The following is a 57,671-nucleotide window of genomic DNA, read 5'->3' on the forward strand; positions in this document are numbered from 1 at the left end:
GAATCCTCTAGTCGGCACCATTAATGCGGAAGTAGTTCAGTGGTAGAACACCACCTTGCCATGGTGGGGGTCGCGGGTTCGAATCCCGTCTTCCGCTTGTGATCAGTGTATCACGCCGGGGTGGCGGAACTGGCAGACGCACAGGACTTAAAATCCTGCGGTGAGTGATCACCGTACCGGTTCGATTCCGGTCCTCGGCATTAACTGAATATTTTATATTATGCACCCATAGCGCAACTGGATAGAGTGTCTGACTACGAATCAGAAGGTTGCAGGTTCGACTCCTGCTGGGTGCATTTTTTATCGGGAAATAGCTCAGCTTGGTAGAGCACCTGGTTTGGGACCAGGGGGTCGCAGGTTCGAATCCTGTTTTCCCGATCGTGTAAAGGTCATACTTTTAGGGTATGGCTTTTTTTGTATATTCAGATTAAGTAGAGCAAAACAAAAAATTACTATTTTAAATCATTATAATGATATAATAAGTTTGTAGTTAAAATGATCAGAGAAAGGTAAATGTATAGCTGGTCATGGTAGTAGTTAATAAGGTTTATAGTTAAAAAAGGGAAACGATATTCTTTCTGTGCGTAGTTTTGCGGCCTATACATTTATCTAGCGGTAACAATGAAAAAACGACCTGATCAGCCCATTAGACGACCGATCAAGCAACGTTTAAATGAGAGCGGTTACTTAAATGTTTTGGGCGTTATTATAGCAATTATTTTACTTGCATTACTCTTCTTTTTTGAAGGTAATTTTTTACATGATGATCTTGAGCTTAGACAAACTAATGAAACTACGGAGACAAGCCTTAAAGCGCGACCGAGCGAAGAACTTGAACCACAATTTGATGTGCAAGAAAATCTAGATCAAGAGGCGATCAACAACTGATAAGAAAGGATGAGTAGGATGTTTAACTTTAATGAATTGGCACAAGTGGAAGATATTTTACAACGTAGTCCTAGTTTAACGCCTTATGAAGTCCAAATGGCAATGTGTGAGTTACGTGACCAAGGTAGTTGTTATGTTAGAGATCAAGGACAGATCGAGTATGCCTTAGCTTATTTACCATTTGTTAAAGTTGAAAATGGGCCAAACGGTAACCTAAGACTTGATCATTGGTAGAATGATTTAAATTTTTTAAGACTTTTAACTTTACTTAAAATCATAAATGTGATATTTTTCTCATAACGTAATTTTAAGGGGGAAATTTCATGCGACCAAGAATTGCCATACCAGCAGATACTTTGACTGAAGCAACTAATGTGATCAATGAGCGCAATGCTCCGTTTGCACCACGACCAGCGATCGAAGCGATCGTTAAATCAGGGGGAGCCCCGGTCATTTTGCCAAGTGTTGATCCTAAGTTTGTGGATGATTATATCGATCTGTTTGATGGGATCGTTTTTGCGGGGGGCTTTGATGTTGATCCGACCTTTTTTGGGGAAGAGCCTCATTTGAAGTTGGGGATGACTTACCGCAAACGTGATATTTTTGAAATTGCATTACTAAAACGGTCAGTTGAAAAAGGTAAAGCTATTTTAGGGATCTGTCGTGGTATGCAACTGATAAATGTTGGCCTAGGTGGTACGCTTTATCAAGATCTTTCGGAAAATAAAGATATCTATGTTAAACATTCGCAAGATGCACCAGGGAATTTTCCATCTCATCATGCAAATGTGCTCACGGATAGTCGCCTTTATGAACTCGTTGGGAAACGCCCGTATATCAATTCCCGGCATCATCAGGCTTTAAAGGATATCGCACCGTCTTTACGCGTTGTAGCTAAAGCCGATGATGGAGTAGCCGAAGCGATCGAATCACTTGAAAATGACCAGATCTTGGGCTTACAGTGGCATCCTGAAAATACCTACAAGCATTATCAGGACTCCCAAAATATTTTTGCTGATCTGATCAAACGTGCAGCTAAAGTTGCTGAAAAAAATAATAAGAATAACTAAAAAATAGCTCGCTGGGTCGATCCAGCGAGCTATTTTTGTGGAGTAATACAATTTTATTCAGTAAAATCAAGTACCATCCGACCGTTGATCTTGCCAGCTTCCATTTCTTCAAAAATTTCTGGTGCATCTTCGACCGGACGTTTTTGAACGACTGGTACAACTAGGCCTTGGGCTGCAAAGTCAAAGGCTTCAGCTAGATCTTTTCTTGTTCCAACTAATGAACCTACGACTTTGATACCGTCTAAAACGGTTTTAACGATACTTAGTTCCATATATTCAGATGGTAAGCCGACCGCAACGACTGTCCCGCCAGCGCGTAAACTTTCAACGGCTTGATTGAAAGCAACTTTAGAAACGGCGGTTACGACAGCTCCATGGCAACCACCAGTTAATTCTTGGATCTTTTCGGCACCATTAGGAGTATCTTTAGCATTGATAACGATGTCAGCGCCAGATTCTTTGGCTAAAGCTAACTTGTCATCGTTGATATCAACGGCAACGACTTTAGCGTTAAAGACCTTTTTAGCGTATTGAACAGCTAAGTTACCTAAACCACCAGCGCCGTAGATCGCGATCCATTTACCAGGGGCTGCATCGGCTTCTTTGAGTGCTTTATAAGTTGTTACCCCAGCACAAGTAACAGAACTGGCTTGTGCTGGATCGAGTCCATCGGGTACTTTGACGGCATAATCTGCCACAACGACAGCGTATTCACTCATGCCCCCATCAACTGAGTAACCCGCGTTTTGTACATTACGGCAAAGTGTTTCACGACCTGTGGTACAGTATTCACAGTAACCACAGCCTTTGAAGAACCAGGCAATGCTTACGCGATCACCGACCTTGAGCGAAGTTACATCATCCGCAACTTCAGTGACGATCCCGATCCCCTCATGACCTAAGATCCGCCCCGGAACTTTGCCAAAATCCCCATTGGCTACGTGTAAGTCAGTATGACAAACACCACAATACTCCATTTTTACTAAAGCTTCACCTTGTTTGAGTGTTGGAATAGCGCGTTCTGAAATTTCGATCCCAACACCAGAGTCCTTAACTGAAACAGCTTTCATATTTTTGTGTCACTATATTAAATGCGGAATAACATAACGTTTTATGTTATTAGGAAGAAATATAGTTTCTCCTTTCTCGCTTTTTGTTAGCGGTTACAAAATGTATTTGAATAATTGATCCCCCCGCATTTGTCCTTCCAAGGAAATCATATATTATTCTTACAAATAAAGCAAAGATTAACTCCGGCGCAGATCAGGATCCCAGTTACCAGGGAAGAGCGCTTCTTTTAATTCAGCCGCTGTATATTGTCGATCTTCAAAGCCCTCGAACTTAATGATCGATTCTTGGGCTGCTCGTTGATAGCGACGTGCCCGCTGTAAAGCATATTCTTCTAAGGAATCGTCTTTGACATAATTTAAGAGCCGCGCACTTGGTGTCGTCAAAGGATTCTCGACCCGATCTTCTAGATCATCTAAGATCTCTTGATATTCAGGGCCAAGTTGGATCCGGTTAGCATAGTGTTCTAAACTCTTGATCAATGCCCGAGCTTTATTTTGATACTTACAAATACTACGTGGATCTTCGCTGGCGACTTCTTCATTCATGCGATCGGCATTTTCAAGCACCCGATTGACTTCATTTGGTTTTAGCGCAGGTGTCATGATCAAATAGCTAGCCAGTAAGCGAATAAAGCGCAAAGTATCAGTTCTAATACCCACTGAACTGCTGGGATCAAGATCTAGCATCCGCAATTCGATATATTCGGCGCCAGTCTTAGGAAGCTCGCTTAAAACGGGATTACCTTTGAAGCGGACTGAGCCGTGGAATTCGTAATCTTTGATCAAGATCTTGTCTTTGACACCTTGTTGGATCCGATCGACATAGGCTTGCACACTAGTATAGTCTCCAGCAAATTTGGTCCCAAAGCCAAGTGAACTTTGACGAATGCTACGAACTGGATGCTCGAGCTTAAAGTCATTTTCAAAGTAATTTTTTTCAGCAATTGGACTCGCGCCAAAGAGATAAGTGATCAGCCAGCGATAACGCATGAAACCTTGGGCTAAGATCTCATAGAGGTAGTTCTTAACTTCCAGCTCATTTTTAAAACGCTCAGGAAAATTCTCTAAAACTAAGTCGATCAGGTGCTGATCAATACTTAAATTGATGTGCGCCCCACAAGGTGTTCCTTCAGCAAAACGGTGGCGGCGAGCCCACTCTTTGAGATAAGCTTCCTTTTCTGGGCCCCACTGCGCTAGGCGAATATGGCTGGTGTCTTTTGGTAATTTAGGTGGCATTGAAAGTGGCCACAGCAGTTCACCTGGAGCTAGGGATGTCCGCAAAATATTGTTGATCCCATACAGGTAATGCATCGCATCGAGCGCATAAGCAGCTGGTGGTGTCACGATCTCAGACATTGTTTCTAAGAAATCCGTAGTGATCCAAGGATTAGTCGCTTCATCGCCGATCGCTGCTGGATAGGGCTCTTGACTGAGATCGCCCGCATCATCGATCCGGTGCATCTCGATCTCAAGTCCCATTGTGAAATCCGATGTCTTTGCAACTGCTTCATTATCAAAAATCAACTGACCGATCTTACTAAACATAAGCCATTCCCCCAAACGTTATCATTCATATTAGATATTAATTTTAGAAATATTATACTACATTTAGAAAATAATGAAATATAAATCTGGATTATTTTGCAATTTCTTATGCTCGTTCTGAATGGGTGTATTTTACTAAATCCACCGTAAATAGAAAATTTATGGGAGAGAATTGACAAAAAGGAAGCTATTTGTTAATCTATTCAACGAAAAGATTGAATAGGAGTTTGAGCCAATGAAAACGAGCGAAGCACAGGAATATAAGACAAAACTCTATACTGAACTAGCTAAGATCGGTAAGTGTCTCTCGAGCGAGCGACGTTTAGAACTCTTAGAATTACTGACGCAATGTGAAAAGACCGTCGAAAAACTGGCTACAGAGACGCAGATGACGATCGCCAATACATCGCGCCATCTGCAAGTTTTATTTAAAGCCGGGCTAGTCAAGCGCCGAAAACAAGGGAATTTTGTGGTCTACTCGCTTGCTTCGCCTCAGGTAGCAGAGTTAGCAAGTAGTTTAAAACAAGTTGGTGTGGTGCGTTTGGAAAAGACGCAAGCTGATCTGGCTAAAAAGACAGGCAGTTTGACGATCACGTTAAAACAGGCTAAACAACAAGACCATGCCCTATTTTTAGATGTCCGTCCTACCGATGAGTATCAAGCTGGTCACATCGAGGGCGCATTGAATATTCCATTTGAACAGTTAGAGGAACATTTGAGCTTCTTACCACAAGACCGTGAGATCATCGTTTATTGTCGCGGAAAGCTTTGTACGTATGCTGATCTAGCAACAGGGCTTTTGCATGCTAAGGGCTATGAAGCATATAGCTTGAATCACAGCTATTATGATTGGGTCACTGAAAAAAAGTAAGTTAAAATGGTTGCGCTAAACAAAAAAGCATGATATAGTTTAGTTATTCAATTAAGTAGTTGAATAGATTTGTGATCGTGAGGTAATAAAAATGGTTAAAGTATTTACAGATGAAAATTTTGAAACAGAAACAAGCAAAGGTGTTGTCTTGATCGACTTTTGGGCAACTTGGTGTGGTCCATGTCGGATGCAAGCTCCGATCATCGAACAATTAGCTGATGAAATGGGCGACAAGGTAACGATCGGCAAGTTAGATGTTGATGCTAACCCTAAGACAGCTCAAGCATTTGGTATCATGTCGATCCCAACTTTATTGATCAAAAAAGATGGTCAAGTTGTGGACACATTAGTTGGTGTCCATATGAAAGACCAATTGAAACAAGCTTTAGAAAAGCATTTAGCTTAATTAATGGAGGATACGCAGATGGCAGATAAGTATGATGTGATCGTGATCGGTGCAGGACCAGGCGGCATGACCGCAGCGCTTTATGCATCACGCGCAAATTTAAAAGTAGCGATGCTTGATCGTGGTGTTTATGGTGGTAACATGAACAACACGGCTGAGATCGAAAATTACCCGGGTTTTAAAACGATCATGGGTCCTGATCTTTCTGAAGAAATGTATCAAAGTGCAACTAATTTTGGTGCTGAATTTGTCTATGGTAATGTTGAAAAGATCGAAGTGCTCGATGAAAAGACGAAGCTCGTTAAGACAGATAGTGGCGAATTAGAAGCCCCAGTGGTGATCATTGCTACTGGTTCAGAAAGTCGCAAGTTAGGTGTACCAGGCGAAGAACAATATGGTGGTCGCGGTGTATCATACTGCGCTGTCTGCGATGGGGCCTTTTATAAGAACCGTGATGTTGTCGTGATCGGTGGTGGTGATTCGGCGGTCGAAGAAGGGATGTATTTAGCCAACCTTACTTCCAGCGTGAATGTTGTCCACCGACGTGATAGCTTACGGGCTCAAAAGATCTTACAAGAACGTGCTTTCAAAAATGACAAGATCAAGTTTACTTGGGATACTGTAGTTGAAGAGATCCAAGGTGACGAGCAAAAAGTGACTGGGGTCAAAGCTAAAAATGTCAAGACAGGTGAAACGACGACCATTCCAGCTGATGGTGTCTTTATCTACGTTGGCTCGATCCCAATGACAGCTCCATTCCAAGACCTTGGGATCACGGATGACAAAGGTTGGATCGTGACAAATGATAAGATGGAAACAAGCATTCCTGGAATCTATGCGATCGGGGATGTTCGGCAAAAGACATTGCGTCAGATCACGACTGCAGTTGGCGATGGTGGTATCGCTGTTCAAGAAGCTTTCAACTATATCGAAAGTCATAAATAACAATAAAAGGGCTACTGGATGCTACCAGTAGCCCTTTTATTTTTGAATCAATTATACTCAACTGAAAAATTACTATCGTGTGGATCGTCAAAAGCATCATCTTCTAGTCCGATCTCAACGAAATGATGTGTTCCTGTATGCGTGTACGAATAGTGTGCACACCAAAGTAATAATAGGAGTGCAAGTAACGCGATCAAATAGCCCAGATATAGGGCACAATGTTTCATAATTAAAAGATCCCCTTTATCTTACCTAATGCTATTGTAAAATAGCACAACGTAGAAAATTATCGCATATTGCCTTGAGAAGGTCTATAAAGATTATAAAATCAAAAAATATTGTTCTAGTTTTTAATCTTGGAAAGGTATTCATTTGGGACGATATAACAAAGTTAAGTACGCTAGGTCAAGCATTCTAGGAATTTAATGAAAGATTAAACATGTGATAAACTGCGGTAAGAATGTTATGATAGATAAAGTGTTTTATCTGAAGGGATGTGACGATTTGGTAGCTAGAGCAAAGGATGTACTGGAGCGACCATTTTCCATGGACTATTTGAACCTGATCTTTCAAGGAGCGATCGTGGGCTTGATCACAGGTGGGATCGTCAGCTGTTTTCGGTGGCTCATCGACCATACATTGCAATTATTATTTTGGTGGTATCCATATCTCGAGAAGCATTTGAGCTATGTGCTCGTCTATGCACTATTCTTAGTGGCGATCAGCTGGTTATTAGGCAAGATCCTCAAGTATAATCTGACTAACTTGGTCGGATCAGGGGTCCCACAGGTCGAAGCAATCTTACTGGGGCAAAATAGTTATGCACCGTGGCAGATCTTGTGGCGTAAATTCGTGGGTGGCTTGTTAGCAATATGTCCCGGGTTATTTCTTGGACGTGAGGGCCCATGTATCCAAATGGGAGCTTGTGTAGGGCAAGGTTTGGCAAATGATGTTTTTAAAACTTCTAAAAAAGATCAGCAGACATTGTTATTGGCTGGGGTCGCAGCGGGCTTGGCAGCTGCTTTTAGTGCACCATTAGCTGGGGTATTGTTTATGGTCGAGGAGATCACGACGACTTTTAAACCTCGGATCTGGTTGACGGCTTTAGCAGCAGCTTTGAGCGCCGATCTGATGACTTTAGTTTTATTGGGTCAGCAGCCTAGTTTAGCAATGTACATCAAACCATTTGTCGGGGCGCCCAATTATGTCTTTTTGCTCATCTTGGGCATTATTATCGGTATCTTAGCATATGCTTATCAATATGTTTTGTTAGAGCAACGCTATATTTATAGCAAACTAAACTTTTTACCACAACGTTATCACAGCTTGATCCCCTTATTATTGACGATCCCCTTGGGTTTGTGGAATGCTAAGCTCTTAGGTGGGAGTCATGATTTTATCAGTTATGTGACGGATATGAGTTTGACGACGACCGATCTACGTGCAATTTTGAAGTTGCTCGTGCTCTTTTTTATCGTGCGGTTTGTTTTTTCCATGATATCCTATGGTGCTTCGGTCCCAGGTGGTATCTTTATGCCGATCTTAGCTTTAGGTGCTGTGATCGGATGCTTTGCCGGTTTATTGGGGGTAAGTGCTGGGTGGCTCGAGCACAGTCAAGTCTTAGGGCTGATCTTGATCTCAATGGCGGCTTATTTTGGAGCGATCGAAAAAGCCCCATTTACGGCGATCGTCTTATTGACTGAGATGGCGGGCTCATTAGCGTCAGTTTTCCCATTAGTCTTTGTGACGTTTATCGCCTATACAGTCGATACACTTTTAGGTGGGCGTCCGATCTATACTGCTTTGCGGGAAGAAATGCACTTTAAATAAAAAAATGACTTGATGGAGTACATCAAGTCATTTTTTATTATCGATCGCGTTTGATACAAAAGCTGGTGATCACGGCAATGACTGCACTGATCACTAGACCTAAGAAGGCAGCTGAATATGAACCTGTCAGTTGCACGATCCAACCTATCAGTAACGGTCCGACAAAGCCCCCAAGTTGACCACCAAAATTGATGATCCCGATCGCCGAACCGTAGCTATCATCATGGAGAACTTGTGAAGCAAAATCAAAGATTCCGGTGAAAGCTAGTGATTTAGCAAAATAAGTTAGGATCTGAAATGAAACGATCCAAAATAGACTTTGGGATCTGAATAAGCCAAACATGAATAATAAGGTCAAAACACAGGCCGTGATCAACATCAAGACTTCTTTTTTCTTGAAGAGGTGGACCATGAGATAACCACTGATCGCAGCGGCTATCCCACCGGCGATCGTTGGTAGCGGAACGAGCCAAGCTAATTTTTTGAGTTCCAAATGCTGTGAAGTCAAGAAATAGATCGGCATCCAAGTTTCTAGGCCCTTTGTGATCACATTCAACGCTAGCCCTAAGATCACAAATAACCAGACACGTGTATCGAGTTCACGCCAATTTATTTTGTGAGTAGTGGCTTTCTTAGTAGCGGCAGTTGCTCTGCGATCACTCAAGGCATATAAGCCGACCAAGATGATCCCAAAAGCTCCGAGATAATAAAAGGCACTCCGCCAACCGCTAGCAGCGATGACTTGAACGATGATAAAAGGTGCGATCGCAGCCCCCGCATAATTCGAAGACATCAATAAGGCCGTCAGTTGGGCGCGTTTTTTCTTGGGATGATTTTGGGCCACTTGCTTTAAAGCGGCAGCGGGGTACGGACCTTCCGCGACCCCAAATAAAAAGCGAATGATGACTAAAGCGCTAAAAGACCAAGCTAGCCCGGTAAATCCGGTCAAAAGGGACCATAAGATCAAAGTGGAGATAACGACCGCACGTGCGCCAAAACGGTCGGTCAAGTATCCACCCGGGATCTGCATCAATGTATAACCCAGGAAAAAGGCACTCCCAGCAGCCCCTAAAGCTGCCGGGGACATGTTGAAGTCTTTGCCGATCCCAGCTAAAGCTAAGTTAAAGACTGTTCGGTCGGCAAAAAGCAACATATAACCTAAGTAGACCACGCAAAAAGTCCAAACTTTGTTGCGTGTAGTTGTATTATCCATTCAAAAAACTTCCTCTCAGTAAATACCGTTTGACTTTCCCACTAGCTGTTTTAGGAAAATCTTTGACCCAAATAAATTCTTTGGGGATCTTATAATGAGCTAAATATTTTTCGCCGTAAGTACGCAGGGTAGCTTGAGCTAATTTTTGCCCACGGACAAAAGCTATTGGGACCTCACCCCAGGTAGGATCAGGCCGCCCGACGACAATAATCTCGGAGATCTTGGGTAGTTTACGGTAGCATTGTTCGATCTCTTGGGGGAAGATATTTTCGCCACCTGAGACCAACATTTCATCTAAACGTCCATCGATATATAGAAAACCATCCTGATCAAAGTGAGCGACATCACCTGTATGATACCAACCAGCATCAAGCTTTTTAGCGAATAATTCAGGCCGATTCAGATAACCGCTGACCAAGGCCGGACTTTTTAACAGGAGTTCACTAGTTGTAGGATCGAGTTTGACTTGCGTGGTAAAAAGTGGCTTACCGACCGAACCTAATTTATCAAGCGCATATTCACTTGATAAGGCTACGACTTGTGAACAAGTTTCAGTCATCCCATAACATTGAACGACATTGACTTGAGCCTTTTTACTTGCCACTAGAAGCTCTTTAGGTGCACTGCTACCACCTAAAAGGACAAGCCTAAACTTGGGATTATACGGTGTAACGTGCTGTTTTAACAGTTCTTGTAGCATGTATGGGACTGCCGAAATGATCGTAACTGGTTCACTGACTAAGATCGTTTCAACTAGACTGGGGTCAAAGCGTTTGACTAAACGGACCGGCATCCCATAGATCAGCCCGCGCATGAGGATCGAAAAACCACTGATATGAAAGAGTGGTACGGCACAGAGCCACTGATCAGTAGCACTCAAGCCAAGATTCAAAGCGGAAGCGACCGCTGAGTAGAAATGATTGCCAAAACTTTGCATGACACCTTTAGCTTGGCCAGTGGTCCCCGAAGTGTACATGATACTTGCGATCGCATCGAGTTCAACAGTCGCCATGAGCTCCTTGGCCGGTGCTTTACTTGCTTCAAGCTGGGAGTAGGGTAAAAAGAGCTCGGTAAATTCGGAGCGCCACAGCTCATCAGTGACTAAACACAGATCAAGCTCACTATCATCGATCTGTGCCATCAGTTCGGCAGTCGATAAGCGAAAATTGAGCCAGACGATCGTTTTTCCCGAAAATAATAATGCGAGCGCTAAAACATAGGTCGATAGCGAGTTATCCCCCAAAAGGCCGACACGGGTGTTTTGGGTCGTCTGGGCGATCTTCCCCGCCCTTTTAGCAGCGAGTTTGGCTAATTGGGTAAAGGTCAGGCATTGATCTTCGGTGATGACAGCTGGGGCATTTGGCTTTAAACTCGCTTGTTTTAAAAGCCAATTTTGCGTTTGCATCAAGGGAATTTTGGAAACTGATCGAAATCAGGTTTACGCTTTTGATTAAAGGCATCACGACCTTCTTTGCCTTCATCAGTAGTGTAAAAGAGCATCGTAGCATCGCCAGCAAATTGTTGTAAGCCAGCTAGTCCATCCGTATCAGCGTTCATGGCTGCTTTGATAAAGCGAAGGGCAGTTGGAGATTTTTCAAGTAATTCGTGAGCCCAAGCCATAGTTTCAGCTTCGACATCGGCTAGGGGCACGACTTTATTGATCCAATTCATTTGGTAAGCTTCTTGGGCACTATAGAAGTGGTTCAAGAACCAAACTTCTTTAGCGCGTTTATGTCCGATAACGCGGGCAAGATAGCCAGAACCGTAACCGGCATCGAAACTACCGACTTTAGGGCCAGTTTGACCAAATTGAGCATTGTCAGCAGCGATCGTTAAGTCACAGACGAGTTGTAAAACGTTCCCCCCGCCGACAGACCAACCTTTGACCATTGCGATCACAGGTTTTGGTATAATACGAATTAGATGTTGAAGATCTAAAACATTCAAGCGCGCGATCTTGTCTGGTCCAACGTAGCCCCCGTTGCCGCGGATACTTTGATCGCCCCCAGAAGAAAAGGCTTTGTCGCCAGCACCAGTCAAAATGATCACACCGATCGTGCTATCATCCCGGCAGATGCTGAAAGCCTCGATCATTTCTTGAACGGTGACCGGAGTAAAAGCATTCAACTTCTCTGGCCGGTTGATCGTGATCTTAGCAACTTTATCATTGCGCTCAAATAAGATCTCGGAATATTGCTTGATGGTTTCCCATTTGATATTTGACATAAAATAACTCCTTTTTAGCTAAACGAGGTGTAGCCGATGAATTTATTAGAAAACTTAGGGATAAAGACGATAATTTTGCAAAAAGACTACGTGAAACTCGAACTGCCGATCACGGCTAAACTCTTGCAGCCATATGGTCTAGTTCATGGTGGGATCAACGCAGTCCTTGCAGAAACAGCAGCTTCTCTTGGCGCCAATGAAAACTTGGCGTCAGGGCAGGTCGCTGTCGGTGTCAATATTACCACACAACACTTACGCAAAGCCAGAAGCGGCTCCCTGTTCGCCAAGGCTGTTCCAGTGCATATAGGTACAAAATTACAGACATGGGAAGTACGGGTCTATAACGCAAAACAGCTGACGAGCTTGAGCACCGTGACTTTGACAAATATTTCGCAAAATTAAAACTGGTATCAAGATCGTGCAAAATGAAATCTTGATACCAGTTTTTTAATCTAAATTTAAATGTGTTTATGCAGGGGAGCTTCCTACAACGTCTTGTTTCACACTCTATTGAAACGTGTTCAACAAGACAACGACTAGTGAATAACAATAGACCACCACGATGCAAAAAGCGCATCATGGCGGTCTTACCGTTATTCATACGGCGCTGACCGTCTTATTTCACACTCTGAAAGCTAGTGTTTCGTACGGTTTTAGGGTGATCGTGTCTGGTAAGGTCGTTAGGTCGCGGTCGTAATTTGAAAGGAGGACCTTACCCGTTTTGCCAGCTAGATCAGCTAGCTCGACTGTAGTTTCGGTGCCGTAGAAGTTGTTTAAAACGAATAACTCGGCGTCGCTGTCATCTAGAGAACGCTCAAAGGCAAAGACTTGCTTGTCGTCTGCTAGACGTAATTTGAAGTGGCCTTCGGAGATCAAACGCTCTTGTTTGCGAAGGGCGATCAGCTTTTGATAGAAGTTAAAGATCGCGCCATTTGCTAATTCGGCTTCTACGTTGATCTTGTCTTGTCCAGTTGGCATCAACCACGGTTTAACATTGGAGAAACCAGCAAATTCACTGTTATCCCAGTGCATTGGTGTGCGTGAATTATCGCGTGCTTTAGCTAAGACGATCGCGAAGGCTTCTTTTTCACTGTGTCCTTGGGCTAATAAACTTTCGTAAGCATTCAAAGCTTCAACGTCAACATAGTCATCGATCGTGGTATAAGTTGGATCGACCATTCCGAGTTCTTCACCCATGTAGATGTATGGGGTGCCCCGTAAGAGATGGATCGTCGCTGCTAACATTTGGGCAGACTTGACCCGATAGTTCACGGGATCGCCAAACCGGTTGAGGGCAAAGGGTTGGTCGTGATTGTTCCAGAAGAGTGCATTCCAACCGCCGCCTTGATCCATCTGAGTTTGCCAATCAGCTAGATGCTTTTTGAGTGCCATAAAGTCAAAGGGCATCTTGGTCCATTTTTCACCATCTTTGTAATCGACTTTCAAATGGTGGAAGGTAAAGACCATGGAGAGTTCATGTTCTTTAGGATCGGAGTACTTGATCGAAGAAGCAAAATTAGTGGAAGACATTTCACCGACAGTGATGATCGTATCATCTTGCCCAAAGGAATTTTTGTTCAATTCTTTAATGTATTGGTGCACGATCGGTGTATCAGTGTAAAGCATCTTTTCTTGGACCGGATCAGTGGAATCAACGAGGATCTCGTCTTTTCCGATCACGTTTAGGACGTCGAATCTAAAACCTTTGACTCCTTTTTGGCGCCAGTAATTTACGATATCTTGGGCTTCTTTACGCACGTCGGGATTGTGCCAATCAAGGTCAGCTTGGGTCTTATCATAGAGGTGTAGATAGTAAAGCTCGGTATCACCAAACTTAGCCCAAGCAGGACCGCCAAATTTTGATTGCCAGTTAGTTGGTAAAGAACCGTCTGCTTTAGCTGGTCGCAAATAGAAATATTTTTGGTATTTTTCTTCGCCAGCGAGTGCGCGTTTGAACCATTCATGTTCAGTCGAGCAGTGGTTCAAGACCATATCCAACATAACGTCGATCTTGACTTCTTTTAGTTTGGCAACTAGTTCTTCAAAGTCAGCCATCGTACCAAACCGTGGATCGATCTGGCGGTAATCAGCGATATCATAGCCGTTGTCATTTTGGGGTGAGACGTAAAATGGGTTGAACCAGATCATGTCGATATTGAGTTTGGCTAGATAAGGGATCTTGTCGATGATCCCACGCAAGTCACCAAAACCATCATTATTTGAATCGTAAAATGATTTTGGGTAGATTTGGTAGATAACTTTTTCGCCAAGTTTTGTCTTCATAACTTCCTCCTAGTTAGTGCTTAATTTCTTTCGGCGGGCAAAGTCGATAAATTTGAATTTATCGGGACGATGATATGACGTTGTCAGCTGAAATAAAGTTGTGTCGCTTAGGTAAGAGAGGCTTCGCACGATCACAGCTGGTTCGTTTGGCCCAAGTTCTAAACGCTTTGCGATCTCTTGCGGGACTTCTTCAACGGTGATCTCCTTGGTGGCATAGTCGATCTCAAGACCTAAGTTTTTTTCTAAATAAGCGTAGATCGAATTAGCCGCGACCTCTGCTGGTAATTCACTGATCGGTGGATCTAAGAGATAATCTTGATCTAACACGGCGGGTGAACCGTCAATGATCCGCAAGCGCTCGATAAAGATCGCTTTTTGGGCGGTGATCGGTGTCTTACCAAAGTATTCAGGGGCGGTAACTTTTTCTTGCCGTAAGACTTCAGTTTTTGCGTGAAGTCCTAAGGCTTGGTTTAGTTCTTGAAAGCTAGTGATCCCTGAGATCGGAAAGGTGTACTTTTGAATGTCTAGCACTAATGAGCCTTTACCTTTTAATTTTTGGATCAGACCTAATTCTGTCAAATGGTTGAGGGCTTTACGCGTTGTCTCACGTGAAGCGCCGTAGAGCTCACTTAATTGTTTTTCGCTAGGCAAAAAATCGCCGGGGCAAAATTGTTGGTGCTTGATCTTTTCGGCGAGATCGTTAGCGATCATTTCATGTTTTAAAGCCATAACTTCACATCCTTAACGTCATTTTCTATTTCATTGTAGCATAGTTGTCCGTACATGTGCAAAACAAAAAAATACTTATATTGACGGAATTGTAAATGATTACAAAAAAAATGTTGACAACATGTATAGACACCATGTATAGTTATTGGTGAAGTTAAGCGAAAGCGTTTTTAGTTTTACGTATGGAGGGAAATAAAATGGCTAAGAACAAGGTAGTCTTAGGTGCACCTGCTGCAGGGGCAGCCATTGCACTAGATAAAGTTCAAGATGAAGTCTTTTCAACTGGGATGATGGGCCAAGGATTTGGGCTTGAGCCAACAGGTGAAAAGATCGTTGCGCCAGTCGCTGGGGAGATCACGATGATCGCAGAATCTAAACATGCGATCGGTATTTTAACTAAAGAAGGTTTGGAAGTCTTGATCCACATGGGGATCGATACCGTTGGCTTACACGGTGAACCATTTGAATTAAAGATCAAGACTGGAGACAAAGTCCAAGCGGGACAAGAGATCGCCAACATGGCATTGGAAAATATCCGTTTAGCTGGTCTTCAAACCACGATCATGGTGATCATCACGAACTCAGCTGATAAGTTAGAAGGTTTGGATGTTGAAGAATTAGAAGCAACAGCTGGTCAAACGGTCGCAACAGCTTATGTTAAAGAAGCTAAACAAAAAGCTGGCAAACGTGACTATGATGCGTTAGCGGATATCATCATCGAAAATGTTGGTGGCAAAGAAAATATCAATAATTTGATCCATTGTATTACTCGTTTACGTTTTTATTTGAAAGATGAAAAGCTTGCCAACGATGATGTTTTACGTGAGACAGATGGTGTGATCGACGTGATGCACGCTTCGGGTCAATACCAAGTCGTGATCGGAAATGAAGTAACGAACGTCTTTGATGCAGTGATGAAGAAATTACCAGGCTTAGGTGAAGGCGAAGCTGTTGAAACGACCACACAAGATGACGGTAAAAATCCAGTGAGCCGTGCTTTTAGCAATTTGATCGGGGTCATCACAGGTTCGATGAGTCCAGTAGTCGGTGTGATCGCTGCAGCTGGTATCATCAAAGGACTATTAGCTTTATTGACCTTGCCACAATTAGGTGGTTTGTTGAACGTTAAGGATACGGCTTATATCACAGTCAGTGCGATCGCCGATTCGGCCTTTTACTTCTTGCCAGTTTTAGTTGGTTTTGCCGCAGCTAAACGGTTAGGCGGTGATCCGATCGTGACAGCTGTGATCGGGGGCGTCTTGACCTATCCACAATTAGTTGACTGGGGCCGTGAGTTTAAGGATATGTTTACGATCGGTGGTTTCCACTTCCAATTCTTAAACTACACATACTCGATCTTCCCAATGATCTTAGCTGCTTGGATGGCTAAGAAGTTAGGGGATTGGTTGAAGAAGACTTTACCGAACTATCTTCAAATGATCTTTAATCCATTGATCACTGTGTTAGTTGTTTCTGTGATCACCCTAGTTGTTACTGGTCCGATCATTCAAGGTGCAGCTAACGGGATCGCTGATTTCATCAACTGGTTAGTGCATGCTTCTGGCTGGGCTGGTGGTTTGATCATTGGTGGTTTCTATCAATTGTTAGTTATCTTTGGGCTACACTGGGGCGTTGTTCCATTGGTGGCACAACAGATCTCGGCTAGTGGCGAAAGTTCATTGAATGCGATCATCTCAGTTACCATGGTCGCTCAAGGTGCAGCCGTATTAGCTGTAGCGATCAAGTCACGTAAAAATGACATGAAATCATTAGGGATCGCAGCTGCTATCTCTGCTTTCTGCGGGGTAACAGAACCAGCGATCTACGGGATCAACTTACGCTACCGTAAAGTCTTTATCTCAGGTTTGATCGGTTCCGCTGTGGGTGGTTTCATCACAGGTCTGATGCACGGTTCGATGTTTGGGTTTACTGGTTCATTGATCGGTTTCCCATCATTCTTCAACCCAGCACATCCAACTGAGTTAAACAGTTTCTATGCCTTCTTATTCTCAAGTGTAGCCGCTTTGATCATCAGTTTCTTAGTGACCTGGTTCTGGGGCTACAACGATGAAATGGAAATGGGCAAAAAAGTAGAAAAGAAAAAGACTCCAAAATAAATCAGTGCGGACAAAATCGATCAGTGCCGTACGGATAGTCTAGAATAGCCAATGATGCGTTCTTTGCATCGTTGGCTATTCGTAACTATACGCTAGGCACTGATTTTGGGAGCACGACAATAGATCAGTGCGGACAAAATAGGCGGTCAGGACACGGGGTGTGTGTCCTGACCGCCTATTTAAGTGGTTGAAAGATCAACCTTGTTTTATGGTGACCCGAGCAAGGAGTTGTCCGTGGGTCACTTCGCGTTCGACATCGAGTTTCAAATTGGTGATGCGTTTAGGCTGTGTGAAAAAGACGATCACATTATCGCTAAGACCAGCATCTTTGATCACAGCTGGATCAAATTCCAACAATAGATCGCCGGCCTTTACAGTTTGACCATCGGTATAATGTGTCACAAAACCTTCACCGCGTAATTTGACCGTATCGATCCCCACATGGATGACCGCTTCTAGTCCATTATCAGCAACTAATCCTAAGGCGTGTTTAGTGGAGAATGTAAAGCGGACTGTGCCATCAAATGGAGCATAGACTTTGGTATCAAGTGGATCGATCACAAAACCAGTTGCATCAAAATCTGGTGCAGCTGTGCTTGGTAAAGCATTGGCAAAACCAGTGACTGGAGCTAAGACATTAGTTGTATCACTGACAGTTAATGGAGCTGGTTTAGCTTCAAGTCCAAAAGTCTCATCGCCAGCGGCTAATTTATCCTTGAGCTCCTCAACGATCGCAGCGTGTTTTTTCTCAGTCAAGTTGACCTTGGTCAAAAAGATCAACAAAGCTAAGATCGCTAAAGCAAGTGGGATGTAAAAGGCCATACTTTCAAAAGTCCGGATATTTTTAGCGGTCATATCCGCAGCAGTGGCTGAACCCGTCATACCAGCGGCGATCGCGATATAACCGACGATCCCGTTTGAAAAGGCGCCCGTTAATTTATCGATCATCGGACGAACGGCTAAGACGACCGCTTCATTACGTTCGCCAGTCTTTAATTGCCCATATTCGATCGCATCAGTCAAGGTAAGAACTGTTACGAGTTGAGCAAAGGTAATGTTGAATAAGACGAGCCCGATGACTAAAAGGACCATATTTTCACGGGCAAAGATGAAGATCAAGTATGAAGTGATCATACAACATTGTCCAAAGGAAAAGAGCCACTTTCTCGGGATGAACTTATTCAAGACGGGATACAAAGGTGATGTCAAAAATCCGACCAAGATCGCAATAAAGCCTGCTAAACTAAAGGTCTCTGGCTTACCCAAGACGAATTTGAAGAAGTAATATAAGACACCGTTTGTGACCACGTTAGCAAAGGAGAACATAAAGTATGCCAAACTAGCCCAAAGGATCTGATCATTCTTAGCTAGACCAACAAAGACATCTTTGATCGTCGTTTTTTGCTTAGCAGCACTACGGATCAGATTATCTTTTTCTTCAGTCCCCCAAGCCACGATGAAGGCACAGAAAACAGCTAAAAGCGAGATGATGATCGCAAATGCTAGCCAACCTTGAGCACCTTGAGTGTGTTTTCCGGTGGCAACATAAGTGAAATAGGTCACCACGGGTACGACGATGACGGTCAGACCATTCCAACCGATCGAACCTGTCAAAGTTCCTAGGGCAGTGTAGACGCCCCGTTCTTTACTGTCTTCACTCAAGGCTGGTACCATGCCCCAATAAGAGACATCGGAAAATGAATAAAAGACATCTAAAGTGATAAACAAGATCACAAATAATACGGCAAAGGCGATCCAATTGACATTGGCTAGGTTAAAGATACCAGTAAAAAGTATTACTAAGATCACGGCACTGACGAGATTACCAGCAATGATCCATGGTTTAAATTTGCCCCATCTAGTCTGAGTATTATCCACAATGTTTCCCAACAGTGGATCGATCAAGATCTCAATGATCCGGATCACTACGATCAGACCAGTGATCAAAGCGATCAACTTATTGGCGATCGCGGGTGCTAGTTCACTGAACAACCCCGCCGTAACAAAGACGATGAACCAATTGCTCAGTAAGCCGTAAAAAGCTGCATGCCCCAAGTTGCCCATTGCAAATGAGAACTTGGAGACGAATGATTTTGATGCATGTTTTTCCATTGGTGTTCCCCCTAAAAGCTAAGCAAATAGCTAAAACTAGCTGTAATCGTTTACAGGGATTATCATACAACTTTTTACTTAATAAGTAAACTAAATTACTAAAATAATTACGTAAAAACAGTAAAATAAAAAACTCATCCTTGATAGAATGCGTTTTTTAAGGGTTTATAAGGTAAAACTTTTACGGATCACTAATTCAGTATTGACGAAAGCATGGATCTTAGCACGGTCAGGACGCTCTAAGGCATCACATAATAAATTGATCGCAGTCTGACAGAGTTCTTTTTGGTCGATGCTGTAAGTCGTCAATGGTGGTGAAACGTATTGTGAGACTTCGATGTTATTGATACTGATGATCGCAGTATCATGGGGCAAGCGGATCCCCGCTTCATTGAAAGCTTGTAAGACGCCGATCGCTAAAGCATCGGAAGCGACGATAAAGGCATCCGGGAGATCAGAGCCTAAGGTAGTAATGATTTTTTTACCGAGTTCATAACCATTTGAGGTCGTAAATGAGCCCCCGACGAAATAATCTTTTTCATTAAAGATATTTAAGCGTTTAGCCCAGTTTTCAAAGGCAAAAGCCCGGGGATCTTGGCGATAGTTGTGTTGTCCCATGATCGAACCGATACCCCCGATAAAACCGATCCGCTTTTTGCCAGCACGTTGCAAGAGATCAAGGGCATCTAAGATCGTTTGGGAGAGGTCGGGTTGGACGGAATCGAATTTATCCGGATAAGGATTGATATCTAAGAAGATCCCGATCGGTGTGACTTCATGGAGTTTAGCTAGCTTTTCTGGGGAAAGTTCATCTGCGCCGATCCCGATAAAACCTTCGTAATTTTTGCCCTTAGCGATCAACTGATCAAGATCATGGAAGATATCGATCTCTAAGTTAGCATTTTTACTTTGTTCGAGGATAAGTTCTTTTAGAGTGTTGAAATAAACATCTTGCAGCTCTTCTTCAGCGGTGAAACTGGTCAAAAGTGCGATCTTACGTGAGATAAGAAATTTATTTTGGCGTTTACCATAGCCGAGCTTGTTTGCCACTGTGAGGATCTTATTTTTAGTGGCAGGGGAAACGGATAAGGTCGGATCTTCATTTAAGAGGCGTGAGACGGTAGCTTGTGAAAAGCCGGATTCTTCTGCGATTTGTTTGATCGTTACCATAATATTACCTGCCTTTACTGCATATTTATAGTTACATTTTACCCTATAGACGTAATTTTTGCTAATTGTGGTATAAGTTGGATAAAAAATAACTTAATGTTTTCATAATAATGGTTATGTTTGAGTTAAGTCAAAGCTGAATGTAAGTGTTTTAATTGACCCCAAAATGCCTAAAAAGATAAAATTAAATCACTAAAAAGTTTTAGATAATTATTTTATTTTTGGATTTATGGAGGGTGAAAAGATGAATAAGATCGCATTGATGGAAGACGATAAGACAGTTAAATTGAGTATCCCACGTGGCTACTACGTATTTGCTGAGATGTCAACGATGTCAGACTTTAACGTTAAGATGATGTTACGCGATGCTCAAAGTCAAAAAGTGTCATTTGAAGGTGAACGTCAAAGTAAAGATGCTTTACCACCGATCCGTGGTTTTTACCAATGTGATTATGACGAGACTGAATTACACATTCATATTGAAGAAGGGATCGATCTAGATCTACGCGTTGACAGCACAGATCTATATGATCAAAACGAAGAATTAGCTGTACGAACAGTTACTGCAGTTGGGCGTGATCTAGCTGATGATAAATACAATGATTTTATGTTACATTTGACGATCATGCGTTGCAACGACCTTTAAAAAAATTGATTGACTATAGTTTCATTTTCAAGTGGAACTATAGTCAATTTTTTTTGGAAGATATTAGTTTTTTGTTAAATTAAAATGCTATTTGCGTAAGATTAGCATGGCTTATTTAGGTATATAGGTATAAAAAGGTTATTTATACAGTTGACTATATTTTACGAAATTTTATTTTAAAAAATAAAATTAAAATAATCTATATATTTATATCGAAAAATTATCGAAAATAAATCTCTTTAGTTGTACTATATTAAATGTTTATAGATGAATAGTAGAGGAGTATAGCTATTATATACGCCCCCTATTTTTGTACTTTTGAATAACTGAGGAGGTCTATTTTTAGTTTTGTTATCACATAATAATAACAAATTATTAATACATAAATTAGAACCAAAGAAACAACGCTTTGCGATCAGAAAGATCAGTGTTGGGGTCGCTTCTGTCTTGATCGGTTTTACTTTTGCTGGTTTTAGCGGAGTATCAGCCGATGAAGCGACAACGACGACCAAAGATCATTTAAAGACCGAGGCGACAGCAGAGAGTGCAAGTGTACCAACTAAAGAAGTTGAGACCACACCGGTAGCCAACGATAAATCTCAAGCTGCTGAAGATACTAAAGAACAAGCTCCAGTGCAAGTGGTGACTGCTGAAGAGACTAGTGAATCTACAATTAGCACTGAAAAACAAACGGTTGCACCAGCTGATGAAAATGAAGCAAGTGAAACGCAAACATTTAACGTTGAAAAACAAGCCGGACCCCAAGAAAATGTTGATCTAACGGATAGTAAAGTTGCTTATGCAGCAGCCCCAGATCAAGCCCAACAAGAAGAGGGCTTTAGCGTTACTGATCCTGACTATTCTAAATATACATATGGAAAGACAAACCTTCAAACGTTGGTCGATGGTTTAGGGATCGACTACAAAAATAGTGAATATGTTTTTCAATGGATCGCTTCAACTGATAGGAAACATGGGATCGTCTTCACCGTTGCTCGTGGTAAAGATGCTGACGGCAATGTTATTTTAACGGGTAATGGGAGCTTTAATGCGTATGAATATAGTTTTTTAGATAAGGATCATATTGATAAAGCCAAAACAGTAGTTCAAAAAGGTCAGCGGACTTTAAATTTTGGTCAGGTTATCAATGATGAATATCGTAATGAAACTGCGGTCGAGCATTTTTACGCTAATACCTATCGATTTGACTGGAGTTATTACACAGAACACTTTTTACCAGTATTTGTTGGTGGTCATAGTGGGATCGAAAGTAACACAGGGGATGGTTATACAACATTAAGTATCTATACCCCACAAGTTATTGAGCAAAAAGCCAAGATCAACAACGGCAAGGTCTATAAGACACAAACTGGTTTAACAGGGCAACACTACACAACTGGTGTTCCTAAGAGTGCTAAGGTAGAAGAAGGTAAATTCCTATATGCTGAAAATAGCGAAGGAACGATGTCTGAATTCCATACGGGCGTTGTTTTAGTCAATAATTACCATGATGGCGTGAAAGTTAGATATACCGAATTAGATGACCAAGGAACTATGCAATATGAATTCTTCGATGGTCGTGGTAAAGCCAAAGGATTATGGAATTTAGATGAACGAGAATGGCAATATGGTGGTACTTTGCAAGTAGGGCAGAGTTTAACATATACTACTGGTCAAGGCGGAGCAACATATTATATCTCCAATCCATACGTCCAACAAACCACCGATATCACATATGAATATCGGACGTTAGGTAGTGTTGAGCTTTATGATGAAAATGGCAATTATTTAGGCAAAAAACAATATGTCAATGATGCAAATGATGCTGCTAAGGCAAGTTTGCCAACGGTTCCCCAAAAGATTCCCCAAGGTAACATTGAATACACTTTAGTAACAAAAGAAGATCTTCCGAGTGATCTAAGCAGATCGATCAAGTATATCTATCGTGGTATTGAAACAAAGGTAACACATGATACTTATACCCTAACGACTAAATTTGTTGACGAAGATGGCAATGAACTTAAAGATTCAGAAACACAAACGATCACTTGGACAACGATGACTAAGCGAGATATCTATACAAACGAAATTACTGCGCAGACATCTGTTCCAAGTACAGCGAGCTATATGGCAGTAAATAGCCCAGTGATCGCTGGCTATTATGCAATAACGCCAGGCTTGGACAGCCAAAGAGCTGAACAAAAAGATGCTACACAAGAGATCGTTTACCATAAGCTAGGTAATATCATTGCTAAAGACGGCCAAGGTAATGTTTTAACGACGGTTCACTATGAAAATGATGCTAACGATGTAACTAAGATCAAAAAGATCGTAGCACCAACGATCGAAGGTTATCACGTAAAAGGTGAAGTTGTTCAACCAAGTGATCCAGGTCAAGATACAGTGCTCAACTATGGTAAAGATACTCAAGTTGCGCAGATCAAGTATTGGGATGAGACCGCTCAAAAGTATATCACTGATGATCAAGGTAACGATTTGGAAACGATCGAAACTGGGGCTCATAATACTAAGATCTCACATGAAAAAGTAGCCGGACAGATCCACGCTTTGAAAGCTAAGGGCTATGAATATGTTTTTGCTGATCAGGAATTTTCAACAGTCGATTTTGATGATGATGATTCAAAAACACAGACATTTACTGTCAAATTAATGCATGGTACGAAAGCAGAAATCGAATCTAAGCAGATCACACGCGAGATCCATATCCACCATCCTAACCAAGAAAAGAAAGCTATACCGCAAACGGCTACTTTGACGCGTAATGTTACACGTGACAGAGTAACTGGTGAGGTTATGCCAACTGGTGAGTGGAAGCTTGATAATTTTGATGAAGTAGAAGTGCCACAGCACAAGGGATATAAGATCGACGAAACACCAGCTGAGGTCCAAAATGGTAAGGTCGTTGGTAAAACAGTCACACCTGATGAAGAAGATGGCAAAAAGATCGAAGTTAAGTATATACCACTAGAACAACATGCTTTAGTAGAATATGTGGATGAAAGCACTGGAAAACGCTTAGATAAAGAAGATATCCAAGGTGTGACTGATGCAGCGATCGAACATACAAATGATGAAAAGATCGCAGCATATCAGGCTCAAGGTTATGAACTAGTCTCAGATGAGTTGGCAGACGCAAACGATCCTCATTTCAATGCTGAAGATGAAGCGCAAGTCTACACAGTTCATTTGAAACACGGATCTAAAGTGGTCAAAGCCGATCCAAGTAATGCGGATAGCCAAAAAGAAGTAAAACGGACGATCATTGTGAATGCACCAGATGGAACTAAGACAACTAAGGTCCAAACCGTTTTCTTCACTCGTGACGGTTCTAAAGATCTTGTAACTGGTAATATTTCTTACCCAGATTGGAATGAAATTGCAACAAAAGCCTTTTCACAAGATGACGTGCCACAATATTTAGGTTATACTTCAATGGTAGCTGGAAGAAAACAAACGACAATTGCTGCTAGAAATGTTCGTCCAACTGATGCCGACCAAGTGATCGAAGTCAGCTATGTTGCACGACCAAGCCAGCAAGTTATTACCTATCAAGATGAAAATGGTAACCAGATCGGGCCCCAAGTGATCACTGGTCATACGGATGAAACGGTGAAATTAGTCCCAGTTCTCCCTGATGGTTGGGAATTGCGCGATCCGGATAGCCTACCTGAAAATGTGACATTTGCACCAGAAGAAAACCCAGTATTGGTCAGCACAGTTAAGCGGACTGCCACAGAAGACAGTGCTAAAACTGAAAAGACCGGTGAAAATACTGAGTTAGCTGAGCAAGAAATTGTAAATGATACGACTGATGTCACAACTAATGAAAAGAATGAAGCAACACTTCCACAGATGGGTGAAAGTGATAGTGAAGCCTTAGCATTTAGCTTATTAGGTCTAGTAACAGCAGCCTTTTCCTTGTTTTATTTTGGCAAAGAGAGAAGAAAGACTGATAACTAAAAAGAAATGATCGATGGATAGAAGTATTTTTAGTTAGCCATCGGAGGGACCACCTTAGATGATCTAGTCATTTATGGTGGTCTCTCTTAGTTTTAGGGGTTGAATTAGAATTTTTAGAAATTTTTCTGACGGTATTGCCGTCAAATACCAAAAAGTAGCGGCCACTGCGCAAACAACATTTGAATTTGTTGATCCGCGTGATCTAAAAACACCAGTTGCGATGTATTCGTACAAGACAAAAAAATTGGTAACAAGTGGAGTATTGGTCGCGGATGAAGTTCAAGAATTTGAACAGGTCAAGGTGCTAGTCGGGCATATGTATCATCGAACAAAGCGTAGATTTAAGGTGATCGATCCGTATCGCAATGGACCTTTGGCAAAAGAAACTCTTGAATTACGCGATGATCGGGGCAATGTGTTGGGAGAAATGCCTTGTCAAAGGATCCCACATGGTCATGTGATCGTGATCCCAACGATCTTTTCGAAAAACGATGAGTATTATACTTTAAAAGAGATCACCACCTTATTAAGAGCTGATCAAAAAGCAACGATCGCTAAATATGAACTAGCCAAAGTTACCGAGTCGTTGGATGAGACAACATTGACGACGCGCTTTGTGACGAAAGCTGGCCAGCAACTTTGCCGGTCAGCTAAACAGACGATCATCTGGAAGACGCTTAAGTACCGAGATGCTAAAACGGGTCGTTCCTGGAGTGGTTCAAGCATCCCAGAAGAATCCAACTATGTAGCGGTCAAAAGTCCTTTGATCATGGGCTATGTGGCGCAAACAGCGGGCTTAGGTCCAGCTAGTTTGAAAGCTAAAGAACAACAGATCGTCTATCAAAAATTAGGTAAGATCATTGCGATCGATAATGGTGGCAACATTTTAGGTACGAAAAAGTATTGCAATGATCGAACAGATCCTACGCGAGCAGCTGAGACCTTTTTACCCTATATCAAGGGTTATCATCGTGCGATCAAAGCTGAAGCGATCTTACCGAGTGATCCGAGTTGTGATATTTTTATTAAATATCTAGCCGATCGCTAAAGTAGACCCAATAAAGAGAGCCTCACCATGAGATTATCGTGGTGAGGCTCTTCTTTTATCTGTAGATCATTTTGAAATCATCGAGCAGTAGCAAAATATGCTGGCTGATACGTTCGCAGGAAGGATCATCCATCTTCTTTAACTCATGAACGAGTTGTAATGAACTGGGAGTTAACTGTGCTAATGAGATATTGCTCTCTTCTTGAAGCAATTCTGCGATCGAGATCTCAAGTGCCTGACAGATCGCATTGAGTTTTAAAATGCTGATATTTTTCTTCTGACCACGTTCTAATTTGGAGATAAAATTGATCGAAAGGTCGCTGTATTCGGCCAATTTTTCCTGCGTTAAATTAGCCTTGATACGTTGCTTTCGGATCTTTTCACCAATCTGCAAGTCATTATCCATGAAATATTACCCCTTTACTGCAAGGAAATCATCTACATGGATAATAAAGATAGTATTAATATATTAACACGATTTATAGTAATTAAATAACTGGATTGTAAATTTAACAAATGTACTATAATATCATAAAGTTATTTTTTGATACTAAAAAAAGTTGATATTTTTCAGCAAATACCAACTTTTTGTTAGATCAAATATTTTTGACCATGATCAGATCGGTCTGTTCGTCAGCTCCCATGAAAAATGAGTGCGAGCCGTGTTGGGTAAAGCCCATTTTTTCATAGAAAGCAAGGGCGGGATAGTTTTCCTCCCACACGCCAAGCCAGATCGTGCTACAATTTTTTGCTTGAGCGAGCTTGAGAGCTTCTTGGAATAAAAAGCGTCCCAACCCATGGCGTTTGAAGGCTGATCTGATGTAGATGCGTTCGATCTCAAGAGCATTAGGGGCAACTTGTTCACTTTGAGCCTCGTTTAAATTGAGCTTTAAATAGCCAGCGAGTTGTCCATCCAAGTAAGCAAAGTAAAATTGTGAGTTAGGATCATTGAGCTCGGCGGTCAATTTATTGAGATCATAGGCTGTTTTTAAGTAATCGGCGAGATCTTGAGCATTATTTTGGTCTTTAAAAGTATCGCTAAAAGTCTCGATGCTTATTTTTTGTAGTGTTTCAACTTCAGTGGCAGTGATGCGTTTTAATGTTTTAGTCATGCTTTTAACTCCTAATAATTTCGTTTTTGGCCTTGTTTGACGATCTCCCAATCTTTTTCGATGTTACTGCGCACTTGTTGCAATAGTTGTTGCAATTGTACTTGTTGTTTGGCAGTCAAATGTCGTAGGGCCGTTTGTTCTGAGTAGTTATGCTCGGCCCGAAGCGTTGGGTAGATCTGAGCTCCTTTTTTAGTTACAAAAAGGGGCTTATTTTTTTTGTTGTTAAGTTGAGTTCGGCGTTCGATCAAACCGTTGGCGACTAGTTTTTTGATCGCCCGGGAAGCCGTGGTCTTGTCGACTTTGAGGCAATTAGCCAACTCTTCTAAGATGATCCCGGGCTGTTCGTAGATCCTGACCAAGTAGAGATATTGGCCCTTGGAGAGTTCTAGGTCTTTGAATTCGACATTACTGATCGAATCTAAAGCCCGGGCGATCGTGCCGATCTCACGTAAGATCTCTGTCATTTTGAGCACTTCCTTTTGTTCTAGTATATTTAAAGTTTGTTGTAAATGCAACTATTTTTTGAGAACGGAAATGAAACCGTTAAAATGGTATAATAGCTCTTGAACAATTAGAAATGAAGGGCATGTGACGCACTGATGTCGCATGGTAGGTGAGCATTTTGGATATAAAGATGGTAGCGATCGATATCGATGGTACGTTGGTCAATGATCACAAGCAGATCGGTGAAAAAACTAAAGCAGCGATCAAACAGGCGCGCAAACAAGGTGTTTATGTGGTCTTATGTACGGGACGTCCATTGTCTGGGGTCAAAGATTATTTAGAAGAATTAGACTTGATGGGAGAAGACGACTATGCGATCACCTTTAATGGGGCTAGAGCACAGGTCACCGGGACAGGAGAAGCGATCTTTGAAAATCTCTTATCCCCTGAACAAGTGGCTCGTTTGGATCAAGTAAGTCACGAACTCCAGATCAGAGGCCAGATCGTCATGCCAAATTCTGAAGTTATCACGACCTTTAAAAATATCAGTCCGTATACCGTACTCGATGCGTTCTATACAAAAATGCCACTTTATTACTGTGAGCCAGAAGAAATAGCTACACATTCGGCAGCAGCTAAATATATGTGGGTCGATGAACCAGAAGTGATTGCTGCTAAGACCAAGGACTTAGATCCAGAAGTGATCGCAGATAAGTATACCGTTCTTAGTGCGCCGTGGTTCTTTGAGATCATGCATCCTAAAGCCCATAAAGGTGCAGCCGTACTCGAATTAGGCCAGCATTTAGGCCTAACTAAAGATCAGATCATGGTTTTAGGGGATGAAAACAATGATCTGACAATGTTTGAACTGGCTGGATTTGGGGTCGCGATGGGCAATGCTAATGATCAGATCAAAGACCTTGCCAGTGCAGTCACAGCCGATAATAATCATGATGGTGTCGGTATGGCACTTGAAAAATATGTACTTTAAGAGCTAGAAGGGAAGCAGTGAGATGGGAATTGTTGGTGAATTTTTGCTCCACAGATGGTATGTTTTTGTGATCGCCATCTTGTATTGGATCGTGATGAAATATCTAGGAAAAGGGACGCGTTTTGCCCGTGAAGCCAGCCAAGTATCAGCTACTTTACAGATCTTGTTTTTACTCGTTTATACAGGATCAGCGTTATGGTTGTTAGCTTCGGGAACGGCTGCTAGTCAAGCCTTTACTTTATTTACACTGGTGGTCAATATTGGCGGTGTCGTATTAGTTTTACCGTTGTTTTTGTTGATCTTGTATCGTTTATGTACTGCTAAATTTTTAGCTCGCTTGCCTGAATGGGGCAAGAATTTATTTCGCTTAGTTTGCTTTGCTTTGTTAGGCTTTTTCTCTTACCCTATCTTGGCGGTAGTCGTGACTTTATATTACGGCTGGTAAAGTGAGCTTTTTAGTATCACCCTAAGCTCGTTTTATGATAAACTACAACTGTAAACGATTAGAGGTGAGACAGATGGAAAAAGACAATTTTGCGATCGAAGGGATGGTTTGTGCCAGTTGCGCACAAACGGTCGAAAAAGCTGTGGCGCAACTGCCAGATGTCAGTGAGGTTGCTGTCAATTTGGCGACCGAGAGCATGCAAGTTGAACATGGCTCTCAGGTCAGTGTGCAAAAGATCATGCAGGCGGTCAAAAATGCGGGTTATGCAGCGACTTTATCCAACATTCTTGATCAAGCTGAATTTGAAGCTAAGCAAGCTCAGACTAAAGCGCGTTTGTTGCATAAAAAGCACCAAACGATCGGCGCTTTGATCTTTGCGGGCGCGTTGCTTTTAGTTGCGATGGGACCAATGATGGGTCTAGCCTTCCCGCACTTTTTAGATGTGATGCATAGTCCTAAAAGTGCTAGTTTGATCCAGCTGGCGTTAGTTTTACCCGTGTTGTGGTTTGGTAAAGACTACTTGATCACGGGGGCTAAAGCATTATTTGCGCGGCATCCTAACATGGATTCGTTAGTCTTAGTGGGAAGTGGTGCGGCACTCTTGTACAGTTTGGTAAATACTTATCTGGCTGTGGTAACGGGGCACCACCATGATCTTTACTATGAGGCAGCGGGTATGATCATTGCCCTTGTCATGTTAGGTAAATACTTTGAAGATCTCTCGAAGCAAAAGACCAACTTTGCTTTGACCTCGCTTTTGACATTGGTGCCTAAAAAAGCTCTGTTAGTCATAGACGAAGGAAAGACTAAAGAAGTGCCGGTCGCAGAGCTTAAAGTCGGGGATACCTTTTTGGTTCAGGCAGGGCAAAGTATTCCCGTTGATGGCATCGTTTTGGCTGGCGAGACGACCGTTGATGAATCGATGTTGACGGGTGAGAGCTTGCCGGTCGCCAAAAGCACTGGTGATCCTGTGAGCGCTGGCACGGTCAGTCAAGTTGGTCAATTGACCTGTCGTGCAACGCGGGTCGGAAGTCAAACGGCACTTTCGCAGATCGTAGCCTTGGTCGCCAAAGCTCAAGGTTCAAAAGCACCGATCGCCCGGCTAGCTGATCAGATCGCGGGCTATTTTGTACCAGTGATCATGGTGATCGCAACTTTAGGTGCATTGGCGTGGCTTTTGACGGGGCATTCGTTAGGCTTTAGTTTAACGATCTTTGTTTCGGTTTTAGTGATCGCTTGTCCGTGTGCATTAGGGTTAGCGACTCCGACTGCGATCATGGTCGGGACCGGTAAAGCAGCCAAAGCGGGGATCTTGTTCAAAAACGGGACAGCCTTAGAACAACTATCACAAGTGACAACGGTCGTCTTGGATAAGACGGGAACGATCACCCAAGGAAAGCCAACGGTGACCGATGTTTTAGCTAAACCAGGGCTAGATCCGGCGACGATCTTACAGTTAGCCGCTAGTCTAGAGTTTTACACTAAGCACCCGTTAGCCCATGCGATCTTGCAGGCCTCGACCGATGAAACGTTACCTGTCAGTGACTTTGAGACTTTGCCTGGGCGGGGCTTGACGGCTAAGATCGATGGTTTGACCTATTTTCTGGGCAACCATAAGCTTTTAGTCGAACAAAAGCTCCCAACTGAAACACCATTGGTAAACCAGGCTCATGCTTTGACGCAAGCTGGTAAAACAGTGATGTTTTTGAGCACTGAAAAGGACCTCTTAGGTGTGATCGCCGTGCAAGATCCATTGAAACAAGATAGTCGCCATGCGATCGCGCAACTGCACAAGTTAGGAGTAAAGACCGTGATGTTGACGGGCGATAATGAAAAGACCGCCCAAGCGATCGCCAAACAAGTCCAGATCAGTGAAGTTATCAGTGATGTCTTACCGGCTGATAAAGCAGAGGCTGTCTTAGAGTTACAAGCTAAAGGACAAAAAGTCGCAATGGTCGGAGATGGGATCAATGATGCGCCGGCTTTAGCCAATGCAGATGTCGGAGTTGCGATCGGCAATGGGACTGATGTGGCGATCGATTCGGCTGATGTCGTTTTGATGAATTCAGATCTCAGTTCACTAGCCCGAGCACTATTATTGAGTCACAAGACTTTGGTCAACATCAAAGAAAATCTCTTCTGGGCCTTTTTCTACAACTGTCTCGGGATCCCGGTCGCTTTAGGTGTCTTGACGTTCTTTGGGGGACCGTTGCTTGATCCGATGATCGCTGCTTTGTGTATGAGTTTTAGTTCGGTATCAGTTGTTTTGAATGCTTTGCGGTTGAACCGCGTAAAATTAAACTAAGTGAGGATGATAGTAATGGAAAAACATACAGTAAAAGTTGAAGGTATGAAATGTGAAGGTTGCGCTAAGAAAGTGCGTGAAAGTTTAAGTCGCGTCGTGAAAAATGTTAAGGTCGACTTGGAAAAGAAAACGGCGGAATACATCGGGGATGAAACGATCGATGGTTTGAATCAAACCTTGGATGGAACGCCATATTCAGTCAGCAAATAGCTAATTATTAAGATGTTGGTATTCTTGCCAACATCTTATTTTTTTCTTATATATCTTTTACGAGCAGTAGTTTAGAATAGAGGTGTAGGCGAAAATTTTAGTAAATTAAGAAAGGGGAATCTGCAGATGCATGATTATCGCAAAGAAGTACAACAATTGCTCGATGTGATGGGGAATAGTGAGCAGGAACTAACTCTAGGTGCTAAAGCGATCCAGTTGATCTTACAAATGGCAGCTAAGGGAAGTTCAGCCGAAGTGATCGAAGAAAAGCAAGCATCAGTAACACCTGAAGTAAAAGAAGATGAAGAGGAAGGTCCGCAGGCTCAGCCTGAAGAAGAACTTGAAGCAAGATCAAAACTAGTAGAGAAAATTGAAGAGAAGTCTAAACCAGCAGTTCAAGAAGTTGAACCGGTGGTCGATGAACCGACCGAAGAGAGCAAGGAAAAAGCCAAAATAGATCGGACTTCGCAAACTTTGCAAGCTTTGTTGAGTGAAAAAGGCGACAGCCAAGCGTTAGATAATTGGGTGCAAAAAGACCCCAAGATCTTTGAGCGACTGTTTGATATGGTAATGGTCTATAAAGTCTCAACGCGTCGGATCGGGTTTAAAGCTTATAATAAAAACAATAAAGAACTGAGATTTAGAGAAACGATCCGGAATCAATTCAATCCTAAAAATGGCGATGCGATCTTAGTCAGCAACGCTCATACGGATTCACCCCGGATCACGAAATTGATCAGACGACCAGCTGAGTCGTATTATCCTAATACGGTGACCTTTGACCGCGGGGTAGTTGAGGTCAACGCTGATAACGAACTGATCGTTAAACGCAATGTAAGTGGGAAAAAGCTTCGCGTCGATGGCGAGTTATTTGAGTATAAGATCCCAGCTCAAGCCTATAATATCCATGAAGGTAGTATCGTGCGGTTGCGTTGGTATGCCCAACCGCGTGGTGAACGGCAAAATGAGGATATCTCACTAGCTTGGGTCTATCCGGAACGCCAAGAAAAAGTTACCACGCCAGCGCCGAAAAAAGAGAAGGGCCCTAAACCACAATATCAACCGACGATCGAATTTGATCTAGCGGGTAAGACAGTCGGGATCGTGGTCGGGCGCGAACTATATCGTGATAAATACGAAGCGATCATTGAGTCACATAATGGTAAGATGCTGATGGTCGATGCGTTCTATCATCGCCGTGATCCAGAAAATTATTTCTCACGGCGCTTGAGTGAAGCGGATTATGTGATCATGGTCCAAAACCAAAATAAGCATAATACGAGTTATGCTTTAGCCAAGATCAAAGACCAATTCCAAGGCTTTGCGGTGGCTAAGAACTTGACCGGGATCCAGGTAGAACAAGCTATCTATCGGGCGGTCAAAGGGCTACCGGCATTCGTAGCTGGTTAAACGTCGGATGAATAATACGGGACTTTCCATGATGTGGATTTACATCGTGGGGAGTCCCGTGTTTGTATTAGCGAACAGATGACATAGAATATCAATAAGATAAAAAGTGCACAAAGTATTAGATATTTGCTAAAAAATTTATGGTAGTTTTGATGGAACTACTAAAAAGATGTTTTTTGGTGGTCGTACGAACAAAAAGTTAATTTTTACATAAAGTAAGCGCTGTTTCGGATGGAGAATTTCTTGTTTAATAAAGAGTAAAATAAATTGAAATCGGTATCAATAAGGGTTAATATAGTTAGTGAAAGTATTCACGAAAAAATTTATCAAGTGAATTACTAGTCACTTTTAGTTTAAATATTTTGGGAGGTTCCAGATAGATGAGCAAAGAAAAGCCAAAGAAAAAAGTATTAACTCCAGAAGAAAAAGAAGCAAAGATGCAAGCAGCTCGTGTTTATACCGATGGCTTGGTCGAAAAGGCGTTAAAGGCAGAACAAGAATATGCGACCTTTACGCAAGAACAAGTTGATCAGATCGTAGCAGCTGCAGCTTTAGCTGGCTCTGAAGCAGCTTTGACTTTAGCTCACGAAGCAGTTGATGAAACTGGACGTGGGGTAGTTGAAGATAAAGATACTAAGAATCGTTTTGCAACAGAAAACATTTATAATTTGATCAAAAATGAAAAGACAGTTGGTGTCATTTCAGAAGATAAGATCAAAGGCCAAGTTAAGATCGCAGCTCCATTAGGTGTTTTAGCAGGGATCGTGCCAACGACCAACCCAACTTCGACCACGATGTTCAAAGCTTTGATGGCCTTGAAGACTCGCAATGCGATCGTCTTTGCTTTCCACCCACAAGCACAAAACTGTTCCGCACACGCAGCTAAGATCATCTATGAGGCAGCATTAGCAGCTGGAGCACCAAAAAACATCATTCAATGGGTCGAAAAACCATCGCTTGAAAACACAACTGGTTTGATCCAAAATCCAAAGATCGCATCTATCTTGGCAACTGGTGGTCCAGGTATGGTCAATGCAGCGTTGCGCTCGGGTAACCCATCAATGGGTGTAGGTGCTGGTAACGGGGCGGTTTTTGTTGATCACACAGCTAACTTAGACCGTGCTGTTGAAGACCTTTTGATGTCTAAGCGTTTTGACAATGGGATGATCTGTGCGACAGAAAACTCAGCTGTTGTTGAAGCTCCAGTTTATGACGCTTGGTTACAAAAGATGCAAGAAAAAGGTGCATATTTAGTACCAAAAGAAGACTACGCTAAGATCGAAGAGTTCGTCTTCAATGATAACCACGGAGTAAACGGTCCGGTTGCAGGTAAGAGTGCTCGCTGGATCGCAGACCAAGCTGGTGTCTTTTTACCAGAAGATAAAGACGTGATGTTATTTGAATTAGATGCTAAAAACATCGGTGAAAAATTATCCTCTGAAAAATTATCACCACTCTTGTCCATTTATAAAGCTAAAGACCGCAACGATGGTGTTAAGATCGTTGGCGCTTTGTTAGATTATCAAGGTGCAGGCCACAATGCTGCGATCCAGATCGGTTCTCAAACTGACCCATTCATCAATGAATTTGGTGACAAGATCAAATCAGCTCGGATCTTGGTCAACCAACCAGATTCGATCGGTGGGATCGGTGATATTTATACGGATGCATTGCGTCCAAGTTTGACACTCGGAACAGGATCATGGGGGAAAAATTCATTGTCACATAACTTATCAACAGGTGATCTTTTGAATGTTAAGACAGTTGCTAAACGTCGTAACCGTCCACAATGGGTACGCTTGCCAGAAAAGATCTACTATGAAAACAATGCGATCTCATATTTACAAGATGAGACAGAAGATATCAAGCGTGCCTTCATCGTAGCCGATCCAGGAATGGTCCAATTTGGCTTCGTCGATAAAGTTTACGATCAATTAGCCGTGCGTGATACACCAGTGAAGACGGCGCTTTATGGAACAGTAAAACCTGATCCAACATTAGGTCAAACGATCGAGATCGCTCGTCAAATGGCAGAATTTAAACCAGATACAGTGATCGCTCTTGGTGGTGGTTCATCCTTGGATGCAGCTAAGATCGCCCGTTATATCTACGAATATTCCTTAGATCAACCAGCTGGTTTCATGGATGACTACGATAAAGTCAGCGAATTGTTCTTATTATTGCAACAAAAATTCGTTGATATTCGCAAACGTATCGTTAAGTTCCACCATGCAACTGCAACTAAATTATTTGCGATCCCAACAACATCAGGGACTGGTTCAGAAGTGACACCATTTGCGGTCATCACTGATGATAAGACCCACGTGAAGTATCCGTTAGCTGATTACGAATTGACACCACAAGTGGCGATCGTGGATCCAGAATTTGTTATGACTGTGCCAAAACGCACCGTTGCTCTTTCTGGGCTAGATACTTTATCTCATGCTTTAGAAGCATATGTTTCTGTAATGTCATCTGAATTTACCCGTCCATGGGCGCTTGAAGCGATCAAGTTAGTCTTTGAAAACTTAGTTGATTCATACAACTTTGATCCAAAGAACCCAACGGCTGCTGGTGAAAAAGCACGTGAGAACATGCATTACGCCGCTACATTAGGTGGGATGGCATTTGCTAATGCCTTCTTAGGTATCAACCACTCGATCGCCCATAAAACAGGTGGGGAATTCGGTTTGCCACATGGCTTATGTATCTCGATCGCTATGCAACCAGTTATCCGCTTTAACGGTGCGTCCGGTAAGGTAAAACGTTCACCATATCCACGCTATGAAGTATACCGTGCCCAAAAAGACTACGCAGATATTGCTCGGGCTTTAGGGCTCAAGGGCAACAGTGATGCCGAATTAGTTGAAGCATTATGTGCTCGGATCGCGCAGTTGTTCAAAGATCTCGATGTTGAACCTAAGTTATCCGCTAATGGTGTTACCAAGGAACAATTTGAAGGGGCTTTGGATGAAATGGTCGATTTGATCTACAATGATCAATGTACACCAGCTAACCCACGCCAACCATTCTTAGAAGAGATCCGCGAATTATTGTGGGAACAATTTTAATTAAATAAAGCCCAAGAGTGAGTTTCAGGCGACTGAGACTCGCTCTTTTTGGTGTAGATAAAAGCTTTCCCTTTTTACCTAAAATTATATAACAATTAAATTGTTTTGTTTTTGATTAAAAAAAGGTTTGAAAAATAAAATATAGCGGTGTATAATTTGAAAAAATATGAGGGAGGCTTTTTTATGAACAGTAATATAGTGAAAGATATTGTGTATATCTTAAAAAAATATGAGATGGCGATGCTAGATGAAAAGGTTATGAGCGTAGCCACCATTACCGCTGTTAAAAACTTGTTGGTTCATACCACAAGAATTAAAGGACGAGCTACTTTGGGGAGGCACAGCGTATGAAAAAGAATTTTACACTTTTTATTACTAGTGATCTCATTTCCCAATTCAGTGCAGGAATCGTTTTAGCCGCTTTGAATTGGTACATAATTGACGTGTATCAGTCTAATAGTTTAGTAGCAACGATTGCTAATATTAATGTTATTGCTGGATTGATAATTTCTTTAGTAGCAGTTGGATTACTAAAAAGGATGAATTCAAAGCATATTGCATTGATGTCGTATTTTTTTAGAGTTATTTTCGTAGCACTACCGTTGATATTACTAAAGTTAGGTATTGATGATCGGCTAGCGATCTACCTGTTAGCTTTGAGTAATGGTATTGGCTGGAATCTATATTTTCCAGCATCCAAAGATATTTTGAATAGTTTTACCGCTGAAGAAAATACACTACAGATCAATTCTTTTGCTGAAATTTCGATGCAAGTGGGGCTATTTTCTGCAGCACTGGTTTCAGGGATCCTGTATCGTTATATCGGATTTGAAAATATTTTACTTTTAGGTACATTACTCTTTTTCGTTGCACTTGTTATTTTTGCTTTGGTGAAATATCAAGAACTAGATAAGGTAGAAGCGACGGAACAGCAAGGTGTTTGGGCTTATCTGATCCAACACAAGTGGTTATTGATACTAGGATTAGTCTTGTACATACCATTTATCGGTGCTAACGTTATTAACACAACGCTTCCTGGCTATATTCAAGCGCATTTATCCGGGAATTCGATCAACTATGGTTTTACAGATACGATGTATGGCGTAGGTGCTTGTTTAGCAGGCTTTTTACTCCCAGTCATTGCTAAATTTATCAATAAAGAACACCTTATTCGTCCGCTATTTTCAATTGCTGTGTTACTAGGTGTTATTCTCGTGTTAAATCATAGTTTAGCTTTGACTGCCGGATATATCTTTTTATTGGGATCAGTCGGTCCAGCGATCCGAACGATCATCTATACTAGAACGATGGAGATAGTTCCTAGCAAGTTATTAGGTTCACTCGTATCTGTTTGGAATTTTATCAATCTGATTTTTCAATTTGTCGCTAATTATAGCGTAGGCCGGGTGATGGATATAGTTGGTCCGCAATGGGGCTTTATGATTTATGCGGGTACAATGCTTTTGGGGATACTATTGTTTATTGGGATCCAAAACAGATATAGCTTTAAAGGATCAGATGCCAAATAATAGACTATAAAATGCAAAAAAAACTTAGAATTACAAAATGTGATCCTAAGTTTTTTGTATTTTAGTTTATTTTTAAATCAAGTTTTTACTTGCAAGTGGGGTCGCGGTTTCTTTTAGGACTGTATTTAAAGCTTCGATATTTGCTTTTCCTTGGGTCTCACACCAGAGACTTGCTGCGCCCGCACCATCTTGAGCAAATGGGACGACGCTATCCTTCCAGGTCGCACGCCCACACAAGACACCGTTGAATTTTGAACCAGCTTCATGGGCAAAGTAAAGTGTGTCTTGGAACATCTGCGCCGATACGCCCGCACTTAAGAAAATAAATGGAACGCCAGCTGCGGCTTTGGTCTGTTCAGCAAAGTAAGCTGCTGCTTGTTCCTTGGTGTAGACTGCCTCCTCATCTTTTGCAAACCCAGCAACATAAGCCATATTAACTGGAACTTCGACTTTCAAGACATCAACGTTATAACGCGGTTTAGCAAATTCGCGCATCATCTCGATGACTTTATGCGGTTTGACTGCGGCGTATTCTTTGCTCTTGGTGTCTTCGATATTAGCATCGTAGGACATCAATTCGAGGAAAAATGGGATATCTTCAGCTACGCACTCACTGCCGATCCGTTCGATGAAGGCTTGTTTCTTTTCGTTGATCGCCACTGGTTCATCGACATCATAGTAGACCATGAACTTAACGGCATCAGCGCCAGCTTCTTTTAAGCGTTTAGCCGACCAATCGGGTAAAAGATCAGGCATGCGTCCTGGTTCGCTGACATCATAACCCGTTTTTTCGTAAGCTAGCAAAAGCCCACAGTTGCTGTCACGGGCTAAAGCAGCGGGTAAACCATATTCTGGATCGAGTAAGATCGCCGATGAATACGCTGTCATTTTTTGAGAGATAACTTTTTTGAACTCGCTTAGATCAGAACTAGTTACGGGATGGTCAGCGTTTTTAGCCAACATCTTCTTTAATGAACCGCGTTGATCGATCGCAAGTGCTGTAATAATACCATCAGAGTTAGAGAGTCGCTGTAAAGCCGTTGTTTTTCCTATCATGATCTCGCATCCTTTGTTTTAAAATGTTTGTTTGTGTTTTTATAAGTTTAAATTACCACGGAGAAAATGATTAGTCAAATAATAGTGTTTATAAATGTTTGAAAATGTCATTGAGTAGGACTTTCAAGTTTGATCTTGTAATACTCCCATCGTTTATACGAGCAGATATATTCAATGATCTGTCCACTGAGCGATAGCGTTGTTGTGCGTTCTTGTTTGACGGTCGGGGTCTCTTCGCTGATCTCCAAAAGGGTAGCGATTTTTTTCGGGGTCGGTAAGATGATCTGGTTGTATTCGACAAAAGGTTCTGTGTTTAGATGGATCTTGAATTCATTTTTCATTTGGGTATAGATCGAATTGTAATAAGACAGATCTTGGGGATGGGTCACAAAGCGTTCAGGCAAATAAGTGCAGTGGTAGATATAAGGGATCTGTTTAGCGCGACGTACACGTTCGATCGCATAATAAAAGTCAGTGGAGGTAAGACCTAGTTGGGTCAAGATCGTGGGATGGTTGTCCCGCGTGATACTGATGACTTCTACGCGATCATCGGGGGGCGTAAAGACCTCTAGATCGCTGAACTTAACGGTCTTTAGCTTGCGTGAGCGTGAGATAAAAGTCCCTTTACCTTGGTAACGCACTAAAAAGCCTTCAGCGACGAGTTCTTTTAAGGCGCGGATCACGGTGATCGAACTGACGTGAAAGCGTTTGGTGAGTTCAGCTTCACTATAGAATTTGTCACCGCTTTCAAATTTACCGGATAAAATTTCATTTTTGAGATTATTTTTGACGAGTTGGTGCTTAGGGATCTTCATAATAATTACACATCCTTTGTGAGAGGCACTTTGTAAGCAAAATAGCGTGAAGGAGCGGTCGTGATCGTAAATTCAAAGGGACGGTCGAAGCTATCATAGGCGAGCCGTTGGATCTTAAGACAGGGTGAACCCACGCGCAGATCTAGTAAGTCAGCTTCGCGTTCGTTGATGAGACTAGCAAAAAATTCCTCAGCACCATTCTTGATCTTCAGCTGGTACTTAGTGGCAAGTAGGTCATAGAGCGAGTTTTTGACCAGTTCATTGCGTTTTAAAGCGGGAAAACGTTCGGCTGGCAAAAAGGTTTTTTCAAACAGAACTGGCTGATGTCCCAATAAGCGTAGGCGTTCAACGCGGTAGACTGGTTCATCTTGAGCTAAATGGAGCATTTGGGCGACATAGTAATTAGGGATCGTTTGGGTAAAAAGTAAGATCTCGGTCGTGGGTGCTTGATCAGCGGGCATATCCAATTTGCTGAAACTGTAAAAATGTGCGTAATCATATTGAACGGGTTCATAGGCTACATAATAACCGACATTTTTAGCTTTAGCGATCAATTTTAGGTCTTCTAATTCACTTAAAGCAGCACGTACGGTGGAGCGACTGACGGAATATTTGTGAGCTAATTCCTTTTCTGTGAAAAAGCGGGTATTCGTTGGTTGCTGGGTCTCTAAGATATTTTTGATCAATTTGTCTGCTAGAATAGCATATTTAGGGCGTTTTGTCATCGCTTAACTCACCTACTTTGAAAAAATTGTACGTTGAAAAAAACGCAAGCTGATAACGTTTCACCCCAATTATACACTAAATGGTATGTAAATTAATACTGAAAAAGTATAGCAAAAAAGTTTAATTAATTGTGTAAATAAGCTAGAATTAAATTGTAAATGATAGCGCATACAAAGGTGTGTGACTAACCATTACAGGTATATACCACTTTCAGCTGAACCATTTTTTTGTAGCATTTATTTATTATTACCGTAACTTAGTATATTAACATAATGATTTTATTCAAGAGGACAGATGGATATGGAGAATTTTATTGTACGAGAAGATGGACTTTATCTAAACGATGAACCGTTCAAGCTTCTCTCGGGGGCGATCCATTATTTTCGGATTCCACGTGAACAATGGTATCGGTCCTTATATAACTTAAAAGCTTTAGGTTTCAATACGGTCGAAACATATACGGCTTGGAACCTCCACGAACCTAAAGAAGGCGTGTTTGATTTCAGTGATCGTCTTGATCTTAAGGCTTTCATTGAATTAGCCCAGAGTCTAGGTTTGTATGTGATCGTGCGCCCGTCACCATACATCTGTGCGGAATGGGAATTTGGCGGTCTACCAGCTTGGCTCTTGACGAAAGAAAATGTCAGGTTGCGCGCGAATGATCCTGTTTTCTTGCAGGCCGTTGAGCGTTATTACCAAGAACTATTTCAGATCTTGACGCCATTGCAGATCACTCATGGTGGTCCGATCATCATGATGCAGATCGAAAATGAATATGGCTCATACAGCGAGGACAAGACTTATTTACGCCAGATCAAAGCTTTGATGGAAAAATACGGTGCTGATGTAACATTGTTTACCGCCGATGGAGCTTGGCAAGCAACGTTACGTGCCGGGAGTTTGCTAGAAGACAAGATCTTAGCGACAGGTAATTTTGGCTCCCATGCCAAAGAAAATTTCGCAGCGTTAAAGGCGTACCAAGAAAAAATGGGGGTCAAGCAACCCTTGATCTGCATGGAATTTTGGGATGGCTGGTTCAGTCGTTGGGGCGAGCCCGTAGTCAAACGTGATCAAGCTGAACTTTTAGAAGCATTGCGTGAAGTTTTAACGCTAGGCGCAGGTGTCAACCTGTACATGTTCCATGGTGGTACTAACTTTGGTTTCATGAATGGTTGTTCAGCGCGTAGAGAACATGACTTACCGCAGATTACGTCATATGACTACGGCGCCCCGTTGAACGAAGCCGGTGAACCAACTGCCACTTACTATGCGATCCAAGAGCTGATCGGCGAGATGTATCCTGAACTTGAACAAAAAGAACCATTAGTCGAAAAGACGCTCAACGTTTCGGATATCAAATTGACAGGTCAAGTCGATCTATTCACTTGTTTAGATCAAGTCAGTGAAAAGCATGACAGTCAATATCCGCAGTCAATGGAAGAGTTGGGCAGTGGCTACGGCTATGTGTTGTATCGCACGCAGATCTTACGCGATAAGCTAGACAAAGAACGTTTTCGCGTGATCGATGCCAGAGACCGGCTAGGCTTTTATCTAGATGGTGAGCATGTAGCGACCCAATACCAAGAAGAGATCGGAGCCGACATCGAGGTCAAGTTACCTAATGAAACTGCTCGACTCGACATCTTAGTCGAAAACATGGGCCGAGTCAACTACGGAAGCAAGCTATTAGCCAATACGCAGCGCAAAGGACTCGGACGCGGTGTCATGGCTGATCTACACTTTATCTTAGGTTGGGAACAGTATGTTTTGAACTTTGATAAGCTTACCGCAGTTGATTTTACAGGTGAATGTGTCAAAGGCCGACCGAGCTTTTATCGCTATGAGGTCGAGTTGGCTGAGACTGGAAACTGTTATCTAGATCTAAGTGGTTTTGGTAAAGGGATCGCGCTGGTAAATGGGCATAATTTAGGACGTTTTTGGCAAAAAGGCCCGCAGTTAGCGCTCTTTGTTCCCGCTGAATTCTTAAACCAAGGCCAAAATGAAATCGTTATCTTTGAAACAGAAGGCATTTATCAAACTAAGCTGAATTTGGTAGAAAGACCGATCTATAAACATATTGAGGAGGATGCGCAATGATTATTGCAGTACGGATCGATGGACGTTTGATCCATGGACAGGTAGCTAATTTATGGACGACTAAGTTAAATATTACACGGATCATGGTCGTAGATGATGAAGTGTCACAAAGTGCGATCGAAAAAAGTGGACTTAAGCTTGCAACGCCAGCGGGAGTCAAATTGAGTGTTCTCCCGTACGCGCGCGCAGCGGAAAATATCTTAGCTGGTCGTTATGACTCACAACGTTTGTTGATCGTGGCCAAAAAACCGCATTATTTATTGAAATTAGTTGAAGCCGGAGTTCCACTTGAAGAGATCAATGTGGGTAACATGTCACAGTCGGACACGACGACTTCGATCACACGCTCAGTGAATGTTGATGAGCAAGATGTTGCCGAATTCAAAGAATTGAACAAACATGGGGTCCATTTGATCCATCAAATGGTGCCTGCTGATTCGGCTGAAGATTTTATGGAGCTATTAAATAAGAAAGGGTGAGCCTAAATGACAATTGCATGGTGGCAGATTTTACTACTTACGTTGTATGCCGGATACCAGATCTTAGATGAATTGCAGATCAACTCCTCGGCTGGTTCCGCCGTTTTTGCAGGCTTGATCTCCGGTCTTGTAATGGGTGATCTAAAGACTGGTTTGTATATTGGTGGGATGATGCAGTTGACGATCCTTGGGGTCGGAACTTTTGGTGGCGCTTCCAGAATTGATGCTAACTCGGGTACGATCTTGGCGACTGCCTTTGCCGTTTCGGTCGGGATGGATCCAAAACAAGCGATGGCAGCGATCGCAGTGCCGGTGGCCGCCTTGATGATCCAAACCGATATCTTGGGTCGTTTTGCCAATACGTATTTTGCACACAAGATCGATAAAGATGTGGAAAACTTCGAATATAAGAAGATCGAACGCCACTTCTTGATGGGTGCACTTTCCTGGTCACTTTCCCGGATGTTACCAGTGTTCTTAGCTTTAGCCTTTGGTGGTGGCTTAGTTTCCAAAGTCGTTGGTTACTTGAACGGCGATCTCAAATGGTTAGGTGACGGGCTCTCAGTTGCTGGGGCAGTCTTACCGGCTGTCGGTTTTGCGATCTTACTGCGCTACTTGCCAGTTAAGAAACACTTTGCTTATTTGATCTTAGGTTTTGTGATCACTGCACTATTGACAACGCTCTTTGGCAATATCCAATTGCTCGGAACAAGTGTTGCTGGTTTAGACAAGACTTTAGTAGCTAACTTCAACAGTATGCCAATGTTAGCGATCGCTTTGATCGGTCTAGCTTTAGCCTATATCTCTTACAAACGCAGTGATGCGGATGCACCAAAAGCACCGCAACAACCACAGGTAAATAATAACAGTGAGGGGGAAATTGAAGATGACGAACTCTAATAAACCAAAAACAACAGGTTACAAATTGACCGATGCCGACTTCAAGCAGATCAACCGGCGCAGTCTCTTTGGTTTCCAGTTAGGCTGGAACTACGAACGTATGCAAGCGTCAGGTTATCTGTATACGATCTTGCCACAATTGCGCAAGATGTATGGTGATGGAACACCTGAATTAAAGAAGATGATGAAATTACACACCCAATTCTTCAACACGTCAAACTTTTTCAATACGATCGTTACAGGGATCGACTTGGCGTTGGAAGAAGAAGAAGGTGACAAGTCAGCTGAAACAGTCAACGGTTTGAAAGCTGGTCTGATGGGACCGTTTGCTGCGATCGGGGATGCGATCTTTGGTGCTTTGATCCCAGCGATCTTCGGTGCGATCGCCGCTGATATGGCTGTTAAAGGTAATCCGCTTGGTGTTTTGATCTGGGTCTTGGCCTGCGTAGCGATCATGGTCTTTCGTTGGAGCCAATTGAAATTTGCCTACAAAGAAGGTAGTACTTTGGTAACAACGATGCAACACCGTTTGACCGCTTTGACCGATGCTGCAACTCAGCTCGGGGTCTTCATGGTCGGGGCGTTGGTAGCGACAATGATCAACGTTAAACTCGCTTGGACACCGATGATCGGGGACGTTAAGATCGATTTCCAAAATAACTTAGATATGTTATTACCTAGATTATTACCAGCAGTTATTGTTTTAGCTGTTTACTGGTTACTTGGTAAGAAGAACATGACTTCGACCAAAGCGATCTTTATCGTACTCTTTGTTTCGATCGCATTATCAGCTTTAGGTGTTATTTCAAAATAGACTTTTAACGGACCATGGTGAAGTAGCTTCATTGTGGTTCGTTTACCATAGGAAAGGAAATGAAACTTATGAAACCATTAGTATTGATCAGTCACGGAGATATGTGTGTTGAATTGAAGAAAAGTGTTGAAATGATCATGGGGCCACAAGATGACATTTACACAGTGTCGTTATTACCCAATGAAGGCCAATCAGAATTTTTAGCTAAATTTGAAAAAGTCGTTGCTGGGCTTGATGATTTTGTAGTGTTAGCCGATCTATACGGCGGGACACCATGCAATGTGATCGCCAAACAGATCATGGCTGGCGCTAATTACCGGCTCTATGCTGGGATGAACATGGCAATGGTGATCGGGTATTTGAACGCAGAAATGTTAGGTTCAAAGGCGGATCTTATTGCGGAAGCGCGCAATGGTGTGACCGATGTCAATGAAGCGCTCCATGGCTTGATCGATGCAAATAGTTAAGAGGTGATCAGATTGTTTGAAAAAAGTAACGCGACCTTAGAAAAATTAGGAGCCGTTATTACGACCCGTGAGATCCAACAAGAACCAAAGCTTTGGTTAGAGACCTTAGCGATCTGTCAACAGCATCAAGCTAAATTAGCTGACTTGTTGGCTAGCTTTGAGCTCAAAGAAAATCAAAAGATCCGTGTGATCTTCACAGGAGCGGGGACCTCACAGTATGTGGGGGATACCTTAGTTCCTTACCTGCGCCGGACGGGTGACACGAACCGCTTTGAATTCGTGAGTCTAGGGACCACGGATATCGTGGCAGCACCAAAAGACTATCTTTTAGCCGATGAACCGACCTTACTCGTGTCCTTTGCGCGCAGTGGTAATAGCCCTGAAAGTAAGGCAACTGTGAAACTGGCAAATAAAGTCGTCAAACAGGTCAAACATTTGGTGATCACCTGTGCTGCTGAGGGCGCTTTAGCAGTTACAGGAAAGGCTGATGCGAACAGCTTGGTCGTTTTAATGCCAGAGCTTTCTAACGATAAAGGGTTTGCGATGACCGGATCATTTACGTGTATGACGTTAGCGGGTCTCTTGTTCTTTGATCAGACTGACCAAGCTAAAAAGATCGACTATGTAAAAACAGCAGCTAAATTAGGCGAGTATGTGATCGAACAAGAGGCCCAGTTGGCAGCTTTAGTTGAGCTTGATTTTGAGCGGATCGTTTACCTGGGTTCGGGCCCGTTGAGTGGACTAGCTCGTGAAGCACAATTGAAGATCTTGGAATTGACTCATGGCCAGATCGCAACAGTCTTTGATTCTTCGATGGGCTTTAGACATGGGCCAAAATCCTTTATCAATGAAAAGACTTTAGTGTTGGATTTTGTCGCTAATGATCCGTATACCCGCAAATATGATCTTGACGTGTTAGAAGAAGTTCACGCCGATCAGATCGCTTTGCAGACGGTAAGCATTGGGCAAGTGAGTGGTCATGAATTTACTGGCCAACGTTTCGATTATCCCCCAAGTGAGACCTTACCAGAAGGCTACTTAGCCTTACCCGATATCATGGTGGCCCAAGTGATCGCTTTATTGACTTCACTTAAGATCGGTAACACACCTGATACTCCATCACCAAGCGGGACTGTTAATCGTGTCGTTAAAGGTGTTTTGATCCACGAATTTGAATAAAGAAGGCGAAATGACATGCATTATTATGTAAAAGCACAGACATTTTTAACTAAAAGTGGGGTAAAAACTGGGGGCTATCTAGAGATCAAGGATGGTAAATTCGGCCGTTATCTACCGCCAGAGACCGATCTTTCTACTGCAACGGTCATCGACAAAAAAGATGCGATCATTGCCCCAGGCTTAGTTGATACGCACATCCATGGCTTTGCGGGACATGACGTGATGGATGCCGATCCAGCAGGCTTAGCGAAGATCTCACAGGGGTTACTTTCATGTGGGGTAACTTCCTATCTGCCGACGACTTTGACCGCACCACCACAAAAGTTAGCGCAGGTTTGTCAGTTGCTAGGTGAAAAAGCCCATGAAATATCAGGGGCCAAGATCCAAGGGATATATCTTGAGGGACCTTACTTTACTACGGAGCATAAAGGAGCGCAGAACCCAGCGTATATGCGCGATGCAGATTTTGTTGAGCTCGAACGCCTGCAAGCTTACGCAAAAGGAATGATCAAAAAGATCGCTCTTGCCCCTGAACGTCCTGGAGCGCTCGAGTTTACCAAGCAAGCTGTCAAAAGTGGGGTCAAGGTTTGTCTCGGGCATAGTAACGCGACCTACGAAGAAGCAATGGCAGCTGTTGATGCTGGTGCTGACATCTTTGTTCACACGTATAATGGAATGAGTGGCCTAAATCATCGGGCACCTGGGATGGTCGGAGCTGCTTTTGCTAGTGATGCTTACACTGAGTTGATCTGTGACGGGCATCATGTTCATCTAGGAGCGATCACAGCGTTGCTCAAGGCTAAACAAGAAAAGACCGTTTTGGTGACTGATTGTATGCAAGCCGGTGGGATGCCTGAAGGTGAGTATATGTTAGGCGAGTTTTTGGTCGAGGTCAAAGATGGAGCGGCCCGACTAAAAGATGGTGGCAGTTTAGCTGGCAGTGTCTTAGAGTTGTTTACCGCAGTCAAAAACCTTGTTGATTGGGGGTTATGTAGCCTTTCAGAAGCATTTGAAATGGCAAGTGAGCTTCCAGCTAAGAGTGCCGGGATCGCCGATGTCTGTGGTAGTATTCAAAATGGACGTGACGCTGATTTCTTGGTAGTCAGTCCAACTTTAGAGCTCAAAGAAACATATGTTGATGGACAAAGTGTTTATCAAAAATAATGCTCTTTTTGATAAGCGAATAAACTCCCGCTCAAGATGCAAGAACGCACCTTGAGCGGGAGTTTTTGCTAGTAGTTATTTACACACTACCAGATCTCTTTACCTGTTTCGACTACTAATTTGACCTTGGCCCATTGTTCATCTTCGGTCAATTCGTTGCCTTCTTCTGTTGAAGCAAAACCACATTGAGTTGAGATACCCAGATTTTCTAAGGGTACTAGCTTGGCTGCTTCAGCTACTCTAGCCTTTAATTTAGCTGGATCTTCTAAGTCAGGGAATTTTGAGGTCACTAAGCCTAAAATGATCTTGACGTCTTTTCGATCGTTCCAGATCCGCTTTAAGGCATCAAAATTGCCGGAACGTTCATTATCGTATTCTAAGAATAATTCATCATAGTTCAAAAGACTTAAGTATGGTGCGATCACGTCATAGCTACCACTGAATAGGTAAGTCGATTTGAAATTGCCTCGACAAATGTGGGTCGTGACGGTCATATCGGCTGGGACTTTTTCGAGCATCTTATTGATGACAAAGACGCTATCTTTGGCTAAAGCTAAATATTTGTCGCGTTCTTCACCCGTTGTTTCATTTAACTTGCTGATCAAAAAGGCCCAAGTCGTATCATCTACTTGTAAGTAACGACAACCTAGATCATAGAAATGCTTGATCGTTTCACTATAAGCTTGAGCTAAGCCCTTGAGAAATTCTTCCCAATTAGCATAGAAGAGTTTGTAATTTTTACTGCGATCATCTCTAAAGAAAAGTGTTGGAGAAGGGATCGTTTGTTTAGCAACAACGCCTTTTGGAACGATGCTCTTTAGATACTTGAATTGTTCAAAGAAGGGGTGGTCGGGATCATATTCGATACGGCCGCCCAACTCAACATTGTCAGTTCGGGTCTTTTCCCCGTGGAATTTATAACTTTGGCGATAATCATAGCGTTTGACACCCTTGAAGCCCCAAAGAAAATCTAAATGCCACCAACTGCGACCAAATTCACCATCGGTTGCATCTTTTAAGCCAAGTTTAGCTTGTTTTTCAACAACACGTTTGATCTCTTTTTTCAAGATCTCATCGTAATTGGCTTGGTCGATCTTACCGTTTGCTAAATCTTCTTTAGCATGTTTTAATTTACTTGGTCGTAAAAAACTACCGACAACATCATAGTGTGAACTAAATTTTTCACTCATAATTAATGCCCCCTTGAAATCGTGAAGCGCTAAACCTCACGTTACTTTAAGGATAACGCTAATTTTCCACTTAGACAAAGAAAAGCAATTTTGTAGCTAAAAATAGTGAAAAAACTAAGGAAAGTTTCAAGGATAAGGTACCTATTAAAAACGACCAATTTTAGCTAGAATAATACTAAAACTAGAGATAATGAAGGGATGTTAAGACGTGAAGTGTCCAAAATGTAATTCGACTAATCCAGCTGGCTCAAAATTTTGCCAAAGTTGTGGTGAGACCTTGCCAGATCCAATTGAGCAAATGCCAAGCTCTAAGCCAGAAAAGATCTGCCAAAATTGTGGGACTCCAAATGATATCAAAAATGATTTTTGTGACCAATGTGGTACCCCATTTGATGGCACGGCTCCAAAACAAGCGCCAGCGCCAGAACCGACCTATTCGCGGACGCAGGGGCCTTATGCGGGTGTTCCTCAACATAAAAGCAATCCAGCCGGGATCATCATTGGTGTAGTTGCCGGGCTACTTGTTTTAGGTGTTGGTGGGTATTTTGCCTATAATACACTCAATAAACCAGCTAACGAACCGACTTCTGTAGCTAAAAGTAGTAGTAAGGCTAAAAGTTCGACTGTAAAAGAGAGTAGTAGTGCTGCTTCTAGCAGTAGTGAAGCTCCAAGTTCAAAGTCCAACTTTGATGAAGCTAAAGTCAAAGAACTTGTAGCTAGTGATATCGGCGGGATCGCTGGTGATAAAACGGTCTACGTGGCTCCGATGAACGAAGATACGAGTTATCTCTTGAACAACCAGACCCAAAGTGCAGCTTCGGTGATCAAGCTCTTTATTTTAGCGGCGGCCTATGCCCAACAAAAGATCGGGACGATCAATTTAGACGATACGTATACCCTTTCTAATGCTGATAAAGTTGGCGGGACAGGTGTGATCCAAAACATGCCAGCCGGTAAGACCTTTACTTACCGTGAATTATTAGCTTATATGATCGATGAAAGTGACAATACAGCGGCTAACATCATGATCGATGCTTTAGGTGGGATCGATAAGGTCAATGCACAGATCGAAAAGATGGGGGCCCATGACACTAAGTTACAACGTAAGATGATGGATACTAAGTCACTTGAGGCTGGACGAGACAATATCACGTCAGCTGCTGATGTGGGTGAATTGTTGAAGAAAGTTTATAACCACAAATTGATCAGTAAGAGTGACAGTGCTGAATTCTTAGATATTTTAAATAAGAACCGTGATCATGATAAATTAGTTCGTGACCTACCAACTGGGGCTAAGGTCTACAACAAGACTGGGATCATGCAAAATTACGGGATCTTAAATGATGCAGCGATCATTGAAAATGAAAAAGGTGCCTTTGTTGTCGTTGTCTTGACCCAAAATGGTGATAACAATGAAGAACAATCTGCCATGAATAAATTAGGTTTAGACCTATACAATACCCTTTTACAATAAACTTAGGGTGCCATGAGGTGATAACATGAAAAAGCATTTACGTGTTTTGGGCGTGCTTGTTTGTCTGTTACCCCTAATGACAGGGTGTTTGCCCCAAACTAAGGTCAAACAAGAATCTAGTAGCAGCCATAAAACTAGCCAAACAAGTAAAAAGGAGACTAGTAGCAGTAGCTCTAGTGAAAGCCAAGGCAGTGAAACGTCAAGCAGTCGAGCCGCCGCTTCACATGCCCCAGTGACAAAGGGTGTGGCCGGGGAGCAAACGAGTTCTACCCCAAGTCAACCACAGACTAATAGTAATTCTTATGTAGGACAAACTGTTACTGATGGAATGGATTTTTATTATCATTTAGCGGTACAAGTGGGTATTTGTGCTCCAAGTGTATCTCCAGATGATTTCTATCGCGAAGCAACTATCGGCGATCAAAGTGTGACTTATCAAGGGCGGACGGTAACTGTTAAACGCATCCACGAGGGTGAGGGCGCGTATGAACAAGACGGCAAAACGGTGATCGATAAAGATATCTATGAGATCGTTTCGGTAAATTGAAAATAGTGCACAAAAAATCGGGTGTGTCGTAGCTATATGCTAAGGCACTACCCGATTTTTTGCGCATTGTTATAGATTTTCGCCGTTTGATGCGATCACTTGTTGATACCAATAGAAGGAATCTTTGCAGATCCGCTTTAGCGTGCCATTTCCTTCGTCATCTTGATCGACGTAGATGAAGCCGTAACGCTTAGACATTTCTGAAGTTGAAGCACTGATCAGATCGATCGGGCCCCAAGTCGTATATCCCATCAATTCGACCCCATCACCGATCGCTAGTTTCATCTGCTCGATATGTTTGCGTAGATAATCGATCCGATAGTCGTCATGGATCTTGCCATCAGAAGTGACCTCATCGAGAGCACCCAGCCCATTTTCTACGACGAAAAGTGGTACTTGATAACGATCCCACATTTCGTTTAAGGCGATCCGAAGCCCGATCGGATCGATCTGCCAGCCCCAATCACTTGTCTCAAGATAAGGATTAGGTCGTCCAAGGGCGAAATTGCCTAAAGCTTGATCAGTCGTGTCTTTGGCCGAGCTGATCGTTGACATGTAGTAGCTAAAGCTTAGATAATCGACTTTTCCTTCAGCTAGGATCGCTGTGTCTTCTGGCGCAAAGTTCAAGGTGATCTCACGTTCTTTGAAGAAGCGATTCATGAAGTTTGGATATTGACCACGTACTTGAACATCGGTAAAGAATAGATTGAATTGATCATTTGCTTGAGCTGCGCGGACATCAGCAGGGTCAGGGGTAGCTGGATAAGTTTGCATCCGTGCTAGCATACACCCGATCTTGGCGTTAGGATCGAGCTCATGGAGCTGCTTGACTGCCAGGGCACTAGCGATGAATTGGTGATGCAAGGCTTGATAGCGTAAGTTGAGCGTTTCTTTTTCACTTAGCCCAGTATCGATCGCACCTGTGCCGATAAAGCCCATCGAAGCGGCATTGATCTCATTGAAAGTCATCCAATATTTGACGATCCCACGGTAGCGTTCAAATAAAACTTTTGTGTAGCGGGTAAAATGTTGGATCACTTCACGACTAGCCCAACCATTGTATTTGAGGGTAAGTTCGAGTGGCATCTCATAGTGTGAGATCGTGACGACTGGTTCGATATTGTATTTCTTACAGGTCGCAAATACCTTATCGTAAAATGCAAGGCCCTTTTCATTAGGTGTCTCTTCTAAACCAGTCGGAAAGATCCGAGCCCAAGCAATTGAGAGCCGAAAAGCCTTAAAGCCCATTTCACTGAAGAGTTTGATGTCTTCTTCGTAATGATGATAAAAATCGATCCCGCGGCGCTTAGGATAGTTAGCCACGCCGGGGTCAGCGATCGCTGCTTGGATGCTGTCTTTAGTTACAGAACTCATAGTAAATGTTTTGCGGTCAGTGGCTTTCTTGACGACCTCGGCCGTTGTTAGACCTTTGCCGTCAATGTCAAATGCTCCTTCGATCTGGTTAGCTGCTGTTGCGCCACCCCAGAGAAAGTCTTGCGGAAATGTTTTAGGAAAATCAGTTCTGTACATTTTTTTCACCTCAATTTAGTCTAAGTCAAGCAATTTATCACCGGTCTTGATCGCACCTGATTTGACAGGAACGATCTGATGGTAATTTTTGGAATTTGTAACAACGATCGGGGTCGTTAAGCTAAAGCCAGCTTTTTTGATCTGTTCAAGGTCAAATTTGACAAGTGGTTCACCAGCTTTGACTTTTTGGCCTTGGGTAACTAAAGTCTCGAAATATTTACCATCTAGTTGAACGGTATCCATCCCGATGTGTATCAAGATCTCAGCTCCCGCAGTGGTATTTAGACCGATCGCATGTCCCGTTGGAAAGACGAGCGCGATCGTGGCGTCAGCTGGTGCACAAACGACACCGTCACTAGGTTCGAGCGCGATCCCTTGTCCCATTGCCCCCGATGCAAAGACTTGATCAGTGATGCTATCTAAAGCTACAGCCTTACCAGTCAAGGGACTAACTAGTGTGGTCGGAGTGTTGTAGCTAGCAGGGGTCTCACTAAGAACTTTATGCGTTGCGACTTGTTGGGCTTCTTTAGCTGTTTGTGCTACAGTTTCAGCTGTTTTTTGGTCTTGTACTTCAAGGACACTTTGACGTCCAAAGAGCATTTGTAAGATAAAACCAAGGATAAAGGAGACTCCCATGGCGATGATCAAGCCATAAACTGACATGTCCATGCCATTTTTAGGTGAGATCGCAGTTGGGATAGAGAAGATGCCGAGACCACCCATCATGAAGAATTTGGTCCCAAAGAAACCGATCAAGCCCCCACCGACCGAAGCAGCGATACAGCTCAAAATAAAGGGACGTTTACGCGGTAAGGTCAAACCATAGATCGCAGGTTCAGTGACCCCAAAGATACCTGAGATAAAGGCTGGAAAAGCAAGGCCTTTGACTTTAGCATCTTTTGCTTGGAATAAGATCGCTAAAACGACCCCAGTTTGAGCAAAAGAAGCAGCTAATGTCAAACTGAGCGTTGTATCGAAACCTTGGGCAGCGATATTTGCCAAAGCGACTGCAACAAAGCCCCAGTGGACCCCAAAGATAACAAATACTTGCCAAAAGGCGCCCATCACTAAGCCGGCTAAAATAGGGCTCAAGTTGTAGATACCTTCAGTGATCGCAGCTAATAGGTCCCCGATCCAGGATGCTAGCGGTCCGATGACTAAGAAAGTGATCGGGACGGTGATAAGCAAGGTGGTAAATGGAACTAAGAAAGTTTTGACCACTGTTGGGATGAACTGCTTGCACCATTTTTCAACTTTAGCGGCAAACCATACGGCAACGATGATCGGAATAACGGTCGAAGAGTAGTTGATCGCAATGATCGGTAAGCCGAGAAATGTTGCATGGATATCTGATTGGATAAAGGTCCCTTCAAAGAGCGTATAGAGTGTCTTTTGCTCGCTACTCATCGCGATGATCGCAGGATAAGTCATGGCTGCCCCGATCGCAATCGCAGTAAAACGATCTAGGCCAAATTTCTTAGCTGCCGTTAAGCCTAAGATGATCGGCAGGAAGTAAAAGAAACCATCCCCGATCGCATAGAGCACTTGGTAGGTACCAGAAGTCGTGCTCAACCATCCAAAAGCAGCACACATGGCGGTCAGGCCTTTGATCATCCCGGCAGCACACAGTGGACCTAAGATCGGTTGGAAGATGCCTGAGATCAGATCGATGAAACGGTCGAGTAGACTCATGTTTTGCGTATCGACATAATCATCATCTACAGGCGCACTGCTACTAAAACCTCCCAGTTTGACTAAGGTATTATAGACATCGGGAACGTGATTGCCGATCACGACTTGGTATTGTCCACCAGACTTAACGACCGTGATAACACCATCATTTTGCTTTAAGGCTTCATCGTTAGCCTTAGAAACATCTTTTAATTTGAACCGTAAACGAGTTGCACAGTGAACGACACTTGAAACATTGTCTTTGCCACCGACATTTTCAATAATGAAGTTAGCTAATTGTTCATAAGCCATGTTAAAATTCCTCCTTTATAATAAGAAAACCCAAGTGTTCTCAAAGAAAGCTGGAAAGCTTGATTTGAAAACAACTTGGGTTCATGCCTGATCGTATCAGTAACACACCATAAGTGTTTAGTTAGTATTTGCTTGGCGTGAAGTAACGCGGAAAATATGCAAGGTCAGATATACCAATTCATCGGCTTCAAGCTGCCAGCCCATTTTCGCATTGAGTAAGACAGCAATGCGCTCGGCAGTCTCGTAAGCTCGGGTGTACTTGGCCTGCATCAGTTGAAGTAAAGCAGGGTCGAGTTTTTCGCCTTCTTGATGCTTATCTTTTAGTAAGCGAACGAGTAAAGTCCGCAAATGCGAGACGAAGCGACTATAATTAAATGATTGCTGATCTAGTTCTAATTGATACTCGTAAGAAACGATCTTGATGATCTCAGTGATCAGTTGCGTGATCTGGATCGTTTCTTGTAATTTAGCATCGTTTGAAGTTGCATTGACAAAGTGATAAGTCATCAAGATCGACTCACTAGCTGGTAGTTTTTGCGCCGTTGCCTTTTCGATCACGGTGATCGCATCTTTAGCAACGGCATATTCTTCGGGAAAAAGATTGCGGACTTCCCAGCGGGTGTTGGTCGCATTCATATCGATACTGTCTTCACTGCGGGTCAAGGCAAAGTCGATATGATCGGCTAAAGCTAAATATTGGAAATCATTGAAGTTGACATTTAGCTTTGGTTCAGCGAGTTTGATGACTTTGGTCGTCAGTTCTAAAGTCTTAGCGCTGATATCTTTTAGTTGCATGATCGATTCTTGATCTTCAGCTGTGATAAAGCGCCGTTCGATCTTTGCTTGGTCGATCTGATCGCCTTTTTTGAGTCCAAAGCCGATCCCTTTGCCGATGACGATCTCTTCTTTTCCCTGCTCGTTTTCCACTAAAGCAACGCTATTGTTGTAACTTTTTAGAAAACGCACTACTTCACCTCCTTGGAAAACAAAAAGCTGTTGTAATAGGATATAGAGCCACTAGCCCCATTGACCTATAACAACAGCTAATGCCTGATAAAATCAGTAACACGCTTAATTACATAAATAATGATAACGCTTTCTGCAAAAGTTGTCAACGCTTTATTTGTTGAAATGAGTTGAACAGTGAATTTCTTATGCGGTTTATCATTATAAGCTAAAAGAATAAGATATTTGCAAAAAAGTTGCTTGCGGTGTATTCTAGTATGAAATATATACGGAGGTGTTTTTCATGGGCATGCATGAATATTTAAAGAGTTTGAGTGATCTTGAAATGATCAATCGGGCCCCAGGTTATTTCAAATTTGAAGAACACAATGTGGCGGCCCATTCATTTAAAGTGACGCAAGCTGCGCAAATGTTAGGTGATATCGAAGAGCAAGCGGGTAATGAGGTCGATTGGCGCTCGTTGTACGAAAAGGCACTTAATCACGATTACACGGAACGTTTTATCGGTGATATCAAAACACCAGTCAAGTATGCGACTAACGAGTTACGGACGATGTTAGCCAAAGTTGATGAGTCATTGACCGAAAACTTCATCCAAACTGAGATCCCCGTCGAATTTCGCGCAGCCTATGAGCGCAGATTTGCGGAAGGTAAAGACGATACTTTGGAAGGAAAGATCTTGTCAGTCGCAGATAAGATCGACTTGATGTATGAATCCTTTGGTGAGATCCAAAAGGGTAATCCAGAACCAGTTTACATGGATATTTATCGTTCAAGTTTAAAGGCGATCATGAAGTTCAATGATATGGCAAGTGTGCAATACTTCTTGAAGATGATCTTGCCGGAATTATTGAAGGATAATGCGAACACCAATGCGCAAAATCATTTAGCGATCATGACGACCCAGATCATTCAACAATAGCCAGAAAGACGCTGTTTAGGCGTCTTTTTTTGTTAAAAACATTAAAGTATTAATCGAGGAAAATAAGTGTTATCCTATTGGTGGACAGGAGGGGACAAAATTGACAGAACAACGAACTTTAGTGTTAGTTAAACCAGATGGCGTCGAAGGCCAACACATCGGCGATATCATCACCCGTATCGAACATAAAGGCTACCAGATCACAGCCTTGAAAGTGATCCAAGCGACTAAAGAGCAACTTGAAGCGCACTATGAAGACAAGGTCAATGCGCCATTTTTCCCAGAGTTGGTCTCATATATGCAAGAAGGACCGATCGTTGGGATCATCGTGACCGGAACCAATGTCGTTCCTATCATTCATCGCATGGCAGGTGCGACCAACCCTGGCCAAGCTGATTGGGGCACGGTGCGTGGAGACTTTGGGCGTGAATGGCCCGATGGTAATTTGCGTAATGTGATCCATACTTCGGATAGTCCAAGTGAAGCTGAAAGAGAAATCAGCATTTGGTTCCCAGAAGAAAGTAGATAAATTTGCCAAAGATCGACAAGTTGTCGGTCTTTTTAGCTAGAAAGAAGGAACTTATTATATGGTAGTTTTAAATCAAGCCAAGCGCCTTGAACTCTTGGAAAAGCTGGTCGCGATCCCTTCAGTCAATGATCATGAGCAAGTCGTAGCTCAATTTTTAAATACATATTTAGCCAAATATGGGATCAGTTCGCAGTTAGTTCAAGTAGCTCCAGATCGTGCATGTTTAGTTGCAAAAGTAGGAACAGGGACACCTTGTCTAGCACTTGCGGGACATTTAGATGTGGTTGCTGCCACAGCTAGTGCTTGGCAAAGTGATCCCTTTGTTTTGACCAAACGCAACGAAAAACTATATGGCCGTGGTGCTAGTGATATGAAAGCTGGGGTGGCAGCTTTGGTGATCGCTTTGATCGAATTGGTCCACGCTAAGAAACTGCCAAGGGGACAAGTACGGCTGTTATTGACGGTCGGTGAAGAGATGGAGCAAGCGGGCTCGAAGTTACTTTACGAGCAAGGGTATATGCAAGATGTCGATGCGTTACTGATCGCGGAGCCGACTGATCTAAAAGTAGCTTATGCGCATAAAGGGTCGATGGATATAAGCATCGTCTCGCGGGGAAAGAGTGCGCATAGTTCGATGCCAGAACAAGGATATAATGCTTTAGAAACGTTGATCGAATTTTTGTATCAGACTAAAAAAGCTTTTCTAAAGGCAGCCAAACCAGATGAACTGTTAGGCAAAGCGACCTTTAATGCGACTGTGTTGAAGGCTGGGACCCAAGTCAATTCGTTACCTGAGCGAGCCACCGCTGAGATCAATGTTAGAACGACTCCAACTGTGGATAATGAAAAAGTTCAAGCACTGATCGAGCTGTGGAAAAACAAACTAAATGCTACGGGAGCTAAGCTTACAACTACAACTTATCTAAATAAAGTGGCAGTCAAAAAAGATCCAGATTCATCTTTGGTGCACTTGGCCCAAGCTCTAGGTGAGAAATATTTGGGTCAGACGATCAAAAAGATCGCATTAGCCCCAGTGACGGATGCTTCCAACCTGACTTTGGACAAGCCAGCAACTTTTCCATTAGCGATCTTTGGTCCGGGGAACCAAAGTGTTCATCAAGTTGATGAATATGTGGATAAGTCACAGTATCTGGCATTTTGTGAGC

At 42.7% G+C, this 57,671-nt stretch carries 52 protein-coding genes and 5 tRNA genes (2 of these 57 only partly in view); 37 read left to right on the plus strand and 20 right to left on the minus strand.

Annotation, left to right across the window (positions count from 1 at the left end; translation table 11 throughout):
- The 8 genes from GSR62_RS01190 to GSR62_RS01225 all read left to right on the plus strand — a co-directional run.
- Nucleotides 1-20, plus strand: a tRNA-Thr gene (locus GSR62_RS01190); it begins 56 nt to the left of the window's first position.
- Nucleotides 21-25: 5 nt separating this feature from the next.
- Nucleotides 26-97 (plus strand) — tRNA-Gly (locus GSR62_RS01195).
- Nucleotides 98-114: 17 nt separating this feature from the next.
- Nucleotides 115-200: transfer RNA gene (locus GSR62_RS01200), tRNA-Leu, on the plus strand.
- Nucleotides 201-222: 22 nt separating this feature from the next.
- Nucleotides 223-296, plus strand: a tRNA-Arg gene (locus GSR62_RS01205).
- Nucleotides 297-304: 8 nt separating this feature from the next.
- Nucleotides 305-378, plus strand: a tRNA-Pro gene (locus GSR62_RS01210).
- Nucleotides 379-621: 243 nt separating this feature from the next.
- Nucleotides 622-888, plus strand: coding sequence for a hypothetical protein (locus tag GSR62_RS01215; protein WP_066024120.1), 267 nt, complete (start codon nt 622-624; stop codon nt 886-888).
- 18 nt (nt 889-906) lie between these two features.
- On the plus strand, nt 907-1,122 hold the full coding sequence (locus tag GSR62_RS01220; RefSeq protein ID WP_066024121.1) for a hypothetical protein: 216 nt from the start codon (nt 907-909) through the stop codon (nt 1,120-1,122).
- Nucleotides 1,123-1,211: 89 nt separating this feature from the next.
- A complete protein-coding gene (locus GSR62_RS01225) occupies nt 1,212-1,958 on the plus strand; it encodes a gamma-glutamyl-gamma-aminobutyrate hydrolase family protein (RefSeq protein WP_066024122.1) in 747 nt (248 codons plus the stop codon).
- Nucleotides 1,959-2,011: 53 nt separating this feature from the next.
- On the opposite strand, the gene adhP is transcribed toward GSR62_RS01225, so the two are convergent.
- Nucleotides 2,012-3,028 carry an alcohol dehydrogenase AdhP gene (gene adhP, locus GSR62_RS01230; protein ID WP_066024123.1) on the minus strand — a complete coding sequence of 339 codons (1,017 nt, stop codon included), beginning with the start codon at nt 3,026-3,028 and terminating at the stop codon, nt 2,012-2,014.
- 177 nt (nt 3,029-3,205) lie between these two features.
- Nucleotides 3,206-4,573, minus strand: coding sequence for a glutamate--cysteine ligase (locus GSR62_RS01235; RefSeq protein ID WP_066024124.1), 1,368 nt, complete (start codon nt 4,571-4,573; stop codon nt 3,206-3,208).
- Nucleotides 4,574-4,808: 235 nt separating this feature from the next.
- Here GSR62_RS01235 and GSR62_RS01240 point away from each other — a divergent pair, with 235 nt between their 5' ends.
- The 3 genes from GSR62_RS01240 to trxB all read left to right on the plus strand — a co-directional run bounded on the left by GSR62_RS01240 (nt 4,809) and on the right by trxB (nt 6,795).
- The gene (locus GSR62_RS01240; protein ID WP_066024125.1) at nt 4,809-5,444 is read left to right on the plus strand and encodes an ArsR/SmtB family transcription factor; all 636 of its coding nucleotides are present in this window, start codon (nt 4,809-4,811) and stop codon (nt 5,442-5,444) included.
- A 91-nt stretch (nt 5,445-5,535) separates the two neighbouring features.
- Complete coding sequence (gene trxA, locus GSR62_RS01245) at nt 5,536-5,850, plus strand: thioredoxin (protein WP_066024126.1); 315 nt, start codon at nt 5,536-5,538, stop codon at nt 5,848-5,850.
- Between the two features lie 18 nt (nt 5,851-5,868).
- A complete protein-coding gene (gene trxB / locus GSR62_RS01250; protein WP_066024127.1) occupies nt 5,869-6,795 on the plus strand; it encodes a thioredoxin-disulfide reductase in 927 nt (308 codons plus the stop codon).
- 47 nt (nt 6,796-6,842) lie between these two features.
- Here trxB and GSR62_RS01255 read toward each other — a convergent pair whose 3' ends face one another.
- Nucleotides 6,843-7,022 carry a hypothetical protein gene (locus tag GSR62_RS01255; RefSeq protein ID WP_010689849.1) on the minus strand — a complete coding sequence of 60 codons (180 nt, stop codon included), beginning with the start codon at nt 7,020-7,022 and terminating at the stop codon, nt 6,843-6,845.
- A 277-nt stretch (nt 7,023-7,299) separates the two neighbouring features.
- Between GSR62_RS01255 and GSR62_RS01260 the strand changes: the two genes are divergently transcribed.
- Nucleotides 7,300-8,625 carry a ClC family H(+)/Cl(-) exchange transporter gene (locus GSR62_RS01260; protein WP_066024128.1) on the plus strand — a complete coding sequence of 442 codons (1,326 nt, stop codon included), beginning with the start codon at nt 7,300-7,302 and terminating at the stop codon, nt 8,623-8,625.
- A gap of 37 nt (nt 8,626-8,662) precedes the next feature.
- On the opposite strand, the gene GSR62_RS01265 is transcribed toward GSR62_RS01260, so the two are convergent.
- The 3 genes from GSR62_RS01265 to menB are packed head-to-tail and all read right to left on the minus strand — an operon-like array spanning nt 8,663 to nt 12,064.
- Nucleotides 8,663-9,838, minus strand: a complete 1,176-nt coding sequence (locus GSR62_RS01265) for an MFS transporter (RefSeq protein ID WP_066024129.1) — start codon at nt 9,836-9,838, stop codon at nt 8,663-8,665.
- Nucleotides 9,831-11,243 (minus strand): o-succinylbenzoate--CoA ligase, encoded by a 1,413-nt coding sequence (gene menE / locus GSR62_RS01270; protein WP_066024190.1) that lies wholly within the window; start codon nt 11,241-11,243, stop codon nt 9,831-9,833. The genes GSR62_RS01265 and menE overlap by 8 nt, the downstream gene beginning before the upstream one ends.
- Nucleotides 11,243-12,064, minus strand: a complete 822-nt coding sequence (menB, locus tag GSR62_RS01275) for a 1,4-dihydroxy-2-naphthoyl-CoA synthase (protein WP_066024130.1) — start codon at nt 12,062-12,064, stop codon at nt 11,243-11,245. The genes menE and menB overlap by 1 nt, the downstream gene beginning before the upstream one ends.
- A gap of 36 nt (nt 12,065-12,100) precedes the next feature.
- On the opposite strand from menB, the gene GSR62_RS01280 reads away from it, so the two are divergent.
- On the plus strand, nt 12,101-12,466 hold the full coding sequence (locus GSR62_RS01280; protein WP_066024131.1) for a PaaI family thioesterase: 366 nt from the start codon (nt 12,101-12,103) through the stop codon (nt 12,464-12,466).
- A 219-nt stretch (nt 12,467-12,685) separates the two neighbouring features.
- Here the strand turns inward: GSR62_RS01280 and treC are convergent, their stop codons facing one another.
- Together treC and treR are read right to left on the minus strand one after the other, a co-directional pair.
- A complete protein-coding gene (treC, locus tag GSR62_RS01285; protein WP_066024132.1) occupies nt 12,686-14,347 on the minus strand; it encodes an alpha,alpha-phosphotrehalase in 1,662 nt (553 codons plus the stop codon).
- A gap of 9 nt (nt 14,348-14,356) precedes the next feature.
- Entirely contained in the window at nt 14,357-15,076 is a 720-nt protein-coding gene (treR, locus tag GSR62_RS01290; RefSeq protein WP_066024133.1) for a trehalose operon repressor, read from the minus strand.
- A 197-nt stretch (nt 15,077-15,273) separates the two neighbouring features.
- Between treR and GSR62_RS01295 the strand changes: the two genes are divergently transcribed.
- On the plus strand, nt 15,274-17,193 hold the full coding sequence (locus GSR62_RS01295) for a PTS sugar transporter subunit IIABC (protein ID WP_066024134.1): 1,920 nt from the start codon (nt 15,274-15,276) through the stop codon (nt 17,191-17,193).
- Between the two features lie 195 nt (nt 17,194-17,388).
- Here the strand turns inward: GSR62_RS01295 and GSR62_RS01300 are convergent, their stop codons facing one another.
- The gene (locus GSR62_RS01300; RefSeq protein WP_066024135.1) at nt 17,389-19,305 is read right to left on the minus strand and encodes a sugar MFS transporter; all 1,917 of its coding nucleotides are present in this window, start codon (nt 19,303-19,305) and stop codon (nt 17,389-17,391) included.
- Between the two features lie 165 nt (nt 19,306-19,470).
- Entirely contained in the window at nt 19,471-20,475 is a 1,005-nt protein-coding gene (locus GSR62_RS01305) for a LacI family DNA-binding transcriptional regulator (RefSeq protein ID WP_066024136.1), read from the minus strand.
- Between the two features lie 244 nt (nt 20,476-20,719).
- Between GSR62_RS01305 and GSR62_RS01310 the strand changes: the two genes are divergently transcribed.
- The 3 genes from GSR62_RS01310 to GSR62_RS01320 all read left to right on the plus strand — a co-directional run bounded on the left by GSR62_RS01310 (nt 20,720) and on the right by GSR62_RS01320 (nt 26,150).
- Nucleotides 20,720-21,121 (plus strand): hypothetical protein, encoded by a 402-nt coding sequence (locus tag GSR62_RS01310; RefSeq protein ID WP_010689845.1) that lies wholly within the window; start codon nt 20,720-20,722, stop codon nt 21,119-21,121.
- 348 nt (nt 21,122-21,469) lie between these two features.
- Complete coding sequence (locus tag GSR62_RS01315; protein WP_066024137.1) at nt 21,470-25,102, plus strand: mucin-binding protein; 3,633 nt, start codon at nt 21,470-21,472, stop codon at nt 25,100-25,102.
- Between the two features lie 244 nt (nt 25,103-25,346).
- Nucleotides 25,347-26,150 carry a mucin-binding protein gene (locus GSR62_RS01320; protein ID WP_225362241.1) on the plus strand — a complete coding sequence of 268 codons (804 nt, stop codon included), beginning with the start codon at nt 25,347-25,349 and terminating at the stop codon, nt 26,148-26,150.
- 55 nt (nt 26,151-26,205) lie between these two features.
- On the opposite strand, the gene GSR62_RS01325 is transcribed toward GSR62_RS01320, so the two are convergent.
- The 3 genes from GSR62_RS01325 to GSR62_RS01335 all read right to left on the minus strand — a co-directional run bounded on the left by GSR62_RS01325 (nt 26,206) and on the right by GSR62_RS01335 (nt 27,726).
- Nucleotides 26,206-26,556, minus strand: coding sequence for a helix-turn-helix domain-containing protein (locus GSR62_RS01325; protein WP_066024139.1), 351 nt, complete (start codon nt 26,554-26,556; stop codon nt 26,206-26,208).
- 190 nt (nt 26,557-26,746) lie between these two features.
- Complete coding sequence (locus tag GSR62_RS01330) at nt 26,747-27,262, minus strand: GNAT family N-acetyltransferase (RefSeq protein ID WP_066024140.1); 516 nt, start codon at nt 27,260-27,262, stop codon at nt 26,747-26,749.
- Nucleotides 27,263-27,273: 11 nt separating this feature from the next.
- Nucleotides 27,274-27,726, minus strand: coding sequence for a MarR family transcriptional regulator (locus GSR62_RS01335; RefSeq protein ID WP_066024141.1), 453 nt, complete (start codon nt 27,724-27,726; stop codon nt 27,274-27,276).
- A 158-nt stretch (nt 27,727-27,884) separates the two neighbouring features.
- Between GSR62_RS01335 and GSR62_RS01340 the strand changes: the two genes are divergently transcribed.
- From GSR62_RS01340 to GSR62_RS01375, 8 genes are all read left to right on the plus strand, one after another.
- Complete coding sequence (locus GSR62_RS01340) at nt 27,885-28,697, plus strand: Cof-type HAD-IIB family hydrolase (protein WP_066024142.1); 813 nt, start codon at nt 27,885-27,887, stop codon at nt 28,695-28,697.
- Between the two features lie 22 nt (nt 28,698-28,719).
- On the plus strand, nt 28,720-29,142 hold the full coding sequence (locus tag GSR62_RS01345) for a hypothetical protein (RefSeq protein ID WP_066024143.1): 423 nt from the start codon (nt 28,720-28,722) through the stop codon (nt 29,140-29,142).
- Nucleotides 29,143-29,215: 73 nt separating this feature from the next.
- Nucleotides 29,216-31,447, plus strand: coding sequence for a heavy metal translocating P-type ATPase (locus GSR62_RS01350; RefSeq protein WP_066024144.1), 2,232 nt, complete (start codon nt 29,216-29,218; stop codon nt 31,445-31,447).
- A gap of 15 nt (nt 31,448-31,462) precedes the next feature.
- Nucleotides 31,463-31,657, plus strand: a complete 195-nt coding sequence (locus GSR62_RS01355; protein WP_004050031.1) for a heavy-metal-associated domain-containing protein — start codon at nt 31,463-31,465, stop codon at nt 31,655-31,657.
- A 126-nt stretch (nt 31,658-31,783) separates the two neighbouring features.
- Complete coding sequence (locus tag GSR62_RS01360; protein ID WP_066024145.1) at nt 31,784-33,067, plus strand: hypothetical protein; 1,284 nt, start codon at nt 31,784-31,786, stop codon at nt 33,065-33,067.
- Nucleotides 33,068-33,447: 380 nt separating this feature from the next.
- Nucleotides 33,448-36,138, plus strand: coding sequence for a bifunctional acetaldehyde-CoA/alcohol dehydrogenase (adhE, locus tag GSR62_RS01365; RefSeq protein ID WP_066024146.1), 2,691 nt, complete (start codon nt 33,448-33,450; stop codon nt 36,136-36,138).
- 183 nt (nt 36,139-36,321) lie between these two features.
- On the plus strand, nt 36,322-36,489 hold the full coding sequence (locus tag GSR62_RS01370; RefSeq protein ID WP_161517653.1) for a hypothetical protein: 168 nt from the start codon (nt 36,322-36,324) through the stop codon (nt 36,487-36,489).
- Nucleotides 36,486-37,667, plus strand: a complete 1,182-nt coding sequence (locus tag GSR62_RS01375) for an MFS transporter (RefSeq protein WP_066024147.1) — start codon at nt 36,486-36,488, stop codon at nt 37,665-37,667. Before GSR62_RS01370 ends, GSR62_RS01375 begins: the two co-directional genes overlap by 4 nt.
- Nucleotides 37,668-37,739: 72 nt before the next feature.
- Here the strand turns inward: GSR62_RS01375 and lacD are convergent, their stop codons facing one another.
- From lacD to GSR62_RS01390, 3 genes are all read right to left on the minus strand, one after another.
- The gene (gene lacD / locus GSR62_RS01380) at nt 37,740-38,723 is read right to left on the minus strand and encodes a tagatose-bisphosphate aldolase (protein WP_066024148.1); all 984 of its coding nucleotides are present in this window, start codon (nt 38,721-38,723) and stop codon (nt 37,740-37,742) included.
- Nucleotides 38,724-38,830: 107 nt separating this feature from the next.
- The gene (locus GSR62_RS01385; RefSeq protein ID WP_066024149.1) at nt 38,831-39,538 is read right to left on the minus strand and encodes a GntR family transcriptional regulator; all 708 of its coding nucleotides are present in this window, start codon (nt 39,536-39,538) and stop codon (nt 38,831-38,833) included.
- A gap of 5 nt (nt 39,539-39,543) precedes the next feature.
- Nucleotides 39,544-40,263 (minus strand): GntR family transcriptional regulator, encoded by a 720-nt coding sequence (locus GSR62_RS01390; protein ID WP_066024150.1) that lies wholly within the window; start codon nt 40,261-40,263, stop codon nt 39,544-39,546.
- 301 nt (nt 40,264-40,564) lie between these two features.
- Here GSR62_RS01390 and GSR62_RS01395 point away from each other — a divergent pair, with 301 nt between their 5' ends.
- The 7 genes from GSR62_RS01395 to nagA all read left to right on the plus strand — a co-directional run bounded on the left by GSR62_RS01395 (nt 40,565) and on the right by nagA (nt 47,364).
- Entirely contained in the window at nt 40,565-42,361 is a 1,797-nt protein-coding gene (locus GSR62_RS01395; protein ID WP_066024151.1) for a glycoside hydrolase family 35 protein, read from the plus strand.
- Nucleotides 42,358-42,840, plus strand: coding sequence for a PTS sugar transporter subunit IIB (locus GSR62_RS01400; protein WP_066024152.1), 483 nt, complete (start codon nt 42,358-42,360; stop codon nt 42,838-42,840). The genes GSR62_RS01395 and GSR62_RS01400 overlap by 4 nt, the downstream gene beginning before the upstream one ends.
- A gap of 6 nt (nt 42,841-42,846) precedes the next feature.
- Nucleotides 42,847-43,740 (plus strand): PTS mannose/fructose/sorbose/N-acetylgalactosamine transporter subunit IIC, encoded by an 894-nt coding sequence (locus tag GSR62_RS01405; RefSeq protein ID WP_066024153.1) that lies wholly within the window; start codon nt 42,847-42,849, stop codon nt 43,738-43,740.
- Nucleotides 43,727-44,554 carry a PTS system mannose/fructose/sorbose family transporter subunit IID gene (locus GSR62_RS01410; protein WP_066024154.1) on the plus strand — a complete coding sequence of 276 codons (828 nt, stop codon included), beginning with the start codon at nt 43,727-43,729 and terminating at the stop codon, nt 44,552-44,554. Before GSR62_RS01405 ends, GSR62_RS01410 begins: the two co-directional genes overlap by 14 nt.
- A 68-nt stretch (nt 44,555-44,622) precedes the next feature.
- Complete coding sequence (locus GSR62_RS01415) at nt 44,623-45,021, plus strand: PTS sugar transporter subunit IIA (RefSeq protein WP_066024155.1); 399 nt, start codon at nt 44,623-44,625, stop codon at nt 45,019-45,021.
- A gap of 12 nt (nt 45,022-45,033) precedes the next feature.
- Nucleotides 45,034-46,200, plus strand: a complete 1,167-nt coding sequence (locus GSR62_RS01420; protein ID WP_066024156.1) for an SIS domain-containing protein — start codon at nt 45,034-45,036, stop codon at nt 46,198-46,200.
- A 15-nt stretch (nt 46,201-46,215) separates the two neighbouring features.
- Nucleotides 46,216-47,364: an N-acetylglucosamine-6-phosphate deacetylase gene (gene nagA / locus GSR62_RS01425; RefSeq protein WP_066024157.1), complete on the plus strand. Its 1,149-nt coding sequence runs from the start codon at nt 46,216-46,218 to the stop codon at nt 47,362-47,364.
- Nucleotides 47,365-47,450: 86 nt separating this feature from the next.
- Here the strand turns inward: nagA and GSR62_RS01430 are convergent, their stop codons facing one another.
- On the minus strand, nt 47,451-48,554 hold the full coding sequence (locus GSR62_RS01430; RefSeq protein ID WP_066024158.1) for a vitamin B12 independent methionine synthase: 1,104 nt from the start codon (nt 48,552-48,554) through the stop codon (nt 47,451-47,453).
- A gap of 208 nt (nt 48,555-48,762) precedes the next feature.
- Between GSR62_RS01430 and GSR62_RS01435 the strand changes: the two genes are divergently transcribed.
- Together GSR62_RS01435 and GSR62_RS01440 are read left to right on the plus strand one after the other, a co-directional pair.
- Nucleotides 48,763-50,028 carry a serine hydrolase gene (locus GSR62_RS01435; RefSeq protein WP_066024159.1) on the plus strand — a complete coding sequence of 422 codons (1,266 nt, stop codon included), beginning with the start codon at nt 48,763-48,765 and terminating at the stop codon, nt 50,026-50,028.
- 25 nt (nt 50,029-50,053) lie between these two features.
- Complete coding sequence (locus tag GSR62_RS01440; RefSeq protein ID WP_066024160.1) at nt 50,054-50,575, plus strand: hypothetical protein; 522 nt, start codon at nt 50,054-50,056, stop codon at nt 50,573-50,575.
- A gap of 69 nt (nt 50,576-50,644) precedes the next feature.
- Here the strand turns inward: GSR62_RS01440 and GSR62_RS01445 are convergent, their stop codons facing one another.
- The 3 genes from GSR62_RS01445 to GSR62_RS01455 all read right to left on the minus strand — a co-directional run bounded on the left by GSR62_RS01445 (nt 50,645) and on the right by GSR62_RS01455 (nt 55,054).
- On the minus strand, nt 50,645-52,105 hold the full coding sequence (locus GSR62_RS01445) for a glycoside hydrolase family 1 protein (protein WP_066024161.1): 1,461 nt from the start codon (nt 52,103-52,105) through the stop codon (nt 50,645-50,647).
- Between the two features lie 15 nt (nt 52,106-52,120).
- Nucleotides 52,121-54,088 (minus strand): beta-glucoside-specific PTS transporter subunit IIABC, encoded by a 1,968-nt coding sequence (locus GSR62_RS01450; RefSeq protein WP_066024162.1) that lies wholly within the window; start codon nt 54,086-54,088, stop codon nt 52,121-52,123.
- A gap of 117 nt (nt 54,089-54,205) precedes the next feature.
- On the minus strand, nt 54,206-55,054 hold the full coding sequence (locus GSR62_RS01455) for a PRD domain-containing protein (RefSeq protein ID WP_066024163.1): 849 nt from the start codon (nt 55,052-55,054) through the stop codon (nt 54,206-54,208).
- Nucleotides 55,055-55,337: 283 nt separating this feature from the next.
- Between GSR62_RS01455 and GSR62_RS01460 the strand changes: the two genes are divergently transcribed.
- From GSR62_RS01460 to GSR62_RS01470, 3 genes are all read left to right on the plus strand, one after another.
- Nucleotides 55,338-55,976 carry a YfbR-like 5'-deoxynucleotidase gene (locus GSR62_RS01460; protein WP_010689803.1) on the plus strand — a complete coding sequence of 213 codons (639 nt, stop codon included), beginning with the start codon at nt 55,338-55,340 and terminating at the stop codon, nt 55,974-55,976.
- 100 nt (nt 55,977-56,076) lie between these two features.
- The gene (gene ndk / locus GSR62_RS01465) at nt 56,077-56,505 is read left to right on the plus strand and encodes a nucleoside-diphosphate kinase (protein WP_033193035.1); all 429 of its coding nucleotides are present in this window, start codon (nt 56,077-56,079) and stop codon (nt 56,503-56,505) included.
- Between the two features lie 58 nt (nt 56,506-56,563).
- On the plus strand, nt 56,564-57,671 hold the 5' portion of the coding sequence (locus GSR62_RS01470) for an ArgE/DapE family deacylase (RefSeq protein WP_066024164.1). It continues 38 nt past the right edge of the window; the window shows 1,108 of its 1,146 coding nt (coding positions 1-1,108); its start codon is at nt 56,564-56,566; its stop codon lies off the right edge, out of view.

This window comes from Ligilactobacillus animalis (assembly GCF_009933595.1).
Lineage (GTDB): Bacteria > Bacillota > Bacilli > Lactobacillales > Lactobacillaceae > Ligilactobacillus > Ligilactobacillus animalis.

Bases quoted from the DNA above. Each gene is read 5' to 3' on its own strand.
- GSR62_RS01215 (WP_066024120.1), top strand. From the start codon at position 622: ATGAAAAAACGACCTGATCAGCCCATTAGACGACCGATCAAGCAACGT.
- GSR62_RS01220 (WP_066024121.1), top strand. From the start codon at position 907: ATGTTTAACTTTAATGAATTGGCACAAGTGGAAGATATTTTACAACGT.
- GSR62_RS01225 (WP_066024122.1), top strand. From the start codon at position 1,212: ATGCGACCAAGAATTGCCATACCAGCAGATACTTTGACTGAAGCAACT.
- adhP (WP_066024123.1), bottom strand. From the start codon at position 3,028: ATGAAAGCTGTTTCAGTTAAGGACTCTGGTGTTGGGATCGAAATTTCA.
- GSR62_RS01235 (WP_066024124.1), bottom strand. From the start codon at position 4,573: ATGTTTAGTAAGATCGGTCAGTTGATTTTTGATAATGAAGCAGTTGCA.
- GSR62_RS01240 (WP_066024125.1), top strand. From the start codon at position 4,809: ATGAAAACGAGCGAAGCACAGGAATATAAGACAAAACTCTATACTGAA.
- trxA (WP_066024126.1), top strand. From the start codon at position 5,536: ATGGTTAAAGTATTTACAGATGAAAATTTTGAAACAGAAACAAGCAAA.
- trxB (WP_066024127.1), top strand. From the start codon at position 5,869: ATGGCAGATAAGTATGATGTGATCGTGATCGGTGCAGGACCAGGCGGC.
- GSR62_RS01255 (WP_010689849.1), bottom strand. From the start codon at position 7,022: ATGAAACATTGTGCCCTATATCTGGGCTATTTGATCGCGTTACTTGCA.
- GSR62_RS01265 (WP_066024129.1), bottom strand. From the start codon at position 9,838: ATGGATAATACAACTACACGCAACAAAGTTTGGACTTTTTGCGTGGTC.
- menE (WP_066024190.1), bottom strand. From the start codon at position 11,243: ATGCAAACGCAAAATTGGCTTTTAAAACAAGCGAGTTTAAAGCCAAAT.
- menB (WP_066024130.1), bottom strand. From the start codon at position 12,064: ATGTCAAATATCAAATGGGAAACCATCAAGCAATATTCCGAGATCTTA.
- GSR62_RS01280 (WP_066024131.1), top strand. From the start codon at position 12,101: ATGAATTTATTAGAAAACTTAGGGATAAAGACGATAATTTTGCAAAAA.
- treC (WP_066024132.1), bottom strand. From the start codon at position 14,347: ATGAAGACAAAACTTGGCGAAAAAGTTATCTACCAAATCTACCCAAAA.
- treR (WP_066024133.1), bottom strand. From the start codon at position 15,076: ATGGCTTTAAAACATGAAATGATCGCTAACGATCTCGCCGAAAAGATC.
- GSR62_RS01295 (WP_066024134.1), top strand. From the start codon at position 15,274: ATGGCTAAGAACAAGGTAGTCTTAGGTGCACCTGCTGCAGGGGCAGCC.
- GSR62_RS01300 (WP_066024135.1), bottom strand. From the start codon at position 19,305: ATGGAAAAACATGCATCAAAATCATTCGTCTCCAAGTTCTCATTTGCA.
- GSR62_RS01305 (WP_066024136.1), bottom strand. From the start codon at position 20,475: ATGGTAACGATCAAACAAATCGCAGAAGAATCCGGCTTTTCACAAGCT.
- GSR62_RS01310 (WP_010689845.1), top strand. From the start codon at position 20,720: ATGAATAAGATCGCATTGATGGAAGACGATAAGACAGTTAAATTGAGT.
- GSR62_RS01325 (WP_066024139.1), bottom strand. From the start codon at position 26,556: ATGGATAATGACTTGCAGATTGGTGAAAAGATCCGAAAGCAACGTATC.
- GSR62_RS01330 (WP_066024140.1), bottom strand. From the start codon at position 27,262: ATGACTAAAACATTAAAACGCATCACTGCCACTGAAGTTGAAACACTA.
- GSR62_RS01335 (WP_066024141.1), bottom strand. From the start codon at position 27,726: ATGACAGAGATCTTACGTGAGATCGGCACGATCGCCCGGGCTTTAGAT.
- GSR62_RS01345 (WP_066024143.1), top strand. From the start codon at position 28,720: ATGGGAATTGTTGGTGAATTTTTGCTCCACAGATGGTATGTTTTTGTG.
- GSR62_RS01350 (WP_066024144.1), top strand. From the start codon at position 29,216: ATGGAAAAAGACAATTTTGCGATCGAAGGGATGGTTTGTGCCAGTTGC.
- GSR62_RS01355 (WP_004050031.1), top strand. From the start codon at position 31,463: ATGGAAAAACATACAGTAAAAGTTGAAGGTATGAAATGTGAAGGTTGC.
- GSR62_RS01360 (WP_066024145.1), top strand. From the start codon at position 31,784: ATGCATGATTATCGCAAAGAAGTACAACAATTGCTCGATGTGATGGGG.
- adhE (WP_066024146.1), top strand. From the start codon at position 33,448: ATGAGCAAAGAAAAGCCAAAGAAAAAAGTATTAACTCCAGAAGAAAAA.
- GSR62_RS01370 (WP_161517653.1), top strand. From the start codon at position 36,322: ATGAACAGTAATATAGTGAAAGATATTGTGTATATCTTAAAAAAATAT.
- GSR62_RS01375 (WP_066024147.1), top strand. From the start codon at position 36,486: ATGAAAAAGAATTTTACACTTTTTATTACTAGTGATCTCATTTCCCAA.
- lacD (WP_066024148.1), bottom strand. From the start codon at position 38,723: ATGATAGGAAAAACAACGGCTTTACAGCGACTCTCTAACTCTGATGGT.
- GSR62_RS01385 (WP_066024149.1), bottom strand. From the start codon at position 39,538: ATGAAGATCCCTAAGCACCAACTCGTCAAAAATAATCTCAAAAATGAA.
- GSR62_RS01390 (WP_066024150.1), bottom strand. From the start codon at position 40,263: ATGACAAAACGCCCTAAATATGCTATTCTAGCAGACAAATTGATCAAA.
- GSR62_RS01395 (WP_066024151.1), top strand. From the start codon at position 40,565: ATGGAGAATTTTATTGTACGAGAAGATGGACTTTATCTAAACGATGAA.
- GSR62_RS01400 (WP_066024152.1), top strand. From the start codon at position 42,358: ATGATTATTGCAGTACGGATCGATGGACGTTTGATCCATGGACAGGTA.
- GSR62_RS01405 (WP_066024153.1), top strand. From the start codon at position 42,847: ATGACAATTGCATGGTGGCAGATTTTACTACTTACGTTGTATGCCGGA.
- GSR62_RS01410 (WP_066024154.1), top strand. From the start codon at position 43,727: ATGACGAACTCTAATAAACCAAAAACAACAGGTTACAAATTGACCGAT.
- GSR62_RS01415 (WP_066024155.1), top strand. From the start codon at position 44,623: ATGAAACCATTAGTATTGATCAGTCACGGAGATATGTGTGTTGAATTG.
- nagA (WP_066024157.1), top strand. From the start codon at position 46,216: ATGCATTATTATGTAAAAGCACAGACATTTTTAACTAAAAGTGGGGTA.
- GSR62_RS01430 (WP_066024158.1), bottom strand. From the start codon at position 48,554: ATGAGTGAAAAATTTAGTTCACACTATGATGTTGTCGGTAGTTTTTTA.
- GSR62_RS01440 (WP_066024160.1), top strand. From the start codon at position 50,054: ATGAAAAAGCATTTACGTGTTTTGGGCGTGCTTGTTTGTCTGTTACCC.
- GSR62_RS01445 (WP_066024161.1), bottom strand. From the start codon at position 52,105: ATGTACAGAACTGATTTTCCTAAAACATTTCCGCAAGACTTTCTCTGG.
- GSR62_RS01450 (WP_066024162.1), bottom strand. From the start codon at position 54,088: ATGGCTTATGAACAATTAGCTAACTTCATTATTGAAAATGTCGGTGGC.
- GSR62_RS01460 (WP_010689803.1), top strand. From the start codon at position 55,338: ATGGGCATGCATGAATATTTAAAGAGTTTGAGTGATCTTGAAATGATC.